Genomic DNA, 52,406 nt, shown 5'->3' with positions numbered 1-52,406 from the left:
GGCAGCGCGCCCCAGCGCGACTCCGCCCAGCTGATCACCGACAGCATGTCCTCGGTCTCGCCCTCGCCGTGGTCGTGCTCGCCCTCGCTCTTGCCGACGCCGCGAAAGTTCGGCCGGATCACCGCGAAGCCGAGGTCGCGGTAGGCGCGCGCGAGCGTGTGCGCGACCTTGTTGGTGTTGGCGCCGCCGAACAGCGGGTGCGGGTGGCAGACCAGGGCGATGCCCCTGACCGTCTCCGGGGCGTCGATCAGCACCTCGATGGCGCCGGCGGGGCCGCGCAGCAGCGCGCCTTCGGTGGGCAGGGGGCGGCTCATGCGGCGTCCTCCGGCAGGCGCAGGCGCTCGACCACGCGGCCGTGCACCAGGTGCGAGTCGATGATCTCGTCGATGTCTTCCTTGTCGACGTAGGTGTACCAGACGTTGTCCGGATAGACGACGATCACCGGGCCGTCGTCGCAGCGCCCGAGGCAGCCGGCCTTGTTGACGCGCACGCTGCCCTTGCCCTTGAGGCCGAGCGCGGCGGTGCGTTCCTTGGCGTAGGTCTGCAGGGCGCTGGCCTGGTGGTCGTTGCAGCAGGACTCGCCCGCCGGGCGCTGGTTGCAGCAGAAGAAGACGTGGTGTTTGAAGTAGCTCATGCGCTCTCTCGTATGGGGCGGCGCGCGGCGCCGATGGTCGTGGCGCGCGCGGACGACGGGGATTATAGGCGGCGCTCGCGGCGCGCGGGCGGGCCGCCGAGATGCTCGCCGCGCCACAGGCCGAGCGCCGACAGGTAGGCGAGTGCCACGTAGGGCCACAGGCTGTCGACCAGCGCGGTGAGGCCGTGGAAGTTGAGCACGTTGCTGAAGCCGGCGAGCTGGCGGTCGTAGGGCAGGTAGGGGTTCTCGGGGATCAGGTTCACCAGCGCGGTGGCGAGCAGCAGGCTGGTGCCGGCGATGGCGTGCTGGGCCAGGCGCGGCAGCAGCAGGCAGGGCAGCAGCAGCGCGGCGCCGATCGCCAGGCCGCGCTCGGCGCCGGGGGTGAGCCAGGCCAGCGGCGCGGGCGGGCTGAAGAAGGTGAAGGTGGCCAGCGTCTTGACGCCGATGCCGAGCGCGAGCACCAGCAGCACCGGCAGCGGGTTGGCGCCGCGCGTCATGCAGCGCGTGAACAGGCCGACCGCCACCAGCGCGCTCGCGGTCAGCGCGGTGTCGAAGGCGATGAAGCGCTCGGCGCGGAAGGGCAGCGGCGCCGGGATGTCGAGCAGGCTGCGGATGTCGCCGCTGGCGAACAGCAGGTCGGTGGCGCTGAGCTGGCCGACCAGCCACAGCACCAGCAGCACCAGGCCGGCCTCGCCGGTGCGCCCGTCGATCAGGTAGCGCGTGCGCCAGCGGTGCAGGCGCCCGTAGGGGCCGAACACCGCCGCCCCCCAGCGTGCGCCGGCGAGCGCGCCGAACAGCGCGCCGGCGAGGTTGCCGCCGAGGTCGAGGTTGCTGGCGATGCGCGAGGGCAGGAAGTTCTGCGTCGTCTCCAGCCCCAGGCTGAGCAGGCCGGCGAGCAGCGTCGCCGCCGTCACCTTGCGGCCGAAGCCCAGGTCCGCCGGCAGCGCGGCGGCGAGCAGCAGGCCGAGCGGCAGGTAGCCGAGGATGTTGAACACGAAGTCTTCGGGGATGAAGTACTTCGGCCACGGCGCCCACAGCCAGTCGAACAGCGGCAGGCCGCTGTCGCGCCAGCCGGCGAGCGGATGCAGGCAGGCATAGGCGACCAGCAGGGCGTAGGCGAGGGCGAGGGAGCGGGCCAGCGAATCGGCGGGCCGGACGGCAGGCATGCGGGGCATTGTGCCAGCTTGGGGGCGAGGCATCACCCGGCCCGGGGCGGATCCGTCCCCGCCGCGCCGTGGCGGCGATCCGCCGCGCACAGCGCGCGCGCCTCGTCCGCGCTCAGGCTGCGGCCGGGCCAGGGGATCAGCCCCGGCACTCGTGCGCGGTAGTGCGCATAGGCCTCGCCGTGGAAGGCGAGCAGCTTCCGTTCCTCGAGCAGCGAGCCCGCCCACAGGTAGAGGCTGATGCACAGCGCGCTCACCAGTCGCGCCTCGTCCATGTCCCGCGTCCACAGGATGACGAGGCCGAGGCTGTACCAGGGATGGCGCACGTGGCGGTGCAGCGGCGACAGGCTGAGGCCGCCCGGGTCTTCGGCGGCGCCGTGGCGGGTCCTCCACTGCCTGCTGCCGGCGAATGCCGCCATGTCGTAGTAGCGCGTCGACCACACGAAGCCCGCCACCGCGGCCAGCGCCAGCCCGTTCGCCACCCACGCCCAGCCGCCTTCCCAGGACCACAGCAGCGGGCCGCGCCAGGCGATGGTGAGCCACAGCGGCGGCACCAGCAGGATCGCCGCGAACGCGTTGAACGCCAGCCGGTAGCCCGGCGCCAGCCCTGGCCAGCGCGCCACCACCCGGCGCTTGAACCACAGCGAGGCGAGCAGCGAGTGGATCGCGGCGTAGGCCAGCCAGCACAGCAGCAGGGCGAGGATCCGGTCGGTGGAAAGCGTCATCCGTGGGGCCTGTCGTTTCGAACACAAAAAGTCGAGACGAAGTCCACAAAGGACTTGCCTCGATTTATGTTGCAGTGCAACATAGAAGTGCACCGAGTCAGCGATGCGGTGTCGCCCAACCCAAGGAGTACACCATGAACACCTCGCCCGAGAAAATCCTCGCCAGTGCCAAGAGCAGTGCCGAAGCCCGCGTCAATGAAATCGCCGCCGCCGGCGACAGCGTGCTGTCCGCGGTCGAGCACCTGACCGCGCTCAACCTCAACACCACCCGCGCCTTCCTCGACGACGCCATCGCCCTCGGCCAGGCCGTCGCCGCCACCCGCGACCCCAAGGCGCTGGTCGAGCTGCAGATCGGCGCCGTCACCCCGGTGCTGCAGAAGAGCTACCAGTACTTCAAGACCGTCGGCAGCCTCGCCGGCCAGGCCCAGGCCGACGTGCTCCGTCTGGTCGAAGCCGGCATGTCGCAGTGGCTGCAGGGCGTCATCGTCGCGCTCGAAGGCCTCAACCGCAACGTCCCGGTCGGCTCCGAGTTCGCCGTCAAGGCGCTCAAGACCGCGGTGGCGAACGCCTCGTCGGCCTACGAAGGCGCCACCAAGGTCGTGAAGCAGGTCTCCGAGACCGCCCAGGCCAACGCCGACCAGGCCGCCGCCGTGACCGTCGAGGCGGTGAGCAAGACCACCCGCGCCACGGTCACGCTGCTCAAGAGCGCCGCGTAAGCGCACGCCGCCCCTGCCGGTCGTAGCGCCGGAACCGGAAGAGGCCAGCCGCCCTGGGGCGTTGGCCTCTTCCTTTCTTGCGGGCGCCCACAACGGCGGGGTCAGGCAACGGCGGCGAAGTTCCGGATCGCGTACCCAGAGGCTGAACGGCGCCCGGAAAGCAAAAAGGCCAGTCCGTGAGAACTGGCCTAAGTGCTTGAATTCGTTGGTGGGGGCACTAGGACTCGAACCTAGGACCAATTGATTAAGAGTCAACTGCTCTACCAACTGAGCTATACCCCCGGTGCCTTGCGGCGGATCGGATTGGCGCCCGATCGAAGAGCGCGAATGATACGCGCGTCCGCGCTGCAGCGCAATAGGTTCGTGGTGCTTCGTGGTGTAGGTTCGTGGTGCGGGGCTGGGGTTCAGCCGAGGATGCGTCCCGCGCGTCGCCGGGTGCCCACGCCGGCCCGCCCGCCCAGGCCCTGGCTGCCGTGGGCGTGGCAGATCGCGCACGCCAGCGCGTCGGCGGCGTCGGGGCCGGGGCTGGCGTCGAGGGCGAGCAGGCGCTGGACCATGTGCTGCACCTGTTCCTTGTGCGCCTTGCCGTAGCCGACCACCGACTGCTTGACCTGCAGCGCGGTGTATTCGGCTACCGGCAGGTCGCAGGACACCGCGCCGCAGATCACCGCACCGCGGGCCTGGCCGAGGAGCAGGGTGGATTGGGGATTGACGTTGACGAAGACCTTCTCGACCGCGACCACGTCGGGCCGGTAGGTGTCGACGATCTCGCGTACGCCGTCGAGCAGGGTCTTCAGGCGGCCGGGGAGTTCGCCGTCCTTGGTCTTGATGCAGCCGCTGGCGACGTAGCGCAGCTGGGTGCCGAGCTGGTCCACCAGGCCGAAGCCGGTGATGCGCAGCCCGGGGTCGAGGCCGAGGATGCGGGTGGCGACCGTGCGGCTGGCGGCAGCGGTCAAATCTTCACCGCGGTACCGCTGACGCACACCATCAGCATGCCGTTGTCGGCGCCGAGAACTTCGTAATCGACGTCGATGCCGATCACCGCATTGGCGCCGAGCTTCTTCGCGTCCTCCTCCATTTCTTCCATGGCAATGCGGCGTGCGTCGGCCAGCGTGCGCTCGTAGCTGCCGGCGCGGCCGCCGACCACGTTGCGGATCGAGGCGAACATGTCCTTGAACAGGTTGGCGCCGATGATGGCTTCGCCATTGACCACGCCGAGGTACTGGCGAATCGGCTGGCCGTCGAGGTTCGAGGTGGTGGTCATCAGCATGGCATGCTCCTGCAGGGTTGGCTGGGAGCCCGATTCTAGCCCTTGCGCGCCAGCCACACACCCGACACGGCCAGCGCCATGCCGGCGATGGCGAGCGTGGACAGGGTCTCGCCGAACATCGCCCACGCGATCAGCGCGGTGGTCGGCGGGGTGAGGTAGAACAGGCTCGCCACGTTGACCGCGCTGCCGCTGCGGATCAGCAGGTTGAGCAGGCTGATCGCGCCCACCGACAGCACCAGCACCAGCCAGCCCAGCGCAAAGACGAAGTCGCCACTCCACGCAATGACCATGGTCTCGGTCTGGCTGGCGATGAGCGCGGTGATCATCAGGCTGGGCAGGAACTGCAGCACCGAGCCGGTGCGCAGGTCGAAGCGCGGGCAGTAGCGCTTCTGGTACAGCGTGCCGGCGGTGATGCCGAGCAGCGCCGCAAGTGCGGGGATGAGCATGTGGATCAGCGCATCGCCATCGACCCCGTCCACGCTCGCCTTGCTGCCGACCACCAGCGCCACGCCCCCGAAGCCGAGCGCGAGCCCGGTCCACTGCCGCGCCGATACGCGCTCGCCAAGCAGCACGCCGGCCAGTGCCGCGGTGAGCAGCGGCTGCATGCCGACCACCAGCGCCGAAACCCCCGCCGGCAGGCCGCGGTGGATCGACATGAACACCCCGCCCAGATACAGCGCCTGCACCAGCAGGCCGGTGACGCCGATGTGCACCGCCTCGCGCGGGCTGGCCGGCCACGGCGCGCGCATGGCCAGCGCGAGCAGCCCCATCACGCCGATCACCAGCACGTAGCGCGCGACCAGGAAGGTCAGCGGTTCGGCGTAGGGCAGGCCGTACTTGGCGCCGATGAAGCCGGTGCTCCACAGCAGCACGAACAGCAGCGGGGTCAGGCGGGTGAGGAGGGACGGTGTCGGCATCGTGTCGGGCCCATCAAACAAAAAAGCGGCGCGGGCGCCGCTTCCCTGGGGCAGATCGGGGGGCTTACTCGTCCATCTCCGCCGAGGTATACACCTCCTGCACGTCGTCCAGGCTCTCCAGCGCGTCGAGCAGCTTCTGCATGCGCACCGCCTCGTCGCCGGCGAGCTCGATGACGTTCTCGGGCTTCATCGTCACTTCGCCGAACTCGGCGGTGAAGCCGGCCTTCTCCAGCGCTTCCTTCACCGCGGTGAATTCCCACGGCCCGGTGATCACCTCGATCGAGCCGTCATCGTTGGTCACCACGTCCTCGGCGCCGGCCTCGAGTGCGGCTTCCATCAGCGCGTCCTCGCTGGTGCCGGGGGCGAACAGGAGCTGGCCGCAGTGCTTGAACTGGAACGCAACGCAGCCGTCGGTGCCCATGTTGCCGCCGTACTTGGAGAAGGCGTGGCGCACGTCGGCGACGGTGCGGGTGCGATTGTCGGTGAGGCAGTCGACCATGATCGCCGAGCCGCCGATGCCGTAGCCCTCGTAGCGCACTTCCTCGTAGCTCACGCCCTCGAGTTCGCCGGTGCCCTTCTTGATCGCGTTGTCGATCTTGTCCTTGGGCATGTTGACGCCCTTGGCCTTGTCCACCGCCAGGCGCAGGCGCGGGTTGAAGCCGGGGTCACCTCCGCCCATCTTGGCGGCGACGGTGATCTCCTTCGCCAGCTTGGAGAACGCCGCACCGCGCTTTTCGTCCTGACGACCCTTGCGGTGCTGGATGTTGGCCCATTTCGAGTGACCCGCCATATTGAAACCTCTGTGCTGCCCGAGCGATTGAAGAGGCGCGCATTATAGCGCCGGGTGGCTTGGTACTGTGGGAGCGGGCTGCCACGGTATCGGCGCCCGCGCTGTTAAACTCGCGGACATCATTTCCCCGCCTGCAAGGAGCTTTAAATGGCCGAACCGATGCTGATCGCGCGTGCACACGACAAGGACGCACTCAAGGACATCTGCCTGCTGCCGCGCCTGGCCAACCGCCATGGTCTCATCACCGGCGCCACCGGTACCGGCAAGACGGTGACCCTGCAGAAGCTCGCCGAGTCCTTCGCCAACATCGGCGTGCCGGTGTTCGTCGCCGACATCAAGGGCGACCTCTCCGGCATCGGCGCCGCGGGCACCGCCTCGCCCAAGCTGCTGCAGCGCCTGGAGGCGATCGGCATCACGGAGTACACCCCGCGCGCCAACACCGCGGTGTTCTGGGACGTGTTCGGCGAGCAGGGCCACCCGGTGCGCGCCACCATCTCCGACATGGGGCCGCTGCTGATCGCGCGCCTGCTCAACCTCAACGACACCCAGACCGGCGTGCTGACCCTGGTGTTCAAGATCGCCGACGACAACGGCATGCTGCTGCTCGACCTCAAGGACCTGCGCGCGATGGTCCAGTACGCGGGCGAGAACGCGAAGAGCTTCACCACCGAGTACGGCAACATCTCCACCGCGTCCATCGGCGCCATCCAGCGCAACCTGCTGGCGCTCGAGGAGCAGGGCGGCGACGTGTTCTTCGGCGAGCCGATGCTCGACATCAACGACCTGATGCAGACCGATGCCGACGGCCGCGGCGTGATCAACGTGCTCGCCGCCGACAAGCTCTACCACTCGCCCAAGCTCTACTCCACCTTCCTGCTGTGGATGCTGTCCGAGCTGTTCGAGCAGCTCCCCGAGGTCGGCGACCCGGACAAGCCCAAGCTGGTGTTCTTCTTCGACGAGGCCCACCTGCTGTTCAACGACGCCCCCAAGGCGCTGATCGAGAAGATCGAGCAGGTGGTACGCCTGATCCGCTCCAAGGGCGTGGGCGTCTACTTCGTCACCCAGAACCCGCTCGACGTGCCCGAGACCGTGCTCGGCCAGCTCGGCAACCGCGTGCAGCATGCGTTGCGCGCGTTCACGCCGCGCGACCAGAAGGCGGTGAAGACCGCCGCCGACACCATGCGTCCGAACCCGGCCTTCGATGCGGTGGCGGCGATCACCGAGCTGGGCGTGGGCGAGGCGCTGATCTCCTTCCTCGACGAAAAGGGTCGGCCGCAGGTCACCGAGCGCTGCAACGTCATCGCGCCCGATTCCCGCCTCGGCCCGCTGCAGCCCGCCGAGCGCCAGGCGGCGATCACCGGTTCGGTGATCTACGGGCACTACGAGAAGGCGGTCGACCGTGAATCCGCCTACGAGATGCTCAAGGCGAGCGCGGCCACCAAGGCCGCGGTCGAGGCCGGGCGCGAGGCGGCGAAGCAGGTCGGCGGCGAGGACACCGGCAGCATGGTCAGCGACATCCTGTTCGGCGCCACCGGCCCGCGCGGCGGCAAGCGCGACGGCCTGGTGCAGATCGCGGCGAAGACGGTCACGCGCACCATCGGCAGCTCCATCGGCCGCCAGATCGTGCGCGGGATCCTCGGTTCCCTGCTCGGCGGCAGGCGCTGAGCTTCGTCGGCGCTCAGCGGCCCGCGAGCCCGAGCCGGCTGCAGATCTCGGTGGTCGGGCCGGCCATGTTCATGCTGTAGAAGTGCAGGCCGGGCGCGCCTTCGGCGAGCAGGCGCTCGCACAGGCGGGTGACCACGTCGAGGCCGAAGGCGCGGATCGCGTCCGCGTCGTCGCCGTAGCTCTCGAAGGTCTTGCGCATCCAGCGCGGGATCTCGGCGCCGCAGGCATCCGAGAAGCGCGCCAGCTTGCTGAAGCTGCCGATCGGCATGATGCCGGGCACGATCGGGATGTCCACGCCGAGCTTGCGCACCGCGTCCACGAAGTACAGGTAGGCGTCGGGGTTGTAGAAATACTGGGTGATCGCCGAGTCTGCGCCGGCCTCGGCCTTGCGCTTGAAGGCGAGCAGGTCGTCCCGCGGGCTCCTCGCCTGCGGGTGCCATTCGGGGTAGGCGGCGACCTCGATGTGGAAGTGCTCGCCGGTTTCGGCGCGAATGAACGCCACCAGCTCGTTGGCGTAGCGGAATTCGCCCGGGTCGACCACGCCCGAGGGCAGGTCGCCGCGCAGGGCGACGATGCGGCGGATGCCGGCGTCGCGGTACTCCTGCAGGATCTCGCGGATGCTGGCGCGGGTGGAGCCGACGCAGGACAGGTGCGGCGCGGCGTCGAAGCCGGCGGCGGCGATTTCCTTCACGGTGGTGAAGGTGCGCTCGCGGGTCGAGCCGCCGGCGCCGTAGGTCACGGAGAAGAAGGACGGCTTCAGCGCCGCCAGCTTGTCGCGCGTGGCGCGCAGCTTCTCCGCGCCTTCGGTGGTGGTGGGCGGGAAGAACTCGATCGAGATTTCGGTGCTCATGGGGTGTCCGGATCGGTGTCGCCACCCGGCGCGCGGATGGCGTGGAAGAAGAATTCGCGGTTGCCGTCGCCGCCGGTGATCGGCGAGTCGAACCAGTCGAGGATGATCAGCCCGGCGTCGTGGGCGGCGGCGCGCAGACGCGTTTCGACCTCGCCGTAGAGCGAGGCGTCGCGCACGATGCCGCCCTTGCCCAGGCCTTGCGGGCCGACCTCGAACTGCGGCTTGACCAGCGCCAACACGTGGCCGGCGGGCGACAGCAGCGCCGCCCACTGCGGCAGCAGCAGGGCCAGCGAGATGAAGCTGGCGTCGCACACCAGCAGGTCGAAACCCTGTGCCGGACAGTGCTGGCCGAGGTCCGACGCGGTGAGCTGGCGGGCGTTCAGGCCCTCGAAGGTGACGCAGCGCGGCTCCTTGCACAGGCGCGGATGCAGCTGGTCGTGGCCGACCTCGACCCCGACCACCTTCGTCGCACCCGCCTGCAGCAGGCAGTCGGTGAAGCCGCCGGTGGACTGGCCGATGTCGAGGCAGGTGGCGCCGCGCACGTCCAGCCCGCTGCGCGCGAGCGCGCCCTCGAGCTTGAAGGCGCCGCGCGACACGAAGCGGTCGCTGTCGTCGGGCGTCACCGTCAGCCTGGCGTCGGGCGGCAGTTCGAGTGCCGGCTTGGTGACCGGCTGGCCGTCGTGGCTGACGCGTCCGGCCTCGATCAGCGCCCGCGCCGCGGTGCGCGAGGGCGCCAGCCCCTGCGCCACCAGCAGCTGGTCGACGCGCAGCAGGCCGTGGCGGTCCGCCGGGCCCTTGGCGTGCGCCGCCGGCCGGGGCTTGCCCTGGCGGGCGTGGAAGGAGTTCATGCTCATCGGCGAGAGGCGCGTCCTTGCAGGAGCGGCGGCAGCCGCGATCGTGGTGCGTTTCGCGGCTGCCGCCGCTCCCACGGTGGGACGTGCGGTCCGGCGCTCAGTAGCGGTACGAGTCGGTCTTGTACGGACCTTGCTTGGGCACGCCGATGTAGGCGGCCTGCGCGTCGGTCAGCTCGGTGAGCTGCACGTTGAGCTTCTTCAGCTGCAGGCGGGCGACCTTCTCGTCGAGGTGCTTGGGCAGGGTGTACACGCCCACCGGGTAGTCGGCCGTGCGGGTGAACAGCTCGATCTGCGCGATGGTCTGGTTGGCGAAGGAGCTCGACATCACGTAGCTCGGGTGGCCGGTGGCGCAGCCGAGGTTCACCAGGCGGCCCTTGGCGAGCAGGATGATCCTCTTGCCGTCCGGGAAGATCACGTGATCGACCTGCGGCTTGATCTCCTCCCACTGGTAGCCCTCGATGCTGGCGACGTCGATCTCGTTGTCGAAGTGGCCGATATTGCAGACGATGGCCTGGTCCTTCATCTTCGCCATGTGATCGTGGGTGATCACATGGTAGTTGCCGGTGGCGGTGACGAAGATGTCGGCCTTGTCGGCCGCGTAGTCCATGGTCACCACGCGGTAGCCTTCCATCGCCGCCTGCAGCGCGCAGATCGGGTCGACCTCGGTCACCCACACCTGGGCCGACAGCGCGCGCAGGGCCTGGGCCGAGCCCTTGCCCACGTCGCCGTAGCCGGCCACCACCGCGACCTTGCCGGCGATCATCACGTCGGTGGCGCGCTTGATGCCGTCGACCAGCGATTCGCGGCAGCCGTACAGGTTGTCGAACTTCGACTTGGTCACCGAATCGTTGACGTTGATCGCCGGGAACTCGAGCTCGCCGCGCGCGTGCATCTGGTACAGGCGGTGCACGCCGGTGGTGGTCTCCTCGGTCACGCCCTTGATCTGCGCGAGGCGGGTCGAGTACCAGGTCGGGTCCTGCGCGAGCTTGGCCTTGATCGCCGCGAAGAGGATGGTCTCCTCTTCCGAGCCCGGCTTGGCCAGCACCGAGAGGTCCTGCTCGGCGCGCGCGCCCAGGTGCAGCAGCAGCGTGGCGTCGCCGCCGTCGTCGAGGATCATGTTGGAGTAAGCCCCGTCCGACCACTCGAAGATGCGGTGGGTGTAGTCCCAGTAGTCCTTCAGCGACTCGCCCTTGACCGCGAACACCGGGATGCCGTCGGCGGCAATGGCGGCGGCGGCGTGGTCCTGGGTCGAGAAGATGTTGCACGAGGCCCAGCGCACCTCGGCGCCGAGCGCGGTCAGCGTCTCGATCAGCACCGCGGTCTGGATCGTCATGTGCAGCGAGCCGGTGATGCGCGCGCCACGCAAAGGCTGGCTGGCGGCGTATTCCTCGCGGATCGCCATCAGGCCGGGCATCTCGGTCTCGGCGATGCGGATTTCCTTGCGGCCCCAGTCGGCGAGCGAGAGGTCGGCAACGACGAAATCGGTGAAGTTCTTGTCAGCCACAGCGTTCATGTGAAGCTCCATGCTATGGCCGGGCGGGACATGGGGGAGGGCGGCGTATCGCCGCAGGGAGCTCACCCGACATCCCGAACCCGGCAGGGTTGAAGACGATTAGCAGGGTGAGCGCCGTTGTACTGCAACCCGCCGGGCGGCGGGGTCCGAGCCTGGGGGCCACGGCCGGCGATGCCGGCGGGCGCCTCGCAGCGCTCCTCGGAAGAAGTCGCGATTATAGCAAAGCCGCGCCCTGTGGGCGCGGTCGTCAGCCGCGGCTGCCGTTGGCGCGCACGATGCTGACGACGATGGTGATCACGGTCAGCGGCATCACGTAGCCGAGCATGATCCCCGAGAACGCCGGCAGGACGGCGTGCTGCTGCGCCTGCAGCACCAGCCAGGCGGTGTAGGCGGCGTAGTAGGCGAGGAACACGCCCCCCTCCCAGCGCGCGATCTCGCGTCCGGTGATCATGATCGGCAGGCAGGCGAAGGCCACCGCCAGCATCACCCACAGGTCGAAGTTGCGCGCCGCCTCCGACACCGGCAGGCCGGCGCCCGAGGCGATGCCGGCGGCGCCGAGCACGGCCAGAATGTTGAAGATGTTGCTGCCCACCACGTTGCCCACCGCGATCTCGCGCTGGCCGCGGATCGCGGCGACGATCGAGGTGGCGATCTCGGGCATCGAGGTGCCGACCGCGACCACGGTGAGGCCGATCACCAGGTCGCTGACGCCGAAGGTGCGCGCGAAGCCCACCGCGGCGTCCACCAGCCAGTCGGCGCCCACCACCAGCATCACCAGGCCGACGGCGATCAGTCCGGTCTGCACCGCCCAGTGGCGGTCCCAGGCGGAGGTCGGGATCCCGGTCTCGAACTCGTCCTGCACCGCCTTCGAGGCGCGGCGCGACTGCACGACCAGGAAGACGGTGTAGGCGATCACCAGCGCGAACAGCACGATCGACTCGAGCAGGCCGAGGTGGCCGTCGAGCGCCATCACCACCAGCAGGGCCGAGACGCCGATCATGATCGGGATCTCCTGGCGGATGATCTGCTCGTCCACCAGCAGCGGCGTGATCAGCGCCGAGATGCCGAGGATCAGCAGCACGTTGGCGATGTTGCTGCCGACCACGTTGCCGATCGCCAGGTCCGGGCTGCCGGCCAGCGCGGAGCCGACCGAAACCGCCATCTCCGGTGCACTGGTCCCGAAGGCCACGACCGTGAGGCCCACCACCAGCGGCGACACGCCGAAGGACACGGCCAGCCGCGAGGCCCCGCGCACCAGCACGTCGGCGCCGATGACGAGGGTGACCAGACCGAGGACGAACATCAGGACTTGCTGCAGCATGGGGAAACCCTGTGGGGAGAGCGGGGAAGGGGGCGGGGCCGCCCGCCCGGTGGCTTACAGCCCGGCGTCGGCGCGCAGCGCCGCCGCCTTGTCGGTCTGCTCCCAGCTGAACTCCGGCTCGTCGCGGCCGAAGTGGCCGTAGGCGGCGGTCTTCGAGTAGATCGGGCGCAGCAGGTCGAGCGACTGGATGATCGCCTTCGGGCGCAGGTCGAAGTGGCGGCCGATGAGCTCGACGATCTTGTCGTCGGCGATCCTGCCGGTGCCGAAGGTGTTGACCATCAGCGACACCGGGCGCGCCACGCCGATCGCGTAGGCCACCTGCACCTCGCACTTGTCGGCCAGTCCGGCGGCGACGATGTTCTTCGCCACGTAGCGCCCGGCGTAGGCGGCCGAGCGGTCGACCTTGGACGGATCCTTGCCCGAGAACGCGCCGCCGCCGTGGTGGGCCGCGCCGCCGTAGGTGTCGACGATGATCTTGCGCCCGGTCAGGCCGCAGTCGCCGTGCGGACCGCCGACCACGAAGCGGCCGGTGGGGTTGACCAGGTAGCGCACATCGCCCTGCATCAGTTCCTTGGGCAGCACCGGCTTGATGATCAGCTCGATGACCGCCTCGCGGATCTGCTTCTGGGTCACGTCCGGATCGTGCTGGGTGGACACCACCACGGTGTCGATCGCCACCGGCTTGCCGTCGACGTACTTGACCGTGAGCTGGCTCTTGGCGTCCGGGCGCAGCCAGTTCAGGCGGCCGTCCTTACGCACCTCGGCCTGGCGCTGCATGATGCGGTGCGCGTAGTAGATCGGCAGCGGCATCAGGCTGGGCGTCTCGTTGGTGGCGAAACCGAACATCAGGCCCTGGTCGCCGGCGCCCTGGTCGAGCGGATCGTCGTTGGCGGCATTGACGCCCTGGGCGATGTCCGGCGACTGGCGGTTGATCGCCGCCAGCACCGCGCAGCTCTTGTAGTCGAAGCCGATGTCGGAGTTGTCATAGCCGATGCGGCGGATGACGTCCTGCGCGATCTCGCGGTAGTTGGGATGGGCGGTGGTGGTGATTTCGCCCGAGATCACGACCAGGCCGGTCGACACCAGCGTTTCGCAGGCGACGCGAGCCTTGGGGTCTTCGGCGAGGACGGCGTCGAGCACGCCGTCGGAGACCTGGTCGGCGACCTTGTCCGGATGGCCTTCGGAAACCGATTCGGAGGTGAAGAGAAATTCAGCCATGGTGCTGCTCCTTGAAAGACAAAAATCCCCGTAAGCCGTGGCCTTGCGTCTGCGGCCAGCTCCGGGGATTTCGTCGAGCAGCCGACGCTTTAGCAGTATTTGTCGGCAACTTCCGGCTGCCGTTCCGCCCTGCAAGTTGTCGAGTTAACTCGGCGGTAAGTCGCGGATTATAGACCGAAGCGGCCGGGTGTGTAAGCATTCGGCCCGGACCGTGATTTCCGTGTCGCCGCGGGAGCGGGCTTGCCCGCGAACACCGGGCACTCTTACTGGACCCTGTTCGTGCTGTTTCAGAGCTTATTCCGCCTCCTGTCCCGCCTGCCCCTGTCCTGGCTGCACCGCATCGGTGGCTGGGCGGGCTGGCTGACCTACAAGGCCTCGCCGTCCTACGCCCGCCGCCTGCGCGCGAACCTGTTCAACGCGCTCGGCCGCGAGGACGAGGCGGTGCTGCGTGCGGCGGTCGTCGAGGCCGGCCGCCAGGCGCTCGAGCTGCCCTTCATCTGGGGCCGGCCGGCGTCCGAGGTGGTCGCCAGCGCGGTGCGCACCGAGGGCTGGGAACTGGTCGAGGCGGCGCGCGCCGAGGGCGCCGGCATCCTCTTCATCACCCCGCACCTGGGCTGCTTCGAGATCACCGCGCAGTGCATCGCCGCGAAGATCCCGATCACCGTGCTCTACCGTCCGCCGCGCAAGGAGGTGCTGCAGCCGCTGATGGAGGCGGGGCGTGCGCGCGGGCAGATGCGCACCGCGCCGGCCGACCTCTCCGGGGTGCGCAAGCTGGTCAAGACCCTGCGCAGCCACGAGGCGGTGGGCATGCTGCCCGACCAGGTGCCGGGCGCGGGCGAGGGCGTGTGGGCGCCCTTCTTCGGCAAGCCGGCATGGACCATGACCCTCGCCGCGCGCCTGGCCGCGGTCAAGGGCGTGCGCGTGATCTACACCTGGGCCGAGCGCCTGCCGCGCGGCGAGGGCTACGTCTTCCGCCTGCAGGCGCCCACCGAGGCGCTGACCGGCGACATCGACACCGACGTCGCCATCATCAACCGCGAGGTCGAGCGCATGATCCTGCAGTGTCCGCAGCAGTACCTGTGGGGCTACAACCGCTACAAGGGCCCGCGCCGCGAGCGCGAGGACGAGGCGGCGGCGGGCGATGGCGAGCGCGGCGCGGAGCGCGCGTCGTGAGCCGCATCGTCGTCGCCCTGATCTGGCTGCTGCACTGGCTGCCCCTGTCGCTGCTGGCGCCGATCGGCAGCGGTTTCGGCCGCCTGCTGTACTGGGTGATCGTGCCGCGGCGCAAGGTGGTGCTGATCAACCTGCGCCTGTGCTTCCCGGAGCTGTCCGAAGGCGAGCGCCGCGCGCTGGCCAGGCACCACTTCGCGGTGACCGGGCGCAGCATGCTCGAGCGCGGCCTGGCGTGGTGGGCGAGCGCCGAGCGCCTGCGCGCCATCGTGCGTATCGAAGGCCTCGAGCGCCTGAACGCGCTGCGCGCCGCGGGCCGGCCGGTGTTGCTGCTGGCGCCGCACTTCGTCGGTCTCGACATGGCGGGCACCCGGCTGTCGATGGAGGGCGACTTCGTCAGCGTGTATTCGCCGCAGAAGGACAAGGTGATCGACCACTGGCTGCACCATGGCCGCAGCCGCTTCAACGACCAGCTGCTGCTGTCGCGCCACGACGGCGTGCGCGCCACGGTCAAGGCGATGAAGTCCGGCCGCCCCTTCTACTACCTGCCCGACCTCGACTACGGCCGCAAGGAGTCGATCTTCGTGCCCTTCTTCGGCGTCCCGGCGGCCACCATCACCGGCCTGCCGCGCCTCGCGCGCCTGGCCGGCGCGGCGGTGATGCCCTGCGTGGTGCGCATGGGCCCGGGTGGCGAAGGCTACGTGCTCGAACTCGGCGAGCCGTGGACGGACTACCCCTCGGACGACGTCGAGGCCGACACCCGGCGCATGAACGCCTGGCTCGAGGGCGTGATCCGCACCATGCCCGAGCAGTACTACTGGGTGCACCGCCGCTTCAAGACCCGCCCCGAGGGCGAGCCGCGGATCTACTGAAACACTGGACTGACAAGATGAAACTGCGCTTCACCAAGATGCACGGCCTGGGCAACGACTTCGTCGTCATCGACGCCACGCGCGCGCCGGCCGAGCTCACCCCGGCGCGGGTGAAGGCGATCGCCGACCGCCACTTCGGCGTCGGCTGCGACCAGCTGCTGGTGGTCGAGCCGGCCTCGCGCGCGGACGTCGATTTCCGCTACCGCATCTTCAACGCCGACGGCGGCGAGGTCGAGCAGTGCGGCAACGGCGCGCGCTGCTTCGTGCGCTTCGTGCATGACAAGGGCCTCACCGCCAAGGACGAGATCAGGGTCGAGACCAAGTCCGGCGTGATCGCGCCGCGCCTGCGCGCCGACGGCCTGGTCACGGTGGACATGGGCGTGCCGGAGCTGACGCCGGCGAAGATCCCCTTCGTGTCCGACTCCGATGCGGTGGTCCAGCCGCTGCAGGTGGGCGACGGCATGGTGGCGATCACCGCGGTGTCGATGGGCAACCCGCATGCGGTGCAGGTGGTCGCCGACGTGGATTCGGCGCCGGTCGCGGAGCAGGGCGCTGCGATCGAGCGCCACGAACGCTTCCCGGCGCGGGTCAATGCCGGCTTCCTGCAGGTCGTCGATGCCCACGAGGTTCGCCTGCGCGTGTTCGAGCGCGGTGCGGGCGAGACCCTGGCCTGCGGCACCGGCGCCTGCGCCGCGGTGGTCGCGGGCATCCTGCGCGGGCTGGTGGAGTCCCCGGTGCGGGTGCACACGCGCGGCGGCGAGCTGGAGATCGCCTGGGCGGGGCCGGGCACGCCGGTGCTGATGACCGGCCCGGCGGTCACCGTTTTCGAAGGCGAGATGGAACTGGAGTGACGAGCATGAATGCCCAAGACATCGCGCGCTACCTGCGCGAGCATCCCGAGTTCCTCAGCGAGCACCACGAGCTGTTCACCGAGCTCACCGTGCCGCATCCGCAGCACGGCGGCCAGGCGATCTCGCTCGCCGAACGCCAGCTCCATGCGCTGCGCGACAAGATCCGCCAGCTGGAGCTCAAGCTCGCCGAACTGATCCGCTTCGGCGAGGAAAACGACGACATCAGCACCAAGGTGCATCGGCTCTCGGTCGCGCTGCTGCAGGCCGCCAGCGTCGATTCGGTGCGCCAGGCCCTGATCGACGGCCTGCGCGACGACTTCTCCGTGCCCTATCTCGGCCTCAAGCTGTGGGGCGTGGCGGCCACCGACGATGCCGACGGCGTGGCCCGTCCGGACGCCTTCGGGGTCAGCGAGGCGGCGCGCCGCCATGTCGAGGGCCTGCGCCATCCCTACTGCGGCGCGCCGGAAAGCATCGAGGTGGCGAGCTGGTTCGGCGAGGCGGCGTCGCACATCCGCTCGCTGGCGCTGATGCCGCTGCGCGACCAGGGCGTCTGCTTCGGCCTGCTCGCGCTGGGCAGCGCGGAGAGCGAGCGCTTCTATCCCGAGATGGGCACGCTCTACCTCGGCCGCATCGCCGAACTCGCCGCCGCGGCGCTGGCCGCGCGTGGGCGCTGAGCCCGCCCGTCGACAGCGTCGCACGGACGAAGCGCCGATGTCCCCACCGCTCGACCCCTCCTCGCCGCTGCCGGCCGAGTTCGAGGCCTGGCTGGACTGGCTCGCCACCCAGCGCCGCGCCTCGCCGCTGACGCTCAAGGCTTACCGCGCCGGGCTGCATGCGCTGCTGCGCCTGGCCGACGGTCGTCCGGTGGTCGAACTGGAGGTGCAGGACATCCGCCGCTTCGTCGCCCGCCTGCACGGCGAGGGCCAGCAGGGGCGCTCGATAGCCCGCCACCTGTCGTCCTGGCGCGGGCTTTACCGCTGGCTCATCCGCCATCACGGCGCGCGTGCCAATCCGGTGCTCGGCGTGCGCCCGCCCAAGTCGCCGTCCACCCTGCCGCGGGTCCTGTCGCCGGAGCAGGCCAACGCCCTGCTCGATCCGCAGGCGGAGAGCCTGCTCGAGGTCCGGGACGTCGCGATCTTCGAGCTCTGCTATTCGTCCGGCCTGCGCGTGGCGGAGCTGGCCGGTCTCGATGTCGATGGCGGGCTCGACCTCGCCGCGGGCATGGTCATCGTCGCCGGCAAGCGCCAGCGCCAGCGCAGCGTGCCGGTGGGCAGCAAGGCGGTGGCGGCGCTCGCCGCCTGGCTCGCGGTGCGCGGCCGGCTCGCGCGCGAAGGCGAGCGCGCGCTGTTCGTCACCCGCAGTGGCGGACGCCTGAGCACGGGCGGCATCGCCAGCCGCCTCGGGCATCGCGCGCGCCTGCTCGGGCTGGGGGTTCACGTTCATCCGCACATGCTGCGCCACAGCTTCGCCAGCCATCTGCTGCAGTCCAGCGGCGACCTGCGCGCGGTGCAGGAGCTGCTCGGCCATGCCAGCATCCGCAGCACCCAGGTCTACACCCACCTCGACTTCCAGCATTTGGCCAAGGTCTACGACGCGGCCCATCCGCGGGCGCGGAAATAGCTCACGTTGTGCATGGATTTCCCCATCTTGGGGATTCCCGCCCACCGTGCTGCGCGCTCTCGGCTATGCTTTTGGCCTGTCCGTGAACAGAAGCTCGCTCAATAGCGCCGCCAACTCGCAGAACTGCCCAAGTCGGGTGAGGCGCGACCGGAATCGCATGTCCCCAACAGTTCAAACACCCCCAACGTCCGGTGCGCCGGCGGCAGCGCATCACGAGCAACCCTCCCCGCACCGCGTCCTCAAGTCGGTGGCGCTGCTCCTCGCTCGTCACGAAATCCGCAGCCTGCGGCGCTGGTTCGAGGACTTCGATCGCGACATCCTGCTGCCCATCCTGCTCGGCGAGATCGCGCTGCACAACATCGGGGCGTTGCAGAACGGCGTTGCGCGGCGTTCCGCCACCCGCAGCACGCGTGCGCTCGCCGGCGGGAACGAGCCGAGCGAAGCCGCGCTCCGCGACCTCAAGCCCTGCAATGCCTACTCGATCGCCGCGGCCACCGGTCTGCCGCGCGAGACCGTCCGCCGCAAGATCGTGCGCCTGGTCGAGCTCGGCTGGATCCATCGCCGCGGCAACGGCCATCTGTTCATCACCGACATTGCGCTGGAGCAGTTCGGCGCGGTGCTGAGCTCGCGTGCGCTGACCGAACTGCTGGAAACCGCCGACCACGCCCGCCGCCTGCTTGGCCAGAAGACGGACTGAGGAGCGACCGGGAAGCGATTGAGCGCCCGCCGGTCGTGGTGGTGGCCGCGGCCCCGGGGAAGCAAGCCGCGCCGACGCGACCCTCAGGCCTCGAACAGATCGCCGCCGCTGCGCGGTGGCGCCAGTCCGAAGTGCTGCCAGATCGAGTGCGTGGCCATGCGCCCGCGCGGCGTGCGCTGCAGGTAGCCCTGCTGGATCAGGTAGGGCTCGATGACGTCCTCGATGGTGTCGGTGGATTCGCCGATCGCCGCGGCGATGTTGTCCAGCCCGACCGGGCCGCCGCCGAACTTCTCCAGCATCGCCGACAGCAGCTTGCGGTCCATCAGGTCGAGCCCGAGCGTGTCGACATCGAGCATCTTCAGTGCTGCATCCGCCACCGCCGCGGTGATGTGGCCGCCGGCCCTGACCTCGGCATAGTCGCGCACCCGGCGCAGCAGGCGGTTGGCGATGCGCGGCGTGCCGCGTGCGCGGCGGGCGATCTCGAGCGCGCCGTTGTCGTCGATCTCGACGTTGAGCAGGCGCGCCGAGCGCCCGACGATGAAGCCGAGCTCTTCCGGGGTGTAGAACTCCAGCCGCGACACGATGCCGAAGCGGTCGCGCAGCGGGTTGGTCAGCATGCCGGCGCGGGTGGTGGCGCCGACCAGCGTGAACGGCGGCAGGTCGAGCTTGACCGAGCGCGCTGCCGGGCCTTCGCCGATCATGATGTCGATCTGGTAGTCCTCCAGCGCCGGGTAGAGGATTTCCTCGACCACCGGCGACAGGCGGTGGATCTCGTCGATGAACAGCACGTCGTGCGGTTCGAGGTTGGTCAGCAGCGCGGCGAGGTCGCCGGCGCGCTCGAGCACCGGGCCCGAGGTCTGGCGCAGGTTCACCCCCATCTCGGCGGCGACGATGTGGGCGAGCGTGGTCTTGCCCAGCCCCGGCGGGCCGAACAGCAGCACGTGGTCCAGCGCCTCGCTGCGCCGGCGCGCGGCCTGGATGAAGATCTCCAGCTGCTCGCGGATCTTGGCCTGGCCCACGTATTCGGCCAGGCGCTTGGGGCGCAGCGCGCGCTCGATCGCGTCTTCCTGGCGATCGGCCGGTGCGGCGGAGATCAGGCGCTCGGCGGGGGCGGCGCGCAGCTTGTCGGTTTCGATCATGGCTTGAGCCTGGCCTCCGTTCAGCCTTTCGACAGTGCCTTCAGCGCCTGGCGGATGCCGTCGGACACGCCGACGTCCTCGGCCAGACCCTTCATCGCGGACAGCGCCTCGCGCTCGTTGTAGCCCAGCGCCAGCAGGGCGTTGAGGATGTCGCTCTTCGCGTCGGGTGCCGCGCCCGGCGCCGCGGCAAGGCGCACGCCGGCCATGCTGGGCAGGGCCTTGCCGAGCTTGTCGCGCAGCTCGAGCAGCAGGCGCTCGGCGGTCTTCTTGCCGATGCCGGGGATCTTCACCAGGCGCCCGGCCTCCTGCAGCGCCACCGCCTGCGCGAGGTCATTGACCGACAGCCCGGACAGCACCGCCAGCGCCATGCGTGCACCGATGCCCGACACCTTCAGCAGCTGGCGGAAGGTCGCGCGCTCCTCGTCGGTGGCGAAGCCGAACAGGAAGTGGCCGTCCTCGCGCACCACGTGGTGGGTGTGCAGGCTCACCGCGCCGCCGGTGGCGGGCAGGTTGTAGAAGGTGCTCATCGGCACGTCGATCTCGTAGCCGACGCCGTGCACGTCGACGAGGATCTGCGGCGGGTTCTTTTCCAGCAGGGTGCCGGTGATGCGTCCGATCATGGCGGAAGGAGCAGCGTGGTTTGGTTGGGGATGTCGATGCCGGAGTCTACCAGCCTTGGCGCCCGCGGCCGGCAGATCGGTGAAATTTCATACAGCATCGCCTCCCGGTGGGAGCGGCTGCAGCCGCGAGGCGGTGCTGCGCGCCCGACCCTGCCACCGTCGCGGCTGCCGCCGCTCCCACGGAGGACGTTGCGGGCGGTATTCGCCGGCCCTTTTGTTTAGAATCGCAGGCTTTCGCGCCCGGCACGGCGGTTGCCGCGCGCCACAATCCAACGGAGGAGACCCCCCAATGCTGCAGATGAAGAAGCTGTCCGTCGCCCTGGCGCTGTGCAGCGCTGCTGCCCTCGGCGCGAGCGCCCACGCCGCCGACATCAAGGTCGGCATCGCGCTCGACATTTCCGGCCCGTTCTCGGCGCTCGGCGCCGAGGCGCGCGACGGTTTCGAGCTGGCGATCGAGAAGCTGGGCGGCAAGCTCGGCGGGCAGCCGGCCGAATTCATCCGCACCGACTTCGGCGGCAACCCCGAGCAGGCCAACCAGCTCGTGGCGCGCTACCTGCAGCGCGACAAGATCGACTTCTTCACCGGCCCGATCGGCTCCAACGCCGCGCTCGCGGTCGGCCCGGCGCTGTTCGCCGCCAAGGTGCCCTACCTGTCGGCCAACCCCGGCCCGAGCGCCTACGCCGGCGAGAAGTGCAATCCCTACTTCTTCGCCCAGTACCAGAACGACACCTACGACGAGGCCGCCGGCAAGGTCGCCAACGAGAAGGGTTACCAGAACGTGGTGCTGATCGCCCCCAACTACCCGGCGGGCAAGGACCACCTCGCCGGCTTCAAGCGCCTGTACAAGGGCGCGGTCAAGGACGAGATCTACACCAAGCTCGGCCAGATCGACTACGCCGCCGAGATCGCACAGATCCGCGCCGCCAAGCCGGATGCGGTGTTCTTCTTCCTGCCCGGCGCGATGGGCATCAACTTCGTCAAGCAGTTCGTCGGCGGCGGCCTCAAGGACATCCCGCTGATCGCCCCCGGCTTCTCGGCCGACGAGGACGTGATCCAGGCCGTGGGCGAGCCGATGCTGGGCGTGCTCAACACCGCGCACTGGACGCACGACCTGCAGAACCCGGCCAACGCCGAGTTCGTCTCCGCCTTCCGCAAGAAGTACGACGGCCGCTACCCGTCCGTGTATGCGGCGATGGCCTACGACACCCTGATGGCGATGGATGCCGCGGTGCGCGACGTCGGCGGCAGGATCGAGGACCGCGACGCCCTGCTGAAGGCGCTGAAGAACCCCAGCTTCCAGTCGCTGCGCGGCGAGTTCAAGTACGGCGCCAACAACTTCCCGGTGCAGAACTACTACCTGCGCGAGGTCGGCAAGGACGCCGAGGGCCGCATCACCAACAAGCTGGTCGGCACCACGCTCGAGCGGCACCAGGACGCCTACGTCGGCGCGTGCAAGATGTAAGGGCGCCTGGCCGTCGCCCCGATGGATGCCATCTTCGTCTTCGAGCAGCTGCTCAACGGCCTCGGCTACGGCCTGATGCTGTTCCTGATCGCCGCCGGGCTCACGCTGGTGTTCGGCATCATGGACACGATGAACCTCGCCCATGGCTCGCTGTACATGGCCGGCGCCTATGTCGCCGCGCGCGTGCATGAGGCCAGCGCCTCGTTCGCGCTCGCGGTGGCCGTGGCGGTCGCGGTGACGGTGGCGGTGGCGGCGGTGCTCGAAGTCCTCGTCGTCCGCCGCCTCTACCGGCGCGACCACCTGGTCCAGGTGCTCGCCACCTTCGGCATCATCCTGATCGCCGACGACGCGGTGAAGGCGATCTGGGGCGTGGCGCCGCTGCTGGCCTCGACGCCGGCGGCGCTGGCCGGGCCGGTGCAGCTCTTCGCGGGCCTGCCGTACCCGTCCTACCGCCTGCTGTTGATCGGCGCCGGGCTGGCGGTGGCGCTCGGGCTCTACCTGCTGGTCAACAACACCCGCATCGGCATGCTGGTGCGCGCCGGCGCCTCGAACCGGCAGATGGCGGAGTTCATGGGCGTGCGCGTGGGCGCGGTGTTCGCCTTCGTGTTCGCGCTCGGCGCCGGGCTCGCCGCGCTGGCGGGCGCGCTGATGGCGCCGATCAGCGCGGTGCAGATCGGCATGGGCGAGGCGATCCTGATTCCGGCGCTGGTGGTGATCGTGATCGGCGGCATCGGCTCGGTGCGCGGTGCCTTCGTCGCGGCGCTGCTGGTCGGCCTGGTGGACACCGCCGGGCGCGCCTTCCTGCCGCCGGCGCTGCGCGCGGTGCTGCCGCCCTCGGTGGCGGCCGACCTCGGTCCGGCGCTGGCCGGCATCGCGATGTACCTGCTGATGGCTGCGGTGCTGACGCTCAAGCCCGCGGGGCTGTTTCCGGCGCGCGGATGAGGGACGCGATGCACGAACGCTTCCCCGGCCTCGCGCGCCGCCTGCCCTGGCTGGTGCTTGCCTTGCTCGCCGCCTTCCCGCTGCTCGCGCCGGCCTTCGGGCTGGAGTACTACGTCGGCTTCGTGCGCCGGGTGCTGATCGTCGCCATCGCCGCGACCAGCCTCAACTTCATCCTCGGCTACGGCGGCATGGCGGCGCTCGGCCATGCGGGCTTCATCGGCGTCGGCGCCTACACCGTGGTGGCGCTGGTCGAGGCGGGCTTTTCCTCGGCCTGGCTGGCCTGGGGCGGCGCGGCGGTGGTGGCCGGCCTGGCCGCGGCGGCGATCGGCGCGGTGTCGCTGCGCACGCGCGGGGTGTATTTCATCATGATCACGCTCGCCTTCGCGCAGATGCTGTACTACCTGGCGGTGTCGCTGCGCACCTGGGGCGGCGACGACGGCTACGGCATCTACACGCCGCTGGAGATGGGCGCCTGGCTCGATGGCGCGCATCCGCAGGTGTTCTACTGGGTGGTGCTGGCGATCGCGGCGCTGGTCTTCGCGCTCTTCAGCCGGGTCGCGCATTCGCGCTACGGCCATGCCTTGCGCGGCATCCGCGACAACGAGACGCGCATGGTCGCGCTCGGCTATCCGGTGTATCGCCTCAAGCTCGCCGGCTTCGTCGCCGCCGGCGCGGTCGCGGGGCTGGCCGGGGGCCTGCTCGCCAGCCACAACGCCTTCGTCAGCCCGGGGATGATGCACTGGACGCAGTCCGCGCTGCTGCTGGTGATGGTGATGCTCGGCGGGCTCGGCCGGCGCTGGGGCGCGCCGCTGGGTGTGGCGCTGTGGCTGACGCTGGAGGAAGCGCTGAAGATGCATACCGACTACTGGCACTGGCCGCTCGGCGTGTTGCTGCTGCTGGTGGTGTTCCATGCGCCGCAGGGCGTCGCCGCGCTGTTCGAGCGGCGCGCCGGCAAGGAGGCGGCGCGATGAGCCTGTTCAGGGCGGAGGGCCTGGTCAAGCGCTTCGGCGGCCTGCTCGCCACCGACCACGTCGACCTCGCCGTCGAGGCGGGCGAGATCCATGCGCTGATCGGGCCGAACGGCGCGGGCAAATCCACCCTGGTCAACCTGATCTCCGGCCTGCTGCCGGCCGACGCTGGGCGCATCGTGCTCGACGGCACCGAGCTCGGCGCGCTCGCACCGCACCAGCGCAGCCGCCACGGCCTGGCGCGCTGCTTCCAGATCACCAGCGTGTTCCGCAACGACTCGGTGCGCGACAACCTGCTGCTGGCGGTGCAGGCGCACGCCGGCTCCAGCTTTCGTTGCCTGGCGCGGCGCGATGCCGAGCACGCGCTGCAGCAGCGCGCCGAGGCGCTGGCGCAGCGCGTGGGTCTGGCCGAGGTCCTCGAGCGCAACGCCGGCACCCTGCCGCACGGCGTGCAGAAGCGGCTGGACGTGGCGCTCGCGCTGGCCTCGCGGCCGAAGCTGCTGCTGCTCGACGAACCGATGGCGGGCATGGGGCCGGAGGACTCGCAGCAGATGGTGGCGCTGATCCGCAGCCTGTCCGGCGAGATGGCGATCCTGCTCATCGAGCACGACATGGACGCGGTGTTCCAGCTCGCCGACCGCATCTCGGTGCTGGTGTACGGCAAGGTGCTGACCTCGGGCGACGCCGCCCACGTGAAGGGGCATCCCGAGGTGCAGTCGGTCTATCTGGGCACGGAGGCGGCGGCATGAGCGCCGCGCCGCTGCTGACTTGCCGCGGCCTGGAGGCGGGCTACGGTCTCAGCCAGGTGCTGTTCGGCCTGGACTTCGACATCCGCGCCGGCGAGGTGGTCGCGCTGCTCGGGCGCAACGGCATGGGCAAGAGCACCACGATCAAGACCCTCGTCGGCGGCCTGAGTCCGCAGCGCGGCGAGATCCACTTCGAGGGCACGCCCATCCACGGCGCGCGCGCCGACGCCATCGCCCGCCTCGGGGTGGCGATCGTCCCCGAAGGCCGGCAGTGCTTTCCCAATCTCACCGTGCGCGAGCACCTCGTCGCCTTCGCCGCCCTCCGCAACGGTGTCGCCCAGCCGTGGACGCTGGCGCGCCTGTACGCGCTGTTCCCGCGCCTGGCCGAGCGCGCCGGCCACATGGGCAACCAGCTCTCGGGCGGCGAGCAGCAGATGCTGGCGATCGCGCGCGCGCTGTCGACCAACCCGCGCCTGCTGATCCTGGACGAAGCCACCGAGGGCCTGGCGCCGGTGATCCGCGACGAGATCTGGCGCTGCCTGGCGCTGCTCAAGGCGCAGGGCCAGACCACGCTGGTGGTCGACAAGTACGTGGAAAAGCTGCTGCCGCTCGCCGACCGCAACCTGATCCTGGAGCGCGGGCGCATCGCCTGGCAGGGCAGCTCGGCCGAGCTCGACGCCCGCCGCGAGCTCTGGCAGCGCTATCTCGGCGTCTGAGCGGGCGCCGAGCCGGAGCGCCCGATCGCGGCTGCCGCCGCTCCCACGTGAGACCGGTCGCGGCTTTTGCCGCCTGCGCGGGGTGGCTGAGCTGTTTTCTGTGGGAGCGGCGGCAGCCGCGAATGCGGGGCAGAGGCGCGCGCTGTGGCTTTTCTATCGCCGATTTCGCGGCTGCCGCCGCTCCCACGCTGGATCTGGGCGCGCTGCGTCGTGGGGGCGTTGATTCAGGCGAAGGCGAGCACGCCGGTCAGGACGATCCCGTGCGCCAGCGCGGCGGCGATGGTGCGCTTGATCGCGGGCGCGAGCTCGGCCGGCCGCGAGGCGTACTCGAGCAGGTCGCGCCCGGCGGGGAAGGCCAGGGCGACGGTCAGCGCCGCGGCGGCGGTCTTCTGCGGCAGCACCTCGTTGGCGACCATCAGGATCAGCCAGGCGTGGGCGACGATGGCGATCAGCAGGTAGCCCCACTTCGCGGTCTGCGGGCCGAGGCGCACGACCAGGGTGCGCTTGCCGCTGGCGGCGTCGCCGTCGTGGTCGGGGAACTGGTTGATGAACAGCAGGTTCGCGACCAGCAGCGCATAGGACAGCCCGGCCGCCACCGGCAGCAGGTCGAAGGCGCCGCGCTGCACGAAGTCCGCGCCCACCACCACCAGCAGCCAGCAGGCGGCGATGACGAGCTCGCCGCAGCCGCGGCTCACCAGCTTGAGCGGCGGCGCCGAATACGCCCAGCCCAGCACCAGCCCCGCCAGCCCGATCAGCACCAGGCCCGGCCCCGCCTGCCAGCTCAGCCACAGCCCGCCCGGCACCACCGCGGCGAGCAGGCCGTAGCCGAGGAGCGCGGTCTGGCGCGCGCTATGCACGCCGTTCTGGATGAAGCGGCTGCCGCCGGTGAAGGGGAACAGGCGCTCGCGGTTGGCATCGTCGGCGCCGCTGAGCGCGTCGTGGTAGTCATTGACCACGTTGCCGCCGGCGTGGGCCATCAGTGCCAGCAGCACGGTGAGCAGCGCGCGCGGGACGTCGATCGCCACCCCGCCGGCATGGGCGCTGGCGATGCCGAGCAGGCAGCCGACCAGGGTCACCGCCAGGAAGGCGGGCCGGGTGGCGGCGAAGCAGCGCGCGAAGGCATTGCCGAAGCGCTCCGGGCGCGGTTCGGCCGAATGCAGCGCGCTCATCGCGGGCAGGGTGCCGTCAGGGATCGCGGCGCGGGGCAGGTGGCAGGCGAAGGATTCACAGCAGCACGATGTCGTATTGTTCCTGGGTGTAGCTGCCCTCGGCGTGGAGCGACACCTTCTTGCCGATGAAGTCGGACAGCATCGCCAGCGACTGGCTCTCCTCGTCGAGGAAGAGGTCGATGACGTTGGGCGCGGCGAGCACGCGGAACTCCTTGGCGTTGAACTGGCGCGCCTCGCGCAGCAGCTCGCGCAGGATCTCGTAGGCCACCGTGCGCGCGGTCTTGACCTCGCCGCGGCCGCTGCAGGTCGGGCAGGGCTCGCACAGCAGGTGGGCGAGCGACTCGCGGGTGCGCTTGCGCGTCATCTCCACCAGGCCGAGCGCGGTGAAGCCGTTGATCGTCATCTTGGTGTGGTCGCGCGCCAGCGCCTTGCGGAACTCCTCCAGCACCATCTCGCGGTGCTCGACGTTCTCCATGTCGATGAAGTCGATGATGATGATGCCGCCGAGGTTGCGCAGCCGGAGCTGGCGGGCGATCGCCTGGCTGGCCTCGAGGTTGGTCTTGAAGATGGTGTCGTCGAAGTTGCGCGCGCCGACGAAGCCGCCGGTGTTCACATCCACCGTGGTCATCGCCTCGGTCTGGTCGATGATCAGGTAGCCGCCGGACTTGAGGTCCACGCGGCGGGCGAGCGCCTTCTGGATCTCCTCTTCCACGTTGTAGAGCTCGAACAGCGGGCGCTCGCCGCTGTAGTGCTCGAGCAGCGGCAGCACCTTGGGCGTGTATTCCTGCGCGAAGGCGGTGAGCTTCTGGAAGTTCTCCCGCGAGTCGACGCGGATGCGCGCGGTCTCGTCGGTGACCAGGTCGCGCAGCGTGCGCTGGCCCAGGCCCAGGTCCTCGTGCAGCACCCTGGGCGGGAACAGGCCCACCGTCGAACCGGAGATCTCGGCCCACAGCTTGCGCAGGTAGGCGATGTCGGCGGCGAGCTCCTCGTCCGAGGCCGACTCCGCCATCGTGCGCACGATGAAGCCGCCCGGCTCGTCCTCCGGCACCAGCGCGGTGAGGCGGGCGCGCAGGGCCTCGCGCTCGGCCTCGTCCTCGATGCGCTGCGAGATGCCGATGTGCTTTTCCTGGGGCAGGTAGACCAGCAGCCGCCCGGCGAGGCTGATCTGCGTCGACAGGCGCGCGCCCTTGGTGCCGATCGGGTCCTTCAGCACCTGCACCATCAGGCTCTGGCCCTCGGCGAGGATGCGCTCGATCGGGCGCGCGGTCTCGCCGGCCTGGCGGTCGCTCCAGATGTCGGCCACGTGCAGGAAGGCGGTGCGCTCCAGGCCGATGTCGACGAAGGCCGACTGCATGCCGGGCAGCACGCGCACCACCTTGCCGAGGTAGATGTTGCCGACGATGCCGCGGCTGGCGGTGCGTTCGACGTGCAGTTCCTGCACCACGCCCTGCTCGACGAGCGCGACGCGGGTTTCCTGCGGGGTGAAGTTGATGAGGAATTCGATGCTCATGGCTGGGGCGCGCTCATACCGGATAACCGAAGATTTCGAGCAGGGCCGCGGTCTCGAACAGCGGCAGCCCCATGATCCCGGAGTAGCTGCCGCGGATCTCCTCGATGAAGACCGCAGCGTGGCCCTGGATGCCGTAGGCGCCGGCCTTGTCCATCGGCTCGCCGGTGGCGACGTAGCGGCGGATGTCGTGCTCGGACAGGGTGCGGAAGCGCACCTCGCTGACCGACAGCCGGCTGCGGGTGCGCTCGCCGTCGCTGATCGCGACCGCGGTCAGCACGCGGTGCTGGCGGCCGGACAGGCGGGCGAGGATGGCGTGCGCATCGGCGGAGTCAATCGGCTTGCCGATGATCTCGCCGTCGAGTTCGAGCGTGGTGTCGGCGGCCAGCACCGGTCGCGCCAGCAGCCGGCGCCACAGCACCCGGCGTACGCCGGCCTCGGCCTTGGCGAGCGCGAGGCGCTCGACGTAGTGATCCACCGCCTCGCCTGCGAGCGGGGTCTCATCGACGTCGGCATCGTCGCCCCGCGCGCCGGCGCGGAAGGTGAGGACATCGAAATTGACGCCGATCTGGCGCAGCAGTTCGCGGCGGCGCGGGCTCTTCGAGGCGAGATAGATGCGTGGGGTGACGGTCATGGACGGGTTTCGGGCAGGGCGGCTACTCGCGGTGGTAGGGGTGGTTGCGCAGCACCGACCAGGCGCGGTACAGCGCCTCGGCCAGCAGCGGGCGCACCAGGGCGTGGGGCAGGGTCAGGCTGGAGAGGCGGATCGCCTCGTGCGCCGAGGCCTTGAACTGCGGCGCCAGGCCGTCCGGGCCGCCGACGATCAGCGCCACGTCCTGGCCTTCGCCCTGCCAGGCCTCGAGCCGGCGCGACAGGGCCATCGTGCCGAGATCGGCGCCGCGCTCGTCGAGGATCACCCGCCGGCAGCGCGGCGGCAGCGCGGCCTCGATGCGCGCGGCCTCGGCCGTCATCATCGCCTCCACCGTCTTGCCGCTGGTGCGCGGCTCGGCCTTCACCTCGACGAGCTGCAGCGGCAGCTCGCGCGGCATGCGGCGGGCGAACTCGTCGAAGCCGGCCTCGACCCAGCCCGGCATGCGGTGGCCGACGGCGACGACGAAGAGCTTCATCTCAGTGCGCGGCGCTGCGGCGGCTGGCCGGCGGCGTGCTCCACAGTTCCTCGAGCTTGTAGTGCGCGCGCACCGCGGGCTGCATCACGTGGACGACGATGTTGCCGAGGTCGACCAGCACCCATTCGCCGGTCTCCTGGCCTTCGGTGCCGATGATCTCGCCGCCGGCTTCCTTGACCTTGTCGTGGACGTTCTGCGCCAGCGCGCGCGTCTGCCGGCCGGATTCGGCGCTGGCGATGACGATGCGGTCGAACAGCGGGGTGTGCTTCGAGGTGTCGATGACTTCGATGTCGCGCGCCTTGATGTCTTCCAGCGCGGCGACGACGATCTTTTCGAGGGAGGGGGTGTCCATGTGCTTCCTGATGAGGCTGGGCGAGGAGCCGCTCAGCGGTAGAGATGGTGCGCGGCAATATAGTCGAGAACGGAATCGGGCAGCAAATAACGCGCGCTGTGGCCGTTGCGCACCAGATCGCGGATCAGCGAGGCCGAGATCGCCAGCGGCGTCATGTCGAAGGGGATCACGCGGCCGGCGGGCGCGGCGCGCAGCGCGGCGGGGTCTGCGGTGTGGCGGTCGCGGCAGGCGGCGTCCAGTTCGGGCGACAGCGTGGCCGGCCAGCGCCGGCCGTGGGGCGCGTAGCCGGGGCGGTTGGCGACCGCGATGTGGGCGAGGGCGAAGAGCTCGGTCCACCGGTGCCAGGTGGGCAGGCCTTCGAAGGCGTCGGCGCCGAGGATCAGCACCAGCGGGCGCTGCGGCCCGAGTTCGGCGCGCAGGCGCTCCAGCGTCAGCACGGTGTAGCTCTTCTGCTGCGCGCGCACCTCGCCGTCGTCGATCTGCAGCGCCGGGTTGCCGGCGATCGCGCGCCGGGCCATCGCCAGGCGATCTTCCGGCGTGCTGCCGGGCTCGCCGCGGTGCGGCGGCCGGCCGGCGGGGATCAGGCGCAGGCCGCCGAGGCCGAGCGCTTCGCGCGCCTCCTCGGCCAGGCGCAGGTGGCCGAGGTGGATGGGATCGAAGGTGCCGCCGAGCACGCCGAGCGGCAGTTCGTCCGCCGCGGCCGGCAGCGGGTGCTCAGCCGCCATCGCGTTCGTCCGCCGCGGCCTCGGGGGTGCGCGGCGGCTGGCCGTCGGGCAGGCCGAAGACGTCGCGCGTGGTGGTGTAGAAGCTGGCGAAGATCACCGGCAGGATGATCAGCGGGATCGGCAGCGAGGCGAGGCTGCCGAGCGTGGGCGAGAGCAGGCCGAGCACGCCGATCAGGATGCCGGGCAGGATGGCGCCGAAGATCGCCAGCCCGATCGCGTAGGCGAGGAAGGGGCGCCAGTTGCGCAGGCAGGCGTAGAAGCTGAAGAACATCGCCTTGGGCGCGGGCACCTTCCACCACCCGGCGAGCGCGGGCGCGAACCAGTAGGCCATCATCACCGGCGTGGACAGCAGCAGGCCGACCATCAGCGTGAAGCCGAGCGCGGAGTCGCCGCCGATCTGCGGCTCGATCTCGTCGCCGCGCATCACCACGGCCAGGCTGCCGTCGTCGACCAGCGACACGAGCAGCAGCACGACGAGCGTCGCGGCCAGATACAGGCCGCCGATCGCGATCAGGGCCGGCAGGTTGGTCTTGAAGCCGGAGAACAGCACGTCCGGCCCGACCTTGCGCCCGGCGTCGGTGGCGCGGCAGGCGTTGAGCACGCCCACCGACAGCGCCGGCATCAGCAGCGAGGCGACGAGCTGGCCGAGCAGCGGCACCAGGCTGATCACGACGATGGACAGCAGGTAGCCGAAGGTGGCGAAGGTGATCAGCGCCGGATTGCGGCGCCACAGTTGCAGGCCTTCGCGCAGCCAGGCCCAGCCGCGCGCCATCGGGAGTTGTTGTGCTTGCATTCGGTCGGATCGGATCAGGTTTCGGGCGGCTCGTCCGCAGGCGCGGGCCCGGGGTCGGGGGGCGCCGGCAGCAGCGGCGAGAAGGTCTCCTTCCACGCGGCGTAGAGCGCGCCGGCGATCACCGGGATCAGCACCAGCATGCCCAGCCCGGCGGGGATCATCGCCACCCACACGCCGACGTAGAGCAGGGCGGCGAGGACGATGAAGGCGAGCAGGTTGTGCACGCAGGCGCGCGCCGACAGCTTCATGGCGTCGAGCGGCGCGACCTCGTGCAGCATCACCAGCGCCGGGGCGAACCACAGCGCCATCATCAGCAGCGCCCACAGCACGGTGAACGCGACCACGCCCAGCATCATGCCGCCCGCGGTCATGCCCATGCCGGCCATTGCCCCCACCGCCATGCCGGTGAGCGCGGCGCTGCCGCCGATCGCCGCGGCCACCATCGCCGCCAGCAGCAGGCCGAGCAGGTGGAAGGCGCCGACCAGCAGCAGGTTGCCGGCGTGGCGGCGGACGCCGTCGAAGAGCGCGTCGATGCGCAGCGGCTCGCCGCGGTCCACCGCCTGCGCGCCCGACAGCATGCCCGCCACCAGCACCGGCAGCGCCACCGGCGCCGCCGCCCAGCCGAGGAAGGGCAGCATGCCGAGCGCGGCGATGATCACGAAGAAGATCAACGCCTGGATGACCCACTGCGCGGGCGCCTTCATGAACAGGCGCCAGCCCTCGGCCAGCCAGTTGAGGGCGTGGCCGGGGGCGACGTCGCCGGGGGCGGGCGGGGGCGGATGGGGCGGGCGCGGGGCGTGGTTCATGGCGGCTTCGATCGGTTCGTCGACGACGGCGTGCGGCGCGTCAGCGCGGCAGCGGCGGCACGCCGGCGCCGCGCAGGCGCAGGATGTCGCGGTACTCGTCGGGGTCCTTCACCAGCACCATCTCGCCGGCGCGCGGCAGGTGGAAGTCGGCCGCGCGCGACAGCCAGAAGCGCAGCGCGGCGGCGCGCAGCATCGCCGGCCAGGCGGCGCGCTCGGTGTCGGTGAAGGGGCGCTCGGCATGGTAGGCGTCGAGCAGCGCCGCGCTGCGCGCCGCGTCCAGGCCGCCGTCCGGGGTCGAGCACCAGTCGTTGACGGTGACCGCGACGTCGAACAGCAGGGCGTCGTAGCCGGCGAAGTAGAAGTCGATCACGCCGCCGATGCGCACGCTGCCGTCGGCCTCGGTGTCCCACAGCACGTTGTCGCGGAAGAGGTCGGCGTGGATCGCGCCGCAGGGCAGGGCGTCGGGGTCGATGGTCGCCTGGCTGGCGATCTCGGCGTCGAGCAGGGCCTGCTCGTCGGCGGGCAGGAAGGGGCGCACGACCTCGGCGGTGGCGGCGCGCCAGCCGGCGCCGCGCGGGTTCTCCTGGCGGCGGCCGTAGGACTGGCCGGCCAGGTGCAGGCCGGCGAGCATGGCGCCGACCTTCCCGCAGTGCGCCAGGCCGGGGTTCATCTCCGAGCTGCCCGACAGGCGCACGACCAGCGCCGCGGGGCGTTCCTGCAGGGTGCCGAGGTATTCGTTGTCGCGGTTGGCGATCGGGCCCGGCACCGGCAGGCCGTGGCGCGCGAGATGCGCCATCAGGTGCAGGTAGTAGGGCAGCTCGGCGCGCGACATGTCCTCGAACAGGGTCAGCACATAGCGCCCGAGCGTGGTGGTGACGAAGAAGTTGCTGTTCTGCACCCCGGCGGAAATGCCCTTGAGCTCGACCAGGCGGCCGACGGCATAGTCCTTGAGCCATTCGGCGAGCACGGATTCGGGGACGGGGGTGAAGACGGACATGCGGGCTCCGGGGCGGGGCGGTTGAAGCGGATCAGGCGGCCTGCGCGGCCGGGGTGTGGTGGCCGGCGGCGGCCTTCACCGCCTGCCAGGCGGCGAGCTTGGCCTCGAAGCCGCGCGCGGCGTGCGCGGGGCTGGTCGAGGGCAGGCGGGTGAAGTGCAGCGCCGGCAGCGCGATGCGTCCGCGCACGTGGCGGCGGAAGGCGGTCTCGGCGGCGGTGCCGTTGAAGAACACGTGGCCGATGTGCGGGCAGTCGCGGAACAGCCGTGCGAAGTCGTTGGCCTGGACGCTGGCGGGGGCGATCGCGCTGTCCAGGCTGCCCGGGCGCTCGCAGGCGGCGATCACGTCCCACAGCGCGACGCCGGCGGCCTTCAGGCGCAGCAGGCGTTCGGCGTAGGGCAGCGCCAGGCCGGCGCCGAACAGCGCGCCCATGATCGGCCAGAAGGCGTTGCGCGGGTGGGCGTAGTACTCGGCCGCAGCGAGCGAGGCCGCGCCCGGCATGCTGCCGAGCACGAGCACCCGCGCGTCGGCGCGGAACACCGGCTCGAAGCTGCGGCAGGCGAGGGCCGTGCTCACCAGGACTTGATCACCCACATCGGCACCGCGAGATTGGGCGCCGCGTCGTCGCGCACCATCTGGCCGTTGCCTTCCTTGTCGATCAGGTAGTAGGGCACGCCGTGCGGTGGCGTCACCTTGACCATGTAGAGCTTGCCGCGGATGCGGTACTCGGTCACGGTGTCCTCGCCGCGCTTGACGATGGTGACCTCGGGCTCGTCGACCGCGGCGCCCTCGGCCGGCATCGGCGGCGGCTCGGGAATCGGTTCGAGACCGGCGGGCTGCTGGGCGAAGGCCGGCGCGGCGGCGGCCAGCAACAGGGCGATGAGGGTGCGGCGCATGATGTTCTCCTGATCAGGCCTCGATTCTAGCCGTTTTCGCGGCTTCGGCCGCGCCTGCGGAAGCGGGCGCTCACAGGTTCAGCATCATCTCGCGCTCGGCCGGCAGGGGCTGGAAGCCGCGGCGCTCGTAGTGCTTGAAGATGGCCTCGACCACCTCCTCGGGCTTGTCGATGACCTGCACCAGGTCGAGGTCCTCGCGGTTGATCATGCCCTCGGCGACCAGGCGGTCGCGCAGCCAGTCGAGCAGGCCCTGCCAGAACGGGCGGTGCACCAGGATGATCGGGATCTTGCGGCTTTTCCTGGTCTGCACCAGGGTCATCGCCTCGAGCAGCTCGTCGAGCGTGCCGAAGCCGCCCGGCATCACCACGTAGGCGGTGGCGAACTTCACGAACATGAACTTGCGCGCGAAGAAGTGCTGGAAGGTCTGCGAGATGTCCTGGTAGGGATTGGCCGCCTGTTCCAGCGGCAGCTGGATGTTGAGCCCCACCGACGGGCTCTTGCCGAAGAAGGCGCCCTTGTTGGCCGCCTCCATGATGCCCGGGCCGCCGCCGGAGATCACCGCGAAGCCCGAGTCCGACAGCAGGCGGGCGATCTGCTCGGCGAGCATGTAGTACATGTGGTCGGGCGGGGTGCGCGCGCTGCCGAAGATCGACACCGCCGGGCGGATCGCGGACAGGCGTTCGGTCGCCTCCACGAACTCTGCCATAATCCCGAAGATCCGCCAGGACTCGCGCGCGTTGTAACGCGGCGTCGTGCTGTCCGGCACGCTGCGGGGGAGTTTTTCTTTCGCGGTCATGTTGTTCTCGTGTTCAGGGATGGGGCCCACGGTGTTTCGAGTGCGGCGCGGCCCGCCCGGTTTCCCGCAAGGATGTTCCACAAGATGCCCACCCTGCTGCTCGTCGACGGCTCCAGCTATCTCTATCGCGCCTTCCATGCGCTGCCCGACCTTCGTAATGCGCAGGGCGAGCCGACGGGCGCGATCCGGGGGGTGCTGTCGATGCTAAGGCGGCTGGAAAGCGACTACAAGGCAGAATTTCGCGCCTGCGTCTTCGACGCCAAGGGCAAGACCTTCCGCGACGACTGGTATCCGGAATACAAGTCGCACCGCCCGCCCATGCCCGACGACCTGCGCGCGCAGATCGCGCCGCTGCACGAGGCGGTGCAGGCCGAGGGCTGGCCGCTGCTGGCGGTGGAGGGCGTGGAGGCCGACGACGTCATCGGCACGCTCACCCGCCAGGCGCTCGAGCGCGGCTGGGAAGTGGTGATCTCGACCGGCGACAAGGACCTCACCCAGCTCGTGCGTCCCGGGGTGCGCTGGGTCAACACCATGAGCGAGGAGGTGCTGGACGAGGCCGGCGTGGAGGCCAAGTTCGGCGTGCCGCCCGAGCGCATCGTCGATTACCTCGCGCTCGTCGGCGACACCGTGGACAACGTGCCCGGGGTGGAGAAGTGCGGACCCAAGACCGCGGTGAAGTGGCTCACCGAATACGGCACCCTCGACAATCTGGTCGCCAATGCCGACAAGGTCGGCGGCAAGGTCGGCGAGAACCTGCGCCGGCACCTGGATTTCCTGCCGCTCGGCAAGAAGCTGGTGACGGTGGCGACCGATGTCGAGCTGCCTGTGGCGCTGGACGAGCTGCCCGCGCGCGAGGACGACAAGGCGGCGCTGAGGGCGCTGTACGAGCGCTTCGAGTTCAAGTCGTGGCTGAAGGATCTGGATGGCGGGGCGGAGAGCGTGGCGGCATCGAAGGCCGCGACCGATTCGCGCCGCTTCGCGGCTTCCGCCGCTCCCACAGCGGGGCGGGCCGGCGCCGACGGCAACAGGGGACAGACCCCAACTTCCGATGCTTCTGTGGGAAATAGGGGACAGACCCCAGTTTCCGATGCTTCTGTGGGAGCGGCGGAAGCCGCGAACTCGGAGGCGCGTATCTCAGACGACCCGCCCGGCGCGCACCGCAAGGGCTATGTCGCCATCCTCGACTGGCCGACTTTCGATGCCTGGCTGGCAAGGATCACCGCCGCCGAACTCACCGCCTTCGACACCGAAACCACCAGCCTCGACCCGATGGCGGCGAAGCTGGTCGGGATGTCCTTCTCGGTCGAGCCGGGCGAGGCCGCCTACCTGCCGCTCGTGCACCGCGCCGCCGACGCGCCAGCACAGCTACCTCTGAACGAGGTGCTGGACAAGCTCGGGCCCTGGCTGGAGTCCGACCAGCACGCCAAGCTCGGCCAGAACCTCAAGTACGACGCCCACGTGCTTGCCAACCACGGCATCCGGCTTGGCGGCATCGCCCACGACACCCTGCTCGAATCCTACGTGCTCGAATCCGACAAGTCGCACGACATGGATTCGCTCGCCAGGCGCCACCTCGGCCTCGCGACGATCCCCTACACCGACGTGTGCGGCAAGGGCGCCAAGCAGATCGGCTTCGACGAGGTGGACGTCGCGCGCGCCACCGAGTACGCCGCCGAGGACGCCGACGTCACCCTGCGCCTGCATCGCCACCTGTTCCCGCAGCTGCAGGCCCTGCCGCAGCTCGAGGCGCTCTACCGCGAGCTCGAGATGCCGGTGCTGGGCGTGTTGCAGCGCATGGAGCGCACCGGGGTACTGATCGACCCCTTCCTGCTCAGCCAGCACTCCGAGGAACTCGGCCGCCGCCTGCACGCGCTCGAAGGCGAAGCGCACGCGCTCGCCGGCCAGCCCTTCAACCTCGGCTCGCCCAAGCAGCTCGGCGAGATCCTGTTCGGCAAGCTCGGCCTGCCGGTGGTCAAGAAGACCGCCACCGGTCAGCCCTCGACCGACGAGGAGGTGCTGGAGAAGCTCGCCGAGGACTACCCGCTGCCCAAGCTGCTGCTCGAGCACCGCAGCCTGTCCAAGTTGAAGAGCACCTACGCCGACAAGCTGCCGCGCATGGTCGACCCGAAGACCGGCCGCGTGCACACCAGCTTCTCGCAGGCCACCGCGGTCACCGGCCGGCTGTCGAGCTCCGAGCCCAACCTGCAGAACATCCCGATCCGCACGCCCGAAGGCCGCCGCATCCGCGCCGCCTTCATCGCGCCGCGCGACCACCTCATCGTCTCGGCCGACTACTCGCAGATCGAGCTGCGCATCATGGCCCACCTGTCGGACGACGCCCGCCTGCTCGAGGCTTTCGCGAAGGGCGAGGACGTGCACCGCGCCACCGCCGGCGAGGTCTTCGGGGTGGCGCCGGCCGAGGTCACCAGCGAGCAGCGCCGCTACGCCAAGGTGATCAACTTCGGCCTCATCTACGGCATGAGCGCGCACGGCCTGGCGAAGAACCTCGGCATCGAGCGCGCCGCGGCGCAGAGCTGGATCGACCGCTACTTCGCGCGCTACCCCGGTGTCGCCGCGTACATGGACCGCACCCGCGCCGAGGCGCGCGAGCAGGGCTTCGTCGAGACCGTGTTCGGCCGCCGCCTGTACCTGCCCGACATCCGCGCCAGCCAGGCCGGCCGCCGCGCCGGCGCCGAGCGCGCCGCGATCAACGCGCCGATGCAGGGCACGGCGGCGGATCTGATCAAGAAGGCGATGATCGCCACCGACGCCTGGCTCGCGACATCCGGCCTGAAGTCGAAGCTCGTGCTGCAGGTGCACGACGAACTGGTGCTGGAGGTGCCCAAGGCCGAGCTCGACACCATCCGCGCCGAGCTGCCCAGGCTGATGGGCGGCGTGGCGGCGCTGAAGGTGCCGCTGCTGGTCGAAGTCGGCGCCGGCGACAACTGGGACGAGGCGCACTGATGACGGCGCCGGCGCTCGCGGAGAAGCCGCCCGCCAGCAGCATGAAGGTCTACCTGCGCCTGCTCGGCTACACGCGGCCCTTCCTCGGCTACTTCGCGCTCAGCATCCTCGGTTTCGCGATCGCCGGCGCCTGCAAGGCGGCGCTGGCGAGCGTGCTCAAGTACTTCATCGACGGCCTCGCCGCGCCCGATGCGCCGATCGCCACCGGCCTGCCCTGGCTCGACGCGCTCGACCTGATCTTCGCCATCCCGGTCATGATCGTGGTCATCGCGCTGCTCGAAGGCCTCGGCACCTTCCTCGGCAACTACGGCATCTCGCGCGTCTCGCTCGGCCTCATCCACGACCTGCGCACCCAGCTCTTCGGCAGCTTCCTGGTGCTGCCCAACCGCTTCTACGACGCGCACAACTCCGGCCACCTGGTCTCCAAGCTCACCTACAACGTGTCGATGGTGACCGACGCCGCCACCGACGCGGTGAAGATCCTGTTCCGCGAGGGCCTCACCGTCGTCGCGCTGCTCGGCTACCTGCTGTGGATGAACTGGCGCCTGACGCTGACCCTGCTCGTGGTGCTGCCGGCGATCGCCTGGCTGGTGTCCAACGCCAGCCGCAAGTTCCGCCGCCTGTCGAAGAACATCCAGATCTCGATGGGCGAGGTCACCCACGTCGCTTCCGAGACCATCCAGGGCTACCGCGTGGTGCGCAGCTTCGGCGGCGAGGGCTACGAGCGCGCGCGCTTCGTCAAGGCGAGCCGCGACAACACCAAGCGCCAGCTCAAGATGGTGCGCACGCAGGAGACTTTCTCTGCATTGATGCACCTGATCGTGTATTCGTCGATGGGCCTGCTGCTATTCACCGTGCTCAAGGTGCGCGGCGACGCCTCGGCCGGCGACGTGGTCGCCTACATCACCGCCGCCGGCCTGCTGCCGCGCGCGATCCAGTTGCTGGGCGGGGTCAGCGCACGCATCCAGCGCGGCGTGGCGGCGGCCGACAGCATCTTCGAGCAGCTCGACGAGGCGCCCGAGCCCGACACCGGCACGGTCGAGCGCGAGCGCGTCGCCGGCCGCGTCGAGGCGCAGGGGCTGGGCTTCGGCTACCCCGGCGCGGAAGGGCGCGCCCTGCACGGCATAGACTTCAAGGCCGAACCCGGGCAGATGATCGCGCTGGTCGGCAGGTCCGGCAGCGGCAAGTCGACGCTGGCCAACCTCATCCCGCGCTTCTACCAGCATGACGAGGGCCGGCTGCTGGTCGATGGCGTGCCGGTCGAGGACTACACGCTGGCCAACCTGCGCCACCACATCGCGCTCGTCACTCAGCAGGTCACGCTCTTCAACGGCACCGTGGCCGAGAACATCGCCTACGGCGAACTGGCCGGCGCCAGCCGCGACGAGATCGTCGCCGCCGCCGAGGCTGCCAACGCCCGCGAGTTCATCGACCGCCTGCCGCAGGGCTTCGACACCGAGATCGGCGAGAACGGCGTGCTGCTCTCCGGCGGCCAGCGCCAGCGCCTGGCGATCGCGCGCGCACTGCTGAAGAACGCGCCGATCCTTATCCTCGACGAGGCGACCTCCGCGCTCGACACCGAATCCGAGCGCCTCATCCAGGCCGCCATCGAGCGCCTGATGGCGGGGCGCACGACCATCGTCATCGCGCACCGGCTATCGACGATCGAGAAGGCGGATCAGATCCTGGTGATGGAGGCCGGGCGGATCGTCGAGCGCGGGACGCATGCGGAGCTGGTGGCGCGGGGTGGGGCGTATGCACGACTGCAGGCGATGGGGGAGGAGCAGGGACTGGCCTGAGCCGTGGATGCGGAAGCAGGCTTGGCCGGAATGGCCGACCCGCAGCTTGAGCCCGCTGTATCGACCGGCTATTCTCAGCCGACACAAGGAGTACGCGCCATGGCCCTGCCCAAGACCAAGCCCGAATTCGACGTCGCCGCCTACATGGCGTGGGAAGAGGATCAGCCCGAACGCCACGAGTATCTCGCCGGCGAGGTGTTCGCCATGTCCGGCGGTACGGATGCGCATTACACGATCCTCCTCAACACGGCGACGAGTCTCAAAGCCACCCTCTCCGGCAAGCCCTGCCGCGCCTTCGTCTCCGGCATGAAGCTGCGCATCGACCGCGCCGACGCGGTCTTCTACCCCGACGTCTTCGTCACCTGCGATGCGCGCGACCGCCAGCCCGAGGCCAGCCTCGCCAAGCAGCATCCGGCCCTGATCATCGAGGTCCTCTCCGACTCCACCGCCGCCTTCGACCGCGGCCGCAAGTTCGAGCTCTACCAGCAGATCGACACCCTGCAGGAATACCTGCTCATCGAGCAGGACCGCAAGCACGCCGACCTTTTCCGCAAGAACAGCGAGGGGCTGTGGGTACTGCATCCGGCGGGCGAGGGCGACGTCGTCCGACTCGAAAGCGTCGGGGTCGAGCTGGCGCTGGATGGGTTGTATGAGGATGTCGAGCTGTGAGTAAATTCAAGACCTGACCCCAGCACCCCTTATGACCCTGCTCAACGGCAAGCCCGGATTCAACTCCGTTCGCCCCCCCTCAACAACCTGCGTGCAAGCACCGTCTGCATGTCGCGCCGGCCATCGGCGACCACATAGATCACGACCTGCCTGCCCATGACACGGTAGATCACCCGGTACGGCTTGAACGAGGTCTGCCGGTACTCCTTGATGCCGACCGCGAGCAATTCCTTGGGATGGCCGCCGCGCTCGGGAAACGTCGCCAAGCTTTCGATGACGCTGGCAAGCTGGTCGAGTACGTAGTCGGCGCTCGCTGCACAGTCGAACTGGGCGATGTAGTCGTAGATCGATTCGAGGTCCTGCTCCGCGCCTTCGGTGAGCAAGACCTCGAACGTGGAGGACGACTCCCTCACTCCGCGCTGGCTCGCTTCGAGCGCAGGCGGGCAATGACCTCGGTCGCTGGTTTGACCTTGCCTGCCGCGACTTCCTGGTTGCCCAGCGCCAGGATCTTCAGCAAGGCCAGGGTCTCCTGCGTTTCCTCAAAACTGGCCACGTCCTGTAGCACCGCCTTGGCTTCACCATTCTGGGTGATGACGAGGGGCTCCCGGCATTCGGCCAGTTGGACCAGCACCTCCGCGGCGTGGGCCTTGAGATAGCTGATCGGTTTGACTTGCGTCGAGTAGCGCATGGCTGCCATCCGGGTGCTTAGATGAGACTGAATATAGTCCTTTTTCGGTCTTTGGCAACGTGCAGGGGAAAATTGGGGTCAGACCCCGATCTCTCCCTGAATGCGTTGGTTTCCAAAACGTAGCCTTTCGGGCCCGGTAGAGATCGCCACAACTACTGCGGTGCCCGTGCGCCGCGCAGCAAGCCTTCCGTGCTCAAATCCTCATCGATCATCGGCCAGTGGATGCCGTACCCGCCTCCGGCCAATTCCCAGTGGCTGCGCTGTTCGGCCGTTGCGTTCGCCAGCCGTGGGTACCATGCCAGCGGCACCGCGATCGTACGGCCGTCCATGAGGTCGACCTCAAGCCGAGTCTCATCGATCCTCACGTTCATCACCCGCACATCGGTGTCATGCGCCAAAGAATGCATCCCACGCTCCTTTCAACACCTATAGTCGATAACCCTCGACCCGCAAGATCGTCGGCACCCTGTCTCCTCAATCAGCATTGTTCGCTGCTATTGCTGCGAGCACGAAGTGTATCCCGGCTCCTGCGCGCGATTCGATTCAATGCCGCGCCGGCTCATTTGTCCTTTGCTCGGTGTCCGCACACTCAAATCGCCCAGTTCGCCAGTTGCAGCGCTTCCACGCGCTCGAACTCCCGCAGGTTGTTCGACACCAGCGTCAGCCCCTCGCTGCGTGCGTGAGCGGCGATGTGCAGGTCATTGACGCCGATCGTCTGGCCGCGCGATTCGAGATGGGCGCGGATATTTCCATAGTGCATCGCGGCCTTGGGCCCGTAAGGCAGCACTTCAAGGCGGCTGCAGAAATCCTCGACTGCGGCCAGTGAGCGCGTCGGCGCGTTGCTCTCTTCAGCGCCGTGCATCAACTCCGCGAGGGTGATCGACGAGATCGCCATGTGGCCGGCGTTTTCGTTGAACAAGGCCAGCGCCGACAGCGGCCGGCGCTTGATCACGTAGATCACGATGTTGGTGTCGAGCAGGTAGCGCAGCATCAAAGCGCCTCGCGTTCCTGCTGTTCCTGGCTGGCGCGGGTTTCCATGAAGTCGTCGGCGACCTGTGGGCCGTCGATGAAGAACGAGTCCCAAGTATGGCCCACCGGCGCGATGATTCGCTCCACGCCACGCGCGCGGATATCCACCCGCTTCACATCGGGGGGCAGGCGCACGTCGGCCGGCAGGCGCACGGCCTGGCTGCGGTTGTTGGTAAAGACGGTGCTCGCGGTCATGAGCGGCTCCTTGGGCAAGTGGGATACGGCACAAGTATATCCCTCTGCTGGGGGAGGTAACCTAGTGCCGCGCCGGCTCATACTCCGGCACCCACCTCTTCAGCACCATCCGCACCGCCTCGTCCGGCCACGGCCCCACGTGGCAGCACCCCTTATGCCGCTTCCCGCATCGGCACGATCGCTTCCAGCGAAGCGCCAAGCGCATCGCGTGCGCGCTCGACGTCGTAGCGCCGCTGCAGGTTCAGCCAAAGGTCTTCCGACGTGCCGAAGTAGCGGGCCAAGCGCAGCGCTGTGTCGGCCGTAATGCCGCGCTCTTCACGAACGATCTCGTTGATCCGCGCCGCGGTCACCCCCAGCGCACGCGCAAGCGCATTGCTGGAGAGCCCGAGCGGTACCATGAACTCCTCGCGCAGCACTTCGCCCGGGTGCATGGGGGCAAGCTTCTCGCTCATCGCGGCCTCCTTTCAGTGGTAATCGACAATCTCGACGTCCTCAGCCCCATCTGCCGTCCAGCGGAAACACACGCGCCACTGGTCGTTGATGCGAATGCTGTGTTGCCCCGCCCGATTACCCGACAAAGCCTCAAGCCGGTTTCCTGGCGGAATGCGTAGATCCTTGAGATCCTTTGCCGCGTCCAGCAATACCAGCTTTCGGCGAGCGCTCGCCTCAATATTGGCGAAGCGTGCAACACGTTCCCGTGCAAACAGTGCTGCGGAAAGAGGACAGCGGAAGCTCAGGATTGACATAAAAGAATGTATATCGATAACCGATACTTTTCAAGGCTCTTACCTCAATGCCGCGCCGGCTCATACTCCGGCACCCACCGCTTCAGCCCCATCCGCACCTCTTCGTCCGCCACCGGCCCCGGCTGTGCAAGCCACTGCTCCAGCTCTTCGAGGAACGTCCCATTCACCGGCCGCGAGCGCGCAATGCGCAGCTTGGGATGCGGCGTCTCGCGCGTCTCCTCCGCATCCGCCAGCAGCTCCTCGTACAGCTTCTCGCCCGGCCGCAGCCCGGAAAACTCGATGCGGATCTCGTCCTCCGTATACCCCGACAGCCGAATCATGTTGCGCGCCAGGTCCACGATCTTCACCGGCTCGCCCATGTCGAGCACGAACACCTCGCCGCCGTTGCCCATCGCCGCGGCCTGGAGCACCAGCTGCGCCGCCTCGGGGATGGACATGAAGTAGCGGTTGATCTCCGGGTGGGTCACCGTCACCGGACCGCCGCGGGCGATCTGTTCGGCGAACTTGGGGATCACGCTGCCGGTGCTGCCCAGCACGTTGCCGAAGCGCACCATCTCGATCTGCGTGCTGGCCGTACCCGAGCTGTGCAGCGCCTCGCAGGCCATCTCGGCCAAGCGCTTGGTCGCGCCCATCACGTTGGTCGGGTTCACCGCCTTGTCGGTGGAGATCAGCACGAAGCGCTCGGCGCCATGGCGCTGCGCGTGCGCCGCCACCAGTAGCGTGCCGAGCACGTTGTTGCGCACCGCCTGCCAGGCGTTGCCCACTTCCATCAGCGGCACGTGCTTGTAGGCGGCGGCGTGGAAGACGAGCTGCGGCTTCCAGGTGGCGAAGATCTCGTCGAGGCGCGCCGCGTCCTTCACGTCGCCGGCCAGTGGCACGATCTGGGTCTCGGGCTTGTGCACGCGGAACCACTGCTCGATGTTGTAGAGGGCGAACTCGCTCGCCTCCACCAGCACCAGCCGTGCCGGTGCGAAGCGGGCGAGCTGGCGACAGAGCTCGCTGCCGATCGAGCCGCCGGCGCCGGTGATCAGCACGGTCTTGCCGCCGATCATGTCCTTGAGGTGGGCGGAGTCGATCTTCACCGGCTCGCGCCCGAGCAGATCCTCGATATCCACCGGCCGCATGGCGTTGATCGCCACCTTGCCGCTCATCAGGTCTTCGATGCCGGGCACGGTGAAGACGTGCGCGCCGGCGCGCACCGCGGAGTCGGCTGCGCGCTTGAGCGCGTCCGCCGCGGCGGAGGGCATGGCCAGGATCACGTGCTGGGCCTTGAAGTCCTGCAGCACCTGCGGCAGTTGTTCGATTCCGCCGGCCACCGGGTGGCCATGGAGCTCCAGGCCCCACTTGGCCGGGTTGTCATCGACGAGCGCGACCACGCGCCAGTCCGCGCTGCGCTCAAGCTCGCGCACCAGCATCGCGCCGCCCGAGCCCGCACCGACAACCACCACCGGCTTGCCCGCTGCGCGCAGGTCGCCGTAGATGCGGTGCTCCTTCCACATCCGCCAGGCGGCGCGTCCGCCGCCCATCGCGATCAGCAGCAGCAGCGGGTAGAGCACGAGCATCGAGCGCGGAATGACCGGGCCCGGCATGCGATCGAGCGCCATCAGCGCAACCAGCGCGAGGGCGGAGACACCCACCGCGCGCAGCACACGCTTCAAGTCCGGCAGGCTGGCAAAGATCCACATGCCGCGGTAGAGGCCGGCCCAGCGGCAGGCGATTGCGTGGATCACCAGCAGCACGCCGAGGCCCATCCAAAGCTTCTGCATGTAATGGCCGGGCAACTCGAAGTTGAAGCGGATCCACATCCCACCGACCCAGGCGATCACCACCGCAAGCAGGTCGAAGAGGAAGACAAGAACGGATCGGAATGAGTTATTCATAGACAAGCAAGTATCCAACTATCGCCCGAGCGGGCGGCTTGTAGAGGGTGTGGGCTCAGGCGGAGCGCGCCTCGCCGGGCGCAAGCACCGCGTCGTCTTCGACCTGCACGCCGTAGCCGAGCGCGCTTCCGGCCTGCATCCAGGCGCGATGCCCCAGCACCGACCCACCCGCCATGCAGGCATTCACGCCGAGGTGTCCGAAGGCATCCACCCGGCAATGGTGGTCGACCGTTGCCCCGCAATTGACGATCACGCCCTCGCCAAGCTGGGCTTCCGTCCCCACCACGGCGCCCGCCATCACTGCGCAGCCCGCGCCCAAGGTAGCCGTCGGCGACACGAAGGCCGCGGGGTGAATCACGTTCAGCAGTTCGAAGCCGCCATGCCGCACTCGCGCGTGCAGCTTCTCGCGGACTGCGTTGTTGCCGATCGCGACTACGACGGTGTCGGCAAGCGTGCGCAGAGTGTGAAGCGAGTCCGTCCTGCCGAGCATCAGATACGACCACACCTTCGCGTTCGCATCCGCGCCGTCATCGACAAAGCCGATGAGTTCATCCCGCCCGACCAGTAGAATCGCCTCCGCCACGGAGCGCCCATGGCCGCCCGCCCCAATCACGATGACGCGCTTGCTCATGCCGCCTGCCTCACTTCATTTCACCCGCATGGAACTTGATCGCCAGGAGCACGAGCGGTCCATAGGCCAGCACGACCCCAATCACCCCGTCGACCTTGCCCGTGCCGACGAGCAGCGCAATCGGCAGCAGCCATGCCAGGTTGATCACGCCGACGGCCAGCGTCACCGGCAGATGGCGCCCGAACTGCCGTGACGCGTACTGGTAGGCATGACTGCGGTGCGCTTCATACACTTTGTCGCCACGCAACAGACGGCGCACCAGGGTGAAAGTCGCATCCACCACGAACACGCCGAGCAGGATCACCCAACTCCAGAACAACGCCGGATCCACCCAGCCCGCCTGGATCGACATGATGCCCAGTACTATGCCCAGGAAGCCGCTGCCCGCGTCGCCCATGAAGATCCGCGCGGGCGGGAAGTTCCAGTACAGAAATCCGGCCACTGCCGCGGCAAGCATCAGCGGCAACAATGCCAGGTCCGGCTTGCCAAGCAGCACATAAAGCAGCGCCCCACCCACGCACACACAGATCGCCTCCACGCTGGCGATCCCGTCGATGCCGTCCATGAAGTTGTAGAGGTTGAGCAGCCAGACCAGATACACCGCCACCAGGGCGAACCCGAGCCAGCCGAGATCGAACAGCACCCCGAAAAGCTGCAATGCCGGAGCGCCGCCCAGCCAGCCAAGCGCCCAGAAGGCCGCGACGAAGTGCGTGAGCAAACGCCAGCGCGCCGCGATGTGGCCGTGGTCATCCAGAAAACCGACCAAGGCGACGAATCCGCCCGCGCCAAGCAGCGCAATACTGGCGGACCAATCGAGGCCGCCCGTTGCCGCAATGAACGCAAGCGCAACCAGAAAGCTCACGACGATGGCAACCCCGCCACCGCGCGGCGTCGGCACCGAGTGCGAACTGCGCGCATTGGGGATGTCCATCAGGCTTCTCGCCAAGGCGTACCGGCGAAGCACGTACGTAAGTAGCAAGGCTGCACCTCCAACGCCCGCTACCAGCAACCAACTACTCATATCTGACCATCTCTCTAAAAGCCCGCTGCCACACGTGCTAATCCTTCGTCCACCGTCAATGGCGGCTTCCAGCCCAACACTTCCCGTGCCTTGGTGATATCCACCTGAAGCGAGCCACACAGGCGCTCGACCATTCCGCTCTTGCCGGCCGCACGCGCCATCGCCTTTAGCACGGGGACCGGCACAGGCAACAGGCGCGGACTCACGCCAAACGCTTTCGCCATTCTGTGCAAAAGATCCGCTGTCGATAGGTCTTCGTCATCGCCTGCCAGGAAGACCTGGTTTGCTGCCGCGGGGTGATATGCGCAAGTCATGATCAAGTCCACTAGATTATCCAGCCCAACGAGTGTCCGTCGATTCTGGGTTACCGCCCCGAGCGGCAGTGGAATCCCGCGTCTAACGGCGTTGGCGAGCTTTCCGAAATTGCCTGGCGCGCTTGGTCCATAGACGAGAGGCGGTCGAATGATCACCACTTCCATCCCCGTTTCCCTGGATAACTCCATCAAACCTTGTTCAGCTTCCCGCTTGGAAACGGCGTAGGGTTCCACTGGCTGCGGCGTATCCGATTCGTTGAAAGGTTTGATGCTTTGCGTGCCATTAACGCCGATTGAGCTGAGAAAAAGGAAGCGCTTCACCCCGACTTCGGCCGCTTGTCGCGCTAGCCGCAGCGTCCCTGCTGTGTTCACCTCCTGGAATAGCCTGAGAGGATCTTCTGCGTTTTCATTCAGCACGTGCGCTCTCGCAGCCGCATGAACCACAATGTCAACTTGTTCAAGCAGGGGTGACCACTCCGCATCATCTCCAAGCAAAGGCGACGGTACGTCAGTCCTGAGGTCCGAGGGCTGCCTCGTTGCGCCACGGACCACTGCATTCTCAGTGGAGAGTCGCGTCATAATCCTCCGGCCAACAAAACCACTTGAACCAGTTACAAGGAATCTCGATTTATTTGGGCTCATAAAATGGCTCTAAGCCGTTTCCAGTGGAAATTGACTTCTCAACATACATGATGGTAGTGCCCGTAGTCGCGGGCGATTGCCGGCACCAAGGGGCTTTGCGGTAGATGCTCGAGCTTGGACATTCGCAGGTAGGCGATCGCGATGAAGTTTTCCGGGTCACGGAAACCTCGGGCGGCGGCTTTCGCCTTCTGCAACAGGCTGTTCATCGCCTCGACGTAGGCGTTGCTGCGCCCGTCGAGCATGCCGCGCACGACACCGCCGAGATGTTCTTTCAAGGTGACCGCCAGGCGCTTGAACGGCTCGAGCCGCGAGCGTCGCGCCCAACTCATCCACTTCGTCAATGCGCCGAGGGCGATTGCTTCGCTGTTACTGTCCCGCGCCTCGCGGTAGACCAGCCGCAGGGCCTGCTTGAGTCGCCAGGCCCGCGCGCTCTTCAGATTCGAGCGCTGCAGCCAGTGCATCGCCTCGAACTGCGCGCGAGTCCAGCTCGCCGAGTCCTTGCGCATGCCCCACAGCAGTTGGCGAAGGGTCTTCTTGCCGTGCACGCCCACCGCCTCGCGGGCCGCTTCTGCCGAGTTGCGCATCTCTTCGCGTCGCACCTCATCCATCGCCGCGTTGGCAAGCGCCACGACGTGAAAGCGGTCATAGCTGATCTGGGCGTTCGGCAGCGACTGCTCGATCCCCTTGGCGTACGCCGCGCTCATGTCGATGCAGGCGTGTTCGATGGTGGCCGGATCGCCGCCATGCACGCGCATATCCTCGGCGAAGGCCCCCAGGGTTTGATGGTCACGACCGGGGCAGGCGAACAGCAAACGCTTGGCCGCCAGGTCATGCACCACGGTGATGTACTGGTGCCCGCGCTTGACGCTGGTCTCGTCAATGCCCACGTGGCGCACGCCCGACATGTCGTCCTTGGCACGGGCCACCTCGACATAGTGGCGCACCCGCCGCCACAGCCGCTTTGGCGCAACCCGCATCTGATTGGCGGCCTGGCGCACCGGCAATTCCCGGCACAGCGACAGGCCCAGTGCCTCGAACAGCAAGGTGAAGCCACTGCCCTCTCGTGCCCACGGCACCGGCAACTGCGTGGTCTTGCCGCAGCCCGAGCACTGCACGCGCGGCACCTCGGCATGCAACCACGCTTCGAACTGGAAGAAATCCAGGTGTCGCCAACTGCGGCGCACGCGGTCATGGATCAACTGATGCTCGAACCCGCATGCCGGACAGGCCGCACGACGGCCGGTGTGCTCAACCTCGAAGTCGATCCGCCGCTTGGCTGTGTTGAGCTCGACCTTGGCGACGTGCCAAGGCGGCTGCAGGCCAAGCGCGGTGGTGAAGAGGGCTTCGATCTGGTTGTTCATCAGGTGCGAGGTCGGCGTCAGTGTCGGGCGGTTGTACCGCCGCAGGTCATGTATGTTGAGAAGTCAATTTCCACTGGAAACGGCTTAGAGCCCATAAAATTTGAGTGGGCCAAGCACTGGCTCGGATCCGGTGAACTATTCACTTGCTAATTTGCCCGTTAGTAGTTCTATTGTTAAGTCCACAAGCGTCTCTAGATTTACCGCGATTAAGATTATTGAATGTAAAATGTTGGGTGCTGGAGCGAGAGCAGGGCACCAATTCGTACCCCAAACTCAAAAGTGGTGAGCGGGTTTCCCATGCCCCCTCCGTTGATCGCTTTACGGCTCCAACTACATTCATGCTATCGGACATAACGCGAAGCACGACAGCGCGTCCGATGAACCCCCTCGCACCGGTGACCGATGCCACGCACTCCTGGCCTGTTTCGGCAGGCTTAGGAAAAAGCCCGCCTAAACTTCTCGATCAAGCACGCGCCGATAAACATCCAGCGTCCGCTTATACATAACGTCGAACGAGAACTCTTGTTCGTAAATCTCCCTTCCCTTTCTACCCATCAGCTGCCGCAGAGGTGCATCCTCTAGCAGTCGAATAAGTCGATCTTTTAGTACCGATCTGTTCCCTTTGGGAACTAGGAAACCGGTTTGATTCTCTGCGAGAGACTCCGATACGCCACCCACATCCGAGGCGATCACAGGCAATTGAGCACGCATCGCCTCAAGGATTGATAGAGGAAGCCCCTCCCAGTTCGAGGTTAGTACAAATAAATCAGCACGAGCGAGCCGCGCGGGTACGTCATTGCATAAGCCCGAAAACTTAACACGGTTTGAAAGGCCGGCCCTGAGCACTCTATCCTTAAGCGCTGCCGTAAGCGGGCCATCCCCGATCAATTCAAGTGTCCAACGCGAATCACGAATTTCTTCCAGTGCGTCGATAAGAAGCGCATGATCTTTCTGCGCATCCAATCGTGCAACACAGACGATGCGTACGGCTTCTCCATCACCCCCTTGCGACCGAAGTTCTACAGGGACGTCTGGAACGCCGTTGTGTATTCGGATAAGAAGAGCTTCGTCTCCGACCCCTAACTTTAGTGCCAAACGTCTGTCGTACTCCGATACGCATATAATGGCGTTGCTGTATGCTGCCGAAATTCGTTCAAGGAGCAAAGATAGTCTGCTTGAGACTGCCGGAGTGCCATCAGTAAACGCCCATCCATGTGCCGTGAATACAGTGGGTAATCCAGCGAATTTTGCGGCAATCCTTCCGACTAACCCCGCCTTGGTTGAGTGCAAATGAATAATATCCGGACGGAGGATCCGAAGTGCTTTCCGGAATTCAAGAATAGCTAACAAGTCCAGATGCGGGCGAATGGGCCTGACTAGGAATCGCAAACGGATTACGCGGATGTTGCTTCGGCGAAGTAAATCAACGTATGGTCCGTCTCCGCCCACCAAAACCACGACATCGTGACCGTCTGCTTGAGCTGCCGAAGCGAGATCAAGCAGATGTATATGCGCACCGCCCACGGTGTCCGATCGTGTTATCAGAAATGCGATTTTCATCTGAAGCCCCATGGTGCTACGCGCCAAATTTCCCGCCTTTTCCGAGCAGTCCATGTGCCCAGCCAAGCGATATGTATTTAAGGTACCGTAGTTTGTTTGGTACAAATAATAAGAAAACGGCGACTCTAGATACGGAATAAGAAAGCTCTCGGATCTTATATTTCCAGGGGATGTAAGGCAGTTTGATAATCAGAAGCCCATTCCTAGATAAATAGTAGCGTCGTAACGGGGAGTGAATACTTATCTCTCGGCCGAGCACCCTTAAGCGATTGTCTCCAACGCTATGCTCCATCGAGACGCCGGGCACTCCAAATGACTTAAAGCCAAGTGAGCGAGCGCGTAAGCACCACTCGATATCAACGTAATCAATGAAGAATTCCTCGCGCATTAGCCCGACCGCTTCCAGTGCCTCTGTGCGAATTAAACTACCTGACGAAATTAGAAAGCTCGCTTCTATGACGGGGTTTTCGGGGCTAGGATAAATACTTCGTAGTTTAAAGCCGTCGATTTTAGAAAAAGGATACGGGTTATTTGTTCTAGGGTCAAAAAATGAAGGTCCTACTGCAGCAACCTTCTCCCCTCTTTCCAATAAAGTGGCTTCTGCTTTTAATAATTCTTCCACGAGGTTTGCAGGGGCGTAGCTGTCTTGGTCAAATATCAAGACATGGCTCGCGCCGCTTGCCCTGGAAGTCTGTATCCCTACGTTATGGGCCTTCGCAATACCGTAGTTATCTCCAAGTGCAATATGGCTGATTTTGTCAGACTCTGGGATTTGCGCCTTCATCTCCAAAAAATTGGTGCTCCCATTATCGACAAGCAAGACGTGTGAGACTTGGTTCAGGATACTATCAACAAGTCTTGCTAAAATGGGAATGTCAGGATTAAATAAAACAATCACGGAGTAAATAGAAGCGGGTCTTCTATTATTTATTGAGAGCATGCGGAGTGATCCTGTAGCGGAACAATTTAAAGTAAATTATCAAAAATACGGTAATGTATATCCAGAGAGTGAGAAGCTGGAAATACTGATCGTCAAAGAACTGCATTATGAGCGGATAGTATAAGAGGCTGTGAATTATTATAAACGGGGCGCTTCCCCCTCTTGCCTTCAAGTAAGAGTAAACGCTGATGAATCCCAGTAGGCCATTAAAAAAGAAAACGCCAAGTAAACCAAAGTCTATGAGATATGGTCTCAAGTACGTATATACATTTGTTCCGTATGGAACGTAGACATATGGCTGCAGCATCGGCGGGGGGGTAAGGTCGAATCCCAGTCGGGATAGCCACACCACCAGGTTGCGGAATACGTGCTCGCCGTTGCCCGATAGCCCAAAGCTGGTAAGCTCAGTTAAGGCGGGCAGTCCTGCTAAAGAGTAAACTTTTAACGATTCAACTACGAATTCCGAGCCCGCGGCCGAATCGGAGCTTCGCGCGAAAATAATCAAGAGAAAGGTCGATCCCAAAATCGCCGAAGCGAGCGCTATTGCTTGTGCTGACGTTGCCTTGCGCTGGACTAGCGTGGCGCCCACGAAAGCGCACAACAGAAACAATATGAATCCTTTCTGTACAAACAGAATTGAAACGCAAATAGGGAGCGTAAAAAAAATGACGTTCCGTATTGTAAAAATCCGTTTAGATACTATGTAGTGCAACAAGAAAACTATTAGGCAGAAGTAGAAGTAGTAGCCAATTCCAAACATATTTTGGCCGTCATTTTCGGTGAGCGCTTCACGCAGCCGATAAAAAAAACCTTGTGATATATCAAAGTTTGCAATTGCGAGGATGCGCCATAGGAAAAACGGGAAGATCGCCACGGCTAAAATCGTAAGGGCCGTTAGCGCGCGTGTGTAGTCCTTACTAGGCTCGATTTCCAATTTGCGCCTTTCCTTTCTTTGAGAGGCGTAGGCTGTCCATCCTCCTGTGCTAAAGCCTACGGCGGCGAGCGTGACTGCCGTGAGAATAAACTCATTAACTGAGGAGAAGTCGGGCCCAAATATTGCCAGTAGGGAAAGTACGGCGATCCAGACAAGATTCTGCAAAAAAGGAGGGTATGCAATGTCACGGGCGACAAAGATGTTTAGGCTTGCAAGAAGTCCGAGTGTCGCCGCCGTTAGTATTAACGTAAGGTCCATAATGACTGCTTTTTTCGCACTAAATAGTCAGCGGAAGGATTAAAGTTTAAGATACTTTGCCCTCAAGAGCAGGGCGATTAAGTCAAACGCTACTCGGCTCACCCACGCTGCTGCCGCGCCGAACAAACCAAAATGATAAATACCTATATACAGAATTGGTACATAAAGAG

59 protein-coding genes and 1 tRNA gene (2 of these 60 only partly in view) are annotated in these 52,406 nt (G+C 67.4%); 16 read left to right on the top strand and 44 right to left on the bottom strand.

From position 1 onward, the window contains the following. The 4 genes from CKCBHOJB_RS17325 to CKCBHOJB_RS17310 all read right to left on the bottom strand — a co-directional run. Positions 1-314: the 5' portion of an alpha/beta fold hydrolase gene (locus CKCBHOJB_RS17325; protein WP_281049912.1), read on the bottom strand. It extends 343 nt beyond the left edge of the window; the window shows 314 of its 657 coding nt (coding positions 1-314); it begins with the start codon at positions 312-314; its stop codon lies off the left edge, out of view. Further along, positions 311-634, bottom strand: coding sequence for a ferredoxin (locus CKCBHOJB_RS17320; protein ID WP_281049911.1), 324 nt, complete (start codon positions 632-634; stop codon positions 311-313). Before CKCBHOJB_RS17320 ends, CKCBHOJB_RS17325 begins: the two co-directional genes overlap by 4 nt. A 62-nt stretch (positions 635-696) precedes the next feature. Further along, positions 697-1,800, bottom strand: coding sequence for a VanZ family protein (locus CKCBHOJB_RS17315; protein ID WP_281049910.1), 1,104 nt, complete (start codon positions 1,798-1,800; stop codon positions 697-699). 32 nt (positions 1,801-1,832) lie between these two features. Beyond that, entirely contained in the window at positions 1,833-2,522 is a 690-nt protein-coding gene (locus tag CKCBHOJB_RS17310) for a hypothetical protein (RefSeq protein ID WP_281049909.1), read from the bottom strand. A gap of 134 nt (positions 2,523-2,656) precedes the next feature. Between CKCBHOJB_RS17310 and CKCBHOJB_RS17305 the strand changes: the two genes are divergently transcribed. Then, positions 2,657-3,238 carry a phasin family protein gene (locus CKCBHOJB_RS17305; protein WP_281049908.1) on the top strand — a complete coding sequence of 194 codons (582 nt, stop codon included), beginning with the start codon at positions 2,657-2,659 and terminating at the stop codon, positions 3,236-3,238. 206 nt (positions 3,239-3,444) lie between these two features. On the opposite strand, the gene CKCBHOJB_RS17300 is transcribed toward CKCBHOJB_RS17305, so the two are convergent. The 5 genes from CKCBHOJB_RS17300 to CKCBHOJB_RS17280 form a co-directional block, all read right to left on the bottom strand. After that, positions 3,445-3,520, bottom strand: a tRNA-Lys gene (locus CKCBHOJB_RS17300). A 122-nt stretch (positions 3,521-3,642) separates the two neighbouring features. Continuing rightward, positions 3,643-4,194: a crossover junction endodeoxyribonuclease RuvC gene (gene ruvC, locus CKCBHOJB_RS17295; RefSeq protein WP_281049907.1), complete on the bottom strand. Its 552-nt coding sequence runs from the start codon at positions 4,192-4,194 to the stop codon at positions 3,643-3,645. Next, positions 4,191-4,508 carry a heavy metal-binding domain-containing protein gene (locus CKCBHOJB_RS17290; protein ID WP_281049906.1) on the bottom strand — a complete coding sequence of 106 codons (318 nt, stop codon included), beginning with the start codon at positions 4,506-4,508 and terminating at the stop codon, positions 4,191-4,193. Before CKCBHOJB_RS17290 ends, ruvC begins: the two co-directional genes overlap by 4 nt. 35 nt (positions 4,509-4,543) lie before the next feature. Then, complete coding sequence (locus tag CKCBHOJB_RS17285) at positions 4,544-5,425, bottom strand: DMT family transporter (protein WP_281049905.1); 882 nt, start codon at positions 5,423-5,425, stop codon at positions 4,544-4,546. A 64-nt stretch (positions 5,426-5,489) separates the two neighbouring features. Next, a complete protein-coding gene (locus CKCBHOJB_RS17280; protein ID WP_281049904.1) occupies positions 5,490-6,215 on the bottom strand; it encodes a YebC/PmpR family DNA-binding transcriptional regulator in 726 nt (241 codons plus the stop codon). 147 nt (positions 6,216-6,362) lie between these two features. On the opposite strand from CKCBHOJB_RS17280, the gene CKCBHOJB_RS17275 reads away from it, so the two are divergent. After that, positions 6,363-7,880: a helicase HerA-like C-terminal domain-containing protein gene (locus CKCBHOJB_RS17275; protein ID WP_281049903.1), complete on the top strand. Its 1,518-nt coding sequence runs from the start codon at positions 6,363-6,365 to the stop codon at positions 7,878-7,880. A 13-nt stretch (positions 7,881-7,893) separates the two neighbouring features. Here the strand turns inward: CKCBHOJB_RS17275 and metF are convergent, their stop codons facing one another. The 5 genes from metF to metK form a co-directional block, all read right to left on the bottom strand. Continuing rightward, a complete protein-coding gene (gene metF, locus CKCBHOJB_RS17270) occupies positions 7,894-8,730 on the bottom strand; it encodes a methylenetetrahydrofolate reductase [NAD(P)H] (RefSeq protein WP_281049902.1) in 837 nt (278 codons plus the stop codon). After that, positions 8,727-9,584, bottom strand: coding sequence for a TlyA family RNA methyltransferase (locus CKCBHOJB_RS17265; RefSeq protein WP_281049900.1), 858 nt, complete (start codon positions 9,582-9,584; stop codon positions 8,727-8,729). Before CKCBHOJB_RS17265 ends, metF begins: the two co-directional genes overlap by 4 nt. Positions 9,585-9,681: 97 nt before the next feature. After that, positions 9,682-11,097 (bottom strand): adenosylhomocysteinase, encoded by a 1,416-nt coding sequence (gene ahcY / locus CKCBHOJB_RS17260; protein WP_281049899.1) that lies wholly within the window; start codon positions 11,095-11,097, stop codon positions 9,682-9,684. Positions 11,098-11,344: 247 nt separating this feature from the next. After that, positions 11,345-12,418, bottom strand: coding sequence for a calcium/sodium antiporter (locus CKCBHOJB_RS17255; RefSeq protein WP_281049898.1), 1,074 nt, complete (start codon positions 12,416-12,418; stop codon positions 11,345-11,347). Positions 12,419-12,472: 54 nt separating this feature from the next. Next, positions 12,473-13,636: a methionine adenosyltransferase gene (metK, locus tag CKCBHOJB_RS17250; protein ID WP_281049897.1), complete on the bottom strand. Its 1,164-nt coding sequence runs from the start codon at positions 13,634-13,636 to the stop codon at positions 12,473-12,475. Positions 13,637-13,915: 279 nt separating this feature from the next. Here metK and CKCBHOJB_RS17245 point away from each other — a divergent pair, with 279 nt between their 5' ends. The 6 genes from CKCBHOJB_RS17245 to CKCBHOJB_RS17220 all read left to right on the top strand — a co-directional run bounded on the left by CKCBHOJB_RS17245 (position 13,916) and on the right by CKCBHOJB_RS17220 (position 18,846). Next, a complete protein-coding gene (locus CKCBHOJB_RS17245) occupies positions 13,916-14,809 on the top strand; it encodes a lysophospholipid acyltransferase family protein (protein ID WP_281051718.1) in 894 nt (297 codons plus the stop codon). Beyond that, positions 14,806-15,678 carry a lipid A biosynthesis acyltransferase gene (locus CKCBHOJB_RS17240; RefSeq protein WP_281049896.1) on the top strand — a complete coding sequence of 291 codons (873 nt, stop codon included), beginning with the start codon at positions 14,806-14,808 and terminating at the stop codon, positions 15,676-15,678. The genes CKCBHOJB_RS17245 and CKCBHOJB_RS17240 overlap by 4 nt, the downstream gene beginning before the upstream one ends. A 17-nt stretch (positions 15,679-15,695) precedes the next feature. Then, positions 15,696-16,529, top strand: coding sequence for a diaminopimelate epimerase (gene dapF, locus CKCBHOJB_RS17235; protein ID WP_281049895.1), 834 nt, complete (start codon positions 15,696-15,698; stop codon positions 16,527-16,529). A 5-nt stretch (positions 16,530-16,534) separates the two neighbouring features. Beyond that, a complete protein-coding gene (locus CKCBHOJB_RS17230; RefSeq protein WP_281049894.1) occupies positions 16,535-17,203 on the top strand; it encodes a DUF484 family protein in 669 nt (222 codons plus the stop codon). A 37-nt stretch (positions 17,204-17,240) separates the two neighbouring features. Further along, the gene (locus CKCBHOJB_RS17225) at positions 17,241-18,149 is read left to right on the top strand and encodes a tyrosine-type recombinase/integrase (RefSeq protein ID WP_281049893.1); all 909 of its coding nucleotides are present in this window, start codon (positions 17,241-17,243) and stop codon (positions 18,147-18,149) included. A 157-nt stretch (positions 18,150-18,306) separates the two neighbouring features. Then, positions 18,307-18,846: a hypothetical protein gene (locus CKCBHOJB_RS17220; RefSeq protein ID WP_281049892.1), complete on the top strand. Its 540-nt coding sequence runs from the start codon at positions 18,307-18,309 to the stop codon at positions 18,844-18,846. An 83-nt stretch (positions 18,847-18,929) separates the two neighbouring features. Here CKCBHOJB_RS17220 and ruvB read toward each other — a convergent pair whose 3' ends face one another. Continuing rightward, positions 18,930-19,985, bottom strand: coding sequence for a Holliday junction branch migration DNA helicase RuvB (gene ruvB / locus CKCBHOJB_RS17215; protein ID WP_281049891.1), 1,056 nt, complete (start codon positions 19,983-19,985; stop codon positions 18,930-18,932). Positions 19,986-20,005: 20 nt separating this feature from the next. Continuing rightward, positions 20,006-20,605: a Holliday junction branch migration protein RuvA gene (gene ruvA, locus CKCBHOJB_RS17210; RefSeq protein WP_281049890.1), complete on the bottom strand. Its 600-nt coding sequence runs from the start codon at positions 20,603-20,605 to the stop codon at positions 20,006-20,008. 289 nt (positions 20,606-20,894) lie between these two features. Here ruvA and CKCBHOJB_RS17205 point away from each other — a divergent pair, with 289 nt between their 5' ends. The 5 genes from CKCBHOJB_RS17205 to CKCBHOJB_RS17185 are packed head-to-tail and all read left to right on the top strand — an operon-like array spanning position 20,895 to position 25,439. Beyond that, positions 20,895-22,067 (top strand): ABC transporter substrate-binding protein, encoded by a 1,173-nt coding sequence (locus CKCBHOJB_RS17205; protein ID WP_281049889.1) that lies wholly within the window; start codon positions 20,895-20,897, stop codon positions 22,065-22,067. 21 nt (positions 22,068-22,088) lie between these two features. After that, on the top strand, positions 22,089-23,009 hold the full coding sequence (locus CKCBHOJB_RS17200; protein WP_281049888.1) for a branched-chain amino acid ABC transporter permease: 921 nt from the start codon (positions 22,089-22,091) through the stop codon (positions 23,007-23,009). Positions 23,010-23,017: 8 nt separating this feature from the next. After that, positions 23,018-23,980 carry a branched-chain amino acid ABC transporter permease gene (locus tag CKCBHOJB_RS17195; RefSeq protein ID WP_281049887.1) on the top strand — a complete coding sequence of 321 codons (963 nt, stop codon included), beginning with the start codon at positions 23,018-23,020 and terminating at the stop codon, positions 23,978-23,980. After that, positions 23,977-24,726, top strand: a complete 750-nt coding sequence (locus CKCBHOJB_RS17190) for an ABC transporter ATP-binding protein (RefSeq protein WP_281049886.1) — start codon at positions 23,977-23,979, stop codon at positions 24,724-24,726. Before CKCBHOJB_RS17195 ends, CKCBHOJB_RS17190 begins: the two co-directional genes overlap by 4 nt. Further along, positions 24,723-25,439, top strand: a complete 717-nt coding sequence (locus CKCBHOJB_RS17185) for an ABC transporter ATP-binding protein (RefSeq protein WP_281049885.1) — start codon at positions 24,723-24,725, stop codon at positions 25,437-25,439. Before CKCBHOJB_RS17190 ends, CKCBHOJB_RS17185 begins: the two co-directional genes overlap by 4 nt. 224 nt (positions 25,440-25,663) lie before the next feature. Here CKCBHOJB_RS17185 and CKCBHOJB_RS17180 read toward each other — a convergent pair whose 3' ends face one another. The 12 genes from CKCBHOJB_RS17180 to CKCBHOJB_RS17125 form a co-directional block, all read right to left on the bottom strand. After that, positions 25,664-26,608: a prenyltransferase gene (locus CKCBHOJB_RS17180; RefSeq protein WP_281049884.1), complete on the bottom strand. Its 945-nt coding sequence runs from the start codon at positions 26,606-26,608 to the stop codon at positions 25,664-25,666. Positions 26,609-26,663: 55 nt separating this feature from the next. Beyond that, positions 26,664-28,118, bottom strand: coding sequence for a ribonuclease G (gene rng, locus CKCBHOJB_RS17175; protein WP_281049883.1), 1,455 nt, complete (start codon positions 28,116-28,118; stop codon positions 26,664-26,666). A gap of 13 nt (positions 28,119-28,131) precedes the next feature. After that, positions 28,132-28,749 carry a Maf family protein gene (locus CKCBHOJB_RS17170; protein WP_281049882.1) on the bottom strand — a complete coding sequence of 206 codons (618 nt, stop codon included), beginning with the start codon at positions 28,747-28,749 and terminating at the stop codon, positions 28,132-28,134. A gap of 22 nt (positions 28,750-28,771) precedes the next feature. After that, positions 28,772-29,242: a 23S rRNA (pseudouridine(1915)-N(3))-methyltransferase RlmH gene (rlmH, locus tag CKCBHOJB_RS17165; protein ID WP_281049881.1), complete on the bottom strand. Its 471-nt coding sequence runs from the start codon at positions 29,240-29,242 to the stop codon at positions 28,772-28,774. Between the two features lies 1 nt (position 29,243). Next, entirely contained in the window at positions 29,244-29,594 is a 351-nt protein-coding gene (gene rsfS / locus CKCBHOJB_RS17160) for a ribosome silencing factor (protein WP_281049880.1), read from the bottom strand. A 32-nt stretch (positions 29,595-29,626) separates the two neighbouring features. Next, entirely contained in the window at positions 29,627-30,319 is a 693-nt protein-coding gene (gene nadD / locus CKCBHOJB_RS17155; protein ID WP_281049879.1) for a nicotinate-nucleotide adenylyltransferase, read from the bottom strand. Continuing rightward, complete coding sequence (locus tag CKCBHOJB_RS17150) at positions 30,309-31,112, bottom strand: BPSS1780 family membrane protein (RefSeq protein ID WP_281049878.1); 804 nt, start codon at positions 31,110-31,112, stop codon at positions 30,309-30,311. Before CKCBHOJB_RS17150 ends, nadD begins: the two co-directional genes overlap by 11 nt. Positions 31,113-31,126: 14 nt before the next feature. Continuing rightward, on the bottom strand, positions 31,127-31,918 hold the full coding sequence (locus CKCBHOJB_RS17145; RefSeq protein ID WP_281049877.1) for a BPSS1780 family membrane protein: 792 nt from the start codon (positions 31,916-31,918) through the stop codon (positions 31,127-31,129). A gap of 40 nt (positions 31,919-31,958) precedes the next feature. After that, positions 31,959-32,915, bottom strand: a complete 957-nt coding sequence (locus CKCBHOJB_RS17140) for a homoserine kinase (RefSeq protein ID WP_281049876.1) — start codon at positions 32,913-32,915, stop codon at positions 31,959-31,961. 31 nt (positions 32,916-32,946) lie between these two features. Further along, on the bottom strand, positions 32,947-33,414 hold the full coding sequence (locus CKCBHOJB_RS17135) for a DNA-deoxyinosine glycosylase (RefSeq protein ID WP_281051717.1): 468 nt from the start codon (positions 33,412-33,414) through the stop codon (positions 32,947-32,949). A gap of 71 nt (positions 33,415-33,485) precedes the next feature. Further along, positions 33,486-33,809, bottom strand: a complete 324-nt coding sequence (locus tag CKCBHOJB_RS17130) for a DUF2782 domain-containing protein (protein ID WP_281049875.1) — start codon at positions 33,807-33,809, stop codon at positions 33,486-33,488. A 70-nt stretch (positions 33,810-33,879) separates the two neighbouring features. Further along, positions 33,880-34,605 carry a TIGR00730 family Rossman fold protein gene (locus CKCBHOJB_RS17125; protein WP_281049874.1) on the bottom strand — a complete coding sequence of 242 codons (726 nt, stop codon included), beginning with the start codon at positions 34,603-34,605 and terminating at the stop codon, positions 33,880-33,882. A gap of 84 nt (positions 34,606-34,689) precedes the next feature. Here CKCBHOJB_RS17125 and polA point away from each other — a divergent pair, with 84 nt between their 5' ends. The 3 genes from polA (at position 34,690) to CKCBHOJB_RS17110 (ending at position 40,037) form a co-directional block, all read left to right on the top strand. After that, positions 34,690-37,569, top strand: coding sequence for a DNA polymerase I (polA, locus tag CKCBHOJB_RS17120; protein WP_281049873.1), 2,880 nt, complete (start codon positions 34,690-34,692; stop codon positions 37,567-37,569). After that, positions 37,569-39,368: a lipid A export permease/ATP-binding protein MsbA gene (gene msbA / locus CKCBHOJB_RS17115; RefSeq protein ID WP_281049872.1), complete on the top strand. Its 1,800-nt coding sequence runs from the start codon at positions 37,569-37,571 to the stop codon at positions 39,366-39,368. Before polA ends, msbA begins: the two co-directional genes overlap by 1 nt. Before the next feature lie 99 nt (positions 39,369-39,467). Continuing rightward, positions 39,468-40,037: a Uma2 family endonuclease gene (locus CKCBHOJB_RS17110; protein ID WP_281049871.1), complete on the top strand. Its 570-nt coding sequence runs from the start codon at positions 39,468-39,470 to the stop codon at positions 40,035-40,037. 59 nt (positions 40,038-40,096) lie between these two features. Here CKCBHOJB_RS17110 and CKCBHOJB_RS17105 read toward each other — a convergent pair whose 3' ends face one another. The 16 genes from CKCBHOJB_RS17105 to CKCBHOJB_RS17030 form a co-directional block, all read right to left on the bottom strand. Continuing rightward, positions 40,097-40,420 carry a type II toxin-antitoxin system RelE/ParE family toxin gene (locus tag CKCBHOJB_RS17105; RefSeq protein WP_281049870.1) on the bottom strand — a complete coding sequence of 108 codons (324 nt, stop codon included), beginning with the start codon at positions 40,418-40,420 and terminating at the stop codon, positions 40,097-40,099. A 26-nt stretch (positions 40,421-40,446) separates the two neighbouring features. Then, a complete protein-coding gene (locus CKCBHOJB_RS17100) occupies positions 40,447-40,725 on the bottom strand; it encodes a type II toxin-antitoxin system Phd/YefM family antitoxin (protein WP_281049869.1) in 279 nt (92 codons plus the stop codon). A gap of 152 nt (positions 40,726-40,877) precedes the next feature. Continuing rightward, positions 40,878-41,132, bottom strand: a complete 255-nt coding sequence (locus tag CKCBHOJB_RS17095; protein ID WP_281049868.1) for a DUF2442 domain-containing protein — start codon at positions 41,130-41,132, stop codon at positions 40,878-40,880. Positions 41,133-41,314: 182 nt separating this feature from the next. Then, positions 41,315-41,716 carry a tRNA(fMet)-specific endonuclease VapC gene (vapC, locus tag CKCBHOJB_RS17090; protein ID WP_281049867.1) on the bottom strand — a complete coding sequence of 134 codons (402 nt, stop codon included), beginning with the start codon at positions 41,714-41,716 and terminating at the stop codon, positions 41,315-41,317. Next, on the bottom strand, positions 41,716-41,949 hold the full coding sequence (gene vapB / locus CKCBHOJB_RS17085; RefSeq protein ID WP_281049866.1) for a type II toxin-antitoxin system VapB family antitoxin: 234 nt from the start codon (positions 41,947-41,949) through the stop codon (positions 41,716-41,718). Before vapB ends, vapC begins: the two co-directional genes overlap by 1 nt. A gap of 152 nt (positions 41,950-42,101) precedes the next feature. After that, entirely contained in the window at positions 42,102-42,401 is a 300-nt protein-coding gene (locus CKCBHOJB_RS17080) for a HigA family addiction module antitoxin (protein ID WP_281049865.1), read from the bottom strand. A 12-nt stretch (positions 42,402-42,413) separates the two neighbouring features. Further along, complete coding sequence (locus CKCBHOJB_RS17075; RefSeq protein ID WP_281049863.1) at positions 42,414-42,695, bottom strand: type II toxin-antitoxin system RelE/ParE family toxin; 282 nt, start codon at positions 42,693-42,695, stop codon at positions 42,414-42,416. A gap of 44 nt (positions 42,696-42,739) precedes the next feature. Further along, on the bottom strand, positions 42,740-44,575 hold the full coding sequence (locus CKCBHOJB_RS17070) for a nucleoside-diphosphate sugar epimerase/dehydratase (RefSeq protein WP_348634852.1): 1,836 nt from the start codon (positions 44,573-44,575) through the stop codon (positions 42,740-42,742). Between the two features lie 55 nt (positions 44,576-44,630). Continuing rightward, the gene (locus CKCBHOJB_RS17065) at positions 44,631-45,206 is read right to left on the bottom strand and encodes an acetyltransferase (RefSeq protein WP_281049862.1); all 576 of its coding nucleotides are present in this window, start codon (positions 45,204-45,206) and stop codon (positions 44,631-44,633) included. Positions 45,207-45,216: 10 nt separating this feature from the next. After that, positions 45,217-46,137 carry a glycosyltransferase family 4 protein gene (locus CKCBHOJB_RS17060; RefSeq protein WP_281049861.1) on the bottom strand — a complete coding sequence of 307 codons (921 nt, stop codon included), beginning with the start codon at positions 46,135-46,137 and terminating at the stop codon, positions 45,217-45,219. Between the two features lie 104 nt (positions 46,138-46,241). Beyond that, entirely contained in the window at positions 46,242-47,120 is an 879-nt protein-coding gene (locus CKCBHOJB_RS17055; protein ID WP_281049860.1) for an NAD-dependent epimerase/dehydratase family protein, read from the bottom strand. 101 nt (positions 47,121-47,221) lie between these two features. After that, the gene (locus CKCBHOJB_RS17050; protein WP_281048728.1) at positions 47,222-48,544 is read right to left on the bottom strand and encodes an ISL3 family transposase; all 1,323 of its coding nucleotides are present in this window, start codon (positions 48,542-48,544) and stop codon (positions 47,222-47,224) included. A gap of 450 nt (positions 48,545-48,994) precedes the next feature. After that, positions 48,995-50,104, bottom strand: coding sequence for a glycosyltransferase family 4 protein (locus CKCBHOJB_RS17045; protein ID WP_281049859.1), 1,110 nt, complete (start codon positions 50,102-50,104; stop codon positions 48,995-48,997). A 16-nt stretch (positions 50,105-50,120) separates the two neighbouring features. Then, on the bottom strand, positions 50,121-51,044 hold the full coding sequence (locus tag CKCBHOJB_RS17040; RefSeq protein WP_281049858.1) for a rhamnosyltransferase: 924 nt from the start codon (positions 51,042-51,044) through the stop codon (positions 50,121-50,123). Next, complete coding sequence (locus CKCBHOJB_RS17035) at positions 51,028-52,236, bottom strand: O-antigen polymerase (protein WP_281049857.1); 1,209 nt, start codon at positions 52,234-52,236, stop codon at positions 51,028-51,030. The genes CKCBHOJB_RS17040 and CKCBHOJB_RS17035 overlap by 17 nt, the downstream gene beginning before the upstream one ends. Positions 52,237-52,275: 39 nt before the next feature. Then, positions 52,276-52,406, bottom strand: the 3' end of a protein-coding gene (locus CKCBHOJB_RS17030) for a flippase (protein WP_281049856.1). Its footprint extends 1,138 nt past the window's final position; 131 of the gene's 1,269 nt are visible here — the last part of the coding sequence; the start codon falls outside the window, past its right edge — the gene reads right to left on this strand; it ends in the stop codon at positions 52,276-52,278.

It is taken from the genome of Thauera sp. GDN1, from assembly GCF_029223545.1.
GTDB lineage: Bacteria > Pseudomonadota > Gammaproteobacteria > Burkholderiales > Rhodocyclaceae > Thauera.
The sequence above is the reverse complement of the archived record's forward strand: the minus strand, read 5'-3'. Positions and strand labels throughout refer to the sequence as shown.

Coding starts and splice junctions, on each gene's coding strand:
- CKCBHOJB_RS17095 (WP_281049868.1), bottom strand. CDS start 41,132: ATGCATTCTTTGGCGCATGACACCGATGTGCGGGTGATGAACGTGAGG.
- CKCBHOJB_RS17170 (WP_281049882.1), bottom strand. CDS start 28,749: ATGACCGTCACCCCACGCATCTATCTCGCCTCGAAGAGCCCGCGCCGC.
- vapB (WP_281049866.1), bottom strand. CDS start 41,949: ATGACCGCGAGCACCGTCTTTACCAACAACCGCAGCCAGGCCGTGCGC.
- CKCBHOJB_RS17125 (WP_281049874.1), bottom strand. CDS start 34,605: ATGACCGCGAAAGAAAAACTCCCCCGCAGCGTGCCGGACAGCACGACG.
- CKCBHOJB_RS17280 (WP_281049904.1), bottom strand. CDS start 6,215: ATGGCGGGTCACTCGAAATGGGCCAACATCCAGCACCGCAAGGGTCGT.
- CKCBHOJB_RS17320 (WP_281049911.1), bottom strand. CDS start 634: ATGAGCTACTTCAAACACCACGTCTTCTTCTGCTGCAACCAGCGCCCG.
- CKCBHOJB_RS17200 (WP_281049888.1), top strand. CDS start 22,089: ATGGATGCCATCTTCGTCTTCGAGCAGCTGCTCAACGGCCTCGGCTAC.
- CKCBHOJB_RS17045 (WP_281049859.1), bottom strand. CDS start 50,104: ATGAAAATCGCATTTCTGATAACACGATCGGACACCGTGGGCGGTGCG.
- CKCBHOJB_RS17035 (WP_281049857.1), bottom strand. CDS start 52,236: ATGGACCTTACGTTAATACTAACGGCGGCGACACTCGGACTTCTTGCA.
- dapF (WP_281049895.1), top strand. CDS start 15,696: ATGAAACTGCGCTTCACCAAGATGCACGGCCTGGGCAACGACTTCGTC.
- CKCBHOJB_RS17290 (WP_281049906.1), bottom strand. CDS start 4,508: ATGCTGATGACCACCACCTCGAACCTCGACGGCCAGCCGATTCGCCAG.
- CKCBHOJB_RS17255 (WP_281049898.1), bottom strand. CDS start 12,418: ATGCTGCAGCAAGTCCTGATGTTCGTCCTCGGTCTGGTCACCCTCGTC.
- metF (WP_281049902.1), bottom strand. CDS start 8,730: ATGAGCACCGAAATCTCGATCGAGTTCTTCCCGCCCACCACCACCGAA.
- CKCBHOJB_RS17275 (WP_281049903.1), top strand. CDS start 6,363: ATGGCCGAACCGATGCTGATCGCGCGTGCACACGACAAGGACGCACTC.
- CKCBHOJB_RS17100 (WP_281049869.1), bottom strand. CDS start 40,725: ATGCGCTACTCGACGCAAGTCAAACCGATCAGCTATCTCAAGGCCCAC.
- CKCBHOJB_RS17140 (WP_281049876.1), bottom strand. CDS start 32,915: ATGTCCGTCTTCACCCCCGTCCCCGAATCCGTGCTCGCCGAATGGCTC.
- rsfS (WP_281049880.1), bottom strand. CDS start 29,594: ATGGACACCCCCTCCCTCGAAAAGATCGTCGTCGCCGCGCTGGAAGAC.
- ahcY (WP_281049899.1), bottom strand. CDS start 11,097: ATGAACGCTGTGGCTGACAAGAACTTCACCGATTTCGTCGTTGCCGAC.
- CKCBHOJB_RS17220 (WP_281049892.1), top strand. CDS start 18,307: ATGTCCCCAACAGTTCAAACACCCCCAACGTCCGGTGCGCCGGCGGCA.
- CKCBHOJB_RS17315 (WP_281049910.1), bottom strand. CDS start 1,800: ATGCCTGCCGTCCGGCCCGCCGATTCGCTGGCCCGCTCCCTCGCCCTC.
- CKCBHOJB_RS17180 (WP_281049884.1), bottom strand. CDS start 26,608: ATGAGCGCGCTGCATTCGGCCGAACCGCGCCCGGAGCGCTTCGGCAAT.
- CKCBHOJB_RS17135 (WP_281051717.1), bottom strand. CDS start 33,414: ATGCCGGGCGCGGCCTCGCTCGCTGCGGCCGAGTACTACGCCCACCCG.
- CKCBHOJB_RS17055 (WP_281049860.1), bottom strand. CDS start 47,120: ATGACGCGACTCTCCACTGAGAATGCAGTGGTCCGTGGCGCAACGAGG.
- CKCBHOJB_RS17040 (WP_281049858.1), bottom strand. CDS start 51,044: ATGCTCTCAATAAATAATAGAAGACCCGCTTCTATTTACTCCGTGATT.
- rlmH (WP_281049881.1), bottom strand. CDS start 29,242: ATGAAGCTCTTCGTCGTCGCCGTCGGCCACCGCATGCCGGGCTGGGTC.
- ruvA (WP_281049890.1), bottom strand. CDS start 20,605: ATGATCGGACGCATCACCGGCACCCTGCTGGAAAAGAACCCGCCGCAG.
- CKCBHOJB_RS17310 (WP_281049909.1), bottom strand. CDS start 2,522: ATGACGCTTTCCACCGACCGGATCCTCGCCCTGCTGCTGTGCTGGCTG.
- CKCBHOJB_RS17075 (WP_281049863.1), bottom strand. CDS start 42,695: ATGTCAATCCTGAGCTTCCGCTGTCCTCTTTCCGCAGCACTGTTTGCA.
- CKCBHOJB_RS17110 (WP_281049871.1), top strand. CDS start 39,468: ATGGCCCTGCCCAAGACCAAGCCCGAATTCGACGTCGCCGCCTACATG.
- CKCBHOJB_RS17070 (WP_348634852.1), bottom strand. CDS start 44,575: ATGAATAACTCATTCCGATCCGTTCTTGTCTTCCTCTTCGACCTGCTT.
- CKCBHOJB_RS17050 (WP_281048728.1), bottom strand. CDS start 48,544: ATGAACAACCAGATCGAAGCCCTCTTCACCACCGCGCTTGGCCTGCAG.
- CKCBHOJB_RS17265 (WP_281049900.1), bottom strand. CDS start 9,584: ATGAGCATGAACTCCTTCCACGCCCGCCAGGGCAAGCCCCGGCCGGCG.
- CKCBHOJB_RS17185 (WP_281049885.1), top strand. CDS start 24,723: ATGAGCGCCGCGCCGCTGCTGACTTGCCGCGGCCTGGAGGCGGGCTAC.
- polA (WP_281049873.1), top strand. CDS start 34,690: ATGCCCACCCTGCTGCTCGTCGACGGCTCCAGCTATCTCTATCGCGCC.
- CKCBHOJB_RS17145 (WP_281049877.1), bottom strand. CDS start 31,918: ATGAACCACGCCCCGCGCCCGCCCCATCCGCCCCCGCCCGCCCCCGGC.
- rng (WP_281049883.1), bottom strand. CDS start 28,118: ATGAGCATCGAATTCCTCATCAACTTCACCCCGCAGGAAACCCGCGTC.
- CKCBHOJB_RS17205 (WP_281049889.1), top strand. CDS start 20,895: ATGCTGCAGATGAAGAAGCTGTCCGTCGCCCTGGCGCTGTGCAGCGCT.
- CKCBHOJB_RS17305 (WP_281049908.1), top strand. CDS start 2,657: ATGAACACCTCGCCCGAGAAAATCCTCGCCAGTGCCAAGAGCAGTGCC.
- msbA (WP_281049872.1), top strand. CDS start 37,569: ATGACGGCGCCGGCGCTCGCGGAGAAGCCGCCCGCCAGCAGCATGAAG.
- CKCBHOJB_RS17065 (WP_281049862.1), bottom strand. CDS start 45,206: ATGAGCAAGCGCGTCATCGTGATTGGGGCGGGCGGCCATGGGCGCTCC.
- CKCBHOJB_RS17080 (WP_281049865.1), bottom strand. CDS start 42,401: ATGAGCGAGAAGCTTGCCCCCATGCACCCGGGCGAAGTGCTGCGCGAG.
- CKCBHOJB_RS17225 (WP_281049893.1), top strand. CDS start 17,241: ATGTCCCCACCGCTCGACCCCTCCTCGCCGCTGCCGGCCGAGTTCGAG.
- metK (WP_281049897.1), bottom strand. CDS start 13,636: ATGGCTGAATTTCTCTTCACCTCCGAATCGGTTTCCGAAGGCCATCCG.
- CKCBHOJB_RS17190 (WP_281049886.1), top strand. CDS start 23,977: ATGAGCCTGTTCAGGGCGGAGGGCCTGGTCAAGCGCTTCGGCGGCCTG.
- CKCBHOJB_RS17230 (WP_281049894.1), top strand. CDS start 16,535: ATGAATGCCCAAGACATCGCGCGCTACCTGCGCGAGCATCCCGAGTTC.
- vapC (WP_281049867.1), bottom strand. CDS start 41,716: ATGCTGCGCTACCTGCTCGACACCAACATCGTGATCTACGTGATCAAG.
- CKCBHOJB_RS17195 (WP_281049887.1), top strand. CDS start 23,018: ATGCACGAACGCTTCCCCGGCCTCGCGCGCCGCCTGCCCTGGCTGGTG.
- nadD (WP_281049879.1), bottom strand. CDS start 30,319: ATGGCGGCTGAGCACCCGCTGCCGGCCGCGGCGGACGAACTGCCGCTC.
- CKCBHOJB_RS17285 (WP_281049905.1), bottom strand. CDS start 5,425: ATGCCGACACCGTCCCTCCTCACCCGCCTGACCCCGCTGCTGTTCGTG.
- CKCBHOJB_RS17130 (WP_281049875.1), bottom strand. CDS start 33,809: ATGCGCCGCACCCTCATCGCCCTGTTGCTGGCCGCCGCCGCGCCGGCC.
- ruvB (WP_281049891.1), bottom strand. CDS start 19,985: ATGATCGAAACCGACAAGCTGCGCGCCGCCCCCGCCGAGCGCCTGATC.
- CKCBHOJB_RS17150 (WP_281049878.1), bottom strand. CDS start 31,112: ATGCAAGCACAACAACTCCCGATGGCGCGCGGCTGGGCCTGGCTGCGC.
- CKCBHOJB_RS17060 (WP_281049861.1), bottom strand. CDS start 46,137: ATGGACATCCCCAATGCGCGCAGTTCGCACTCGGTGCCGACGCCGCGC.